The organism is Aerococcus tenax, from assembly GCF_003286645.3.
GTDB lineage: Bacteria > Bacillota > Bacilli > Lactobacillales > Aerococcaceae > Aerococcus > Aerococcus tenax.
On the sequence record NZ_CP127382.2, the window covers coordinates 115,343 to 172,496 of the forward strand.

Sequence of the window (57,154 nt, forward strand, 5' to 3'; positions counted from 1 at the left end):
GCAATGACACACCAGGTGGACATAGCTCAGAGGATGAAAAACCAGACCAGCCAACACCAGGTGGAAACACCCCAGAAGATGGCAGTCCGGAAGATCCTAGTTCAAATGCTGACAAGCCAGGCAATAAGATCCCAGGTGGTCAAACATCAGAAGATCCTAAGCCAAATGACAAGAAACCAGGTCAAGGCACTTCTGACTCGGACAGACCGGGCGGATCCAAGACCAATGAGGGAGTTCCAGGAAAACATCCATCCGATGAAGACACGCCAGGAAATCCTAGACCAGGAGACAATGTTTCAACGGATAAACACCCAGATGGCAATGTCATAAATGATAAACCTGCAAGTGAGGATCTAAAGATTGACCCTGATTCATCCGCTAGCCTCAGTCCAGTTAGTCATAAGACTAGCTCTACAGATAGCCGCAAACAAGTGCAAGTGGCTTCAGTCTTACCACAAACCGGTGCGGTTGCCTCAGTAAGCGGACTTGGTCTATCCCTACTCCTTGCTGGACTAGGCTGTCTCGGCTTAGACCGTAAGAAGAAAAAATAAGCCTTATATAAAAAACCGTTAACTTTTTAGGAAGTTTGATAAAAGTCAAAAAGTGCCCTAGAGTGGAGTTCGGGGTCAACTTTTGGAATAGGTTTTTAGCCGAAGTGTTAAGCTTCGGCTTTTTTTATTGATTGAGATGAAAATTCATAAAAGTTAAAAACATTTGCCTAATTAATTCGTAAGCGTCAAATAGAAACACGGCTATAAAATGTAAGCCCTCCAAACTATACTTCTAATAGTTAGGAGGGTTTTTATATGATTATTAATATGGATGACCTTCATCATATTTACATTGCCTACGGCAAAACTGATTTAAGGAAAGGAATTGATTCGCTAACAACTATTGTTCAGGAAGAATTTAAAATGGATCCGTTCAGTCAGTCATTATTTTTATTTTGTGGAACCCGCAATGATCGTTTTAAAGCACTCTATTGGGATGGCAGTGGCTTTTGGCTATTCTACAAACGATTTGAAGATGGTAAAATGCAATGGCCTAAGACTCATAGAGAATTGAAACAGATTTCAAAGCAACAGTGGCAATGGTTACTCGATGGTTTTTCTATCGAAAGTTCTGTAAGAAAAACACAAAAGAAAAAGTTTTATTGAAATTTTCATTTTCCAAAACAATTGGTAAAATAGGAAAAACAGTAAGGAGGATGACTATGGCTTCAAATAGAGAACAGCAATTACTTGAAGAAATTAAAGTATTGAAGAAAATGATCAATCATCAAAAACGTGTCATCGACAGTCAGCAGTCATCCATCGACAATAAACAGAATGAATTAAATCATCAGAATAAACTACTAAAAAATAAAGAAGTAACGATTGCTCATCAAGATGAATTGATTCACTATTTGAAGAAAAAGCTCTATGGTCGTTCGAAAGAAAACTTAGTGGATAATAATCAGCTAAGTCTTTTCGAAGTCGATGCTAGTGATTTGATCAGTGAAAAAGAGGATGAAACTTTTGAAACGATTAGTTATCGTCGCAAAAAACGACCAAAAGGTCGTAAACAAGTAATTCTTGACAATTTTCCTGATTATGATCTTCATTACACCTTAGAAGGTGAAGATCGCAATTGCTCTGGATGTCAACAAGAAATGGCAGAAATTGGCCAAAAGAAGATTCGCCAACAGTTACGCTACGTTCCTGCGGAAATTCGTTGTGAGAATGTTATTCAGCATAGCTATAAATGTACGAATTGTTCAGAAAAAGCGGGGAAAGAAATGGTGATCAGTGCGGATGTTCCAAAACCTGTCTTTAATGGGAGCTATGCGACCGCAGGTCTTGTCTCTCACTCACTTCAACAAAAATATGAGCTGAAAATTCCTGCTTACCGCCAGGAAGGTGAATGGGAAAAGATGGGCTTACCGCTCTCTCGTCAAACGCTCATTAATTGGCATGAAAAAGCAGCAGAATATTACTTTGAGCCTCTTTATCGACTGCTTTCTGGAAAGCTAATCAAACAGCCAGTCATCCATATGGATGAAACGAGTTATAAGGTCATTGAGCATGAGAAAGAAAAGACCTATTACTGGTTAACGTGCTCTTCTCGAGAAACTCAGCAACAAATCTATCTCTACCACCATTCTCCTGGGCGAGGCTTTAATGACCTTCCCAAGGGAATGGCTGAATATGAGGGTGTGATTCATTGCGATATGTGGCATGTCTATCCAAAAATAAATAGAGTGACTATTGCTGGCTGTTGGGCGCATTTAAGACGAAAGTTTTATGATGCCTTACCACCTAAAAAATATCAAGGTCAATTCCTCAGCTCATGGGCAGTAAAACAATGTGACCAATTTTTCACTTTAGAAAAGAAATGGCAAGATTTATCGATAACCGAACGTTTAGATAAACGCCAGAAAATTTTAAAAGTGAAAATTGACCACTTTTTCGAACGCCTTCGTGAGGAATCATCTACTGCTGGAGGAAAATTAGTAACAGCCATCGCCTATGCCTTAAAATATGAAGCTTATTTTAAAGCATTTTTGGAAAATGGTGCGGTTGAAATGAGCAATAACCGGGCAGAGCGTGGCATAAAAGCACTCGTAATAGGTAGAAAAAATTGGTTATTTTCTACCTCTTTTAAAGGTGCTCAGTATTCTGGAATTATTCTATCGATCATTGAAACTGCTAAGGCCAACGGCCTTGATCCTGAAAAATATCTCACTTTCTTATTAAGTGCCATGCCGAATGAAAAGCATCTAAGTGAAAAAGTGCTTGAAGATTATCTTCCCTGGCATCCCGCTATCCAAGCGATCTGTCGAAAAAAATTAAAAAGAGAATTACTTAAATAACAAAAAATCTTGATAAGTTTAGCATACAGAGTACTTAAGAACTCTTCGCTAGCTTATCAAGATTTTTTGAATTCTATTCTCCTATTTGACGCTTACATTAATTCATAGCTTTTTCACAAATGTCTTCTATGATAAAGATAGTCCAAATAAATTTCTTTATATTTTTCTCCCAGCGAGCTTTCAAGCGAAAGCTCGTTTTTTGTTGGAAAATTTTATTAAGAGGTAAAAATTTTTACTAAAACATGTGAAAATTTACAAAAACTATACTTTGAATTGACGGTATTTTTATATAAATATGAGATCCTTTAGGTGTAAGAGTAATTCTATCAAAAGCCTACAAGGAGGATAAAATGAGTATCAAAAAATGGCTATTAAGTGGTTTAAGCGTATTAACTGCTTTTGGTTTGGCAGCTTGTGGTAATGAAGGTGGAGACAGTGGGGATTCAGCTGATTCAAGTAATCATATCGATACCTTATCAGTAGAATTCGTTCCTTCTCGTGATCCCGAGGAAATTATTACCGTTACTGATCCTTTGAAAGACATTTTGAAGGAAGAATTAGAAAAACAAGGTTTTACTGTTGATAATGTCGATATCAACGTGGGAACCAGTTATGAAGCGACGGGAGAAGCTTTAGAGGCTGGAACTACTGACGTTGGTTTTATCCCTGGTGGAACCTATGTTCTTTATGAAGAAGGTATCGAACCAATTTTAACTGCTACTCGTGGTGGACTTTCGGTTACTGGAGAAAATCCTCAAGACTGGAATAAAGAACCTGTCACTAAAGTAGACGACCAAGTCACTTACTATCACGGCCTAATCCTAGCGGGACCTAGTGAAAAAGGTCAAGAATTAGCCGAAAAGGTGAATAATGGCGAAGAACTTAACTGGGAAGACCTCAATTCAGCGAATTGGTCAGTGATGGGAACTTCCTCTCCAGCGGGTTACATCTATCCATCCCTTTGGTTGCAAGATCACTTTGACAAAAATATTACCGATTTAGATAATGTGGTTCAAGCGGACTCCTATGCTTCTGCTTTTGCGCGCTTAGCCTCTGGTCAAGTGGATGTCATGGTCACTTACGCTGACGCCCGTTTAGATAATGAAGAGAAATGGCAAGAACAACTTGGTGGATCTGATGAAATTTGGCAAGAAGTTCAAGTGATTGGGGTAACTAAACCCATGATGAACGACACCATTTCCGTGTCTAAGAACTCTGAAAACATGACTCCTGAATTAGCTGAAGCTTTACAGGAGGCTTTCATTAATATTGCCCAAACTGATGAAGGAAAAGAAATCATTGCGGTCTACACCCACGAAGGGTATGAAAAGGCAGAACCCTCTGACTATGATACCGAACGTGAAGCCCAAAAATTAGTGCAAGAAATGAATTAGTTGAGATAATCGCTCGATGGTTATTTTGAGTTTAAGAATAAGTGATTAGGATAAAAAAGTGCTTCAATCAATGATTAACTATTGGTTGAATGCACTTTTCCTATTTCTAATTATGCAATGAAGTAGTTTGCTTGAGCGGTAGTGAGCGATCATGTTTTTGGAGAAAGGAATAAAAAATGATTCGATTTGAACATGTGGATAAGGTTTATGAAGGTGGATTAAAAGCCTTAGATGACATTAATTTAGAAATTCCCAACGGACGTTTTGTCGCCATTGTGGGGAAATCAGGTGCCGGTAAATCGACTTTAATTCGTACCATTAATAAGATGCATGATATTAACGGAGGACAATTGACCGTTAACGATAGGGATGTGTCTGCTTTAGAAGGTAGCCAATTAAGAAAATTCCGGAGAGATATTGGCATGGTCTTTCAATCTTTTAACCTCGTGGAAAAGACCACCGTACTAAATAATGTATTGAATGCCTTTTTACCTGACTTAGCCTGGTATCAGAAACTCTTTTCCCTGTTTACCGAGGAGCAAAAGGTTAAAGCCTTGGAAGCCCTAGAAAGTGTGGATATCCTTGATAAGGCCTATGACCGGGTCGACCAATTATCTGGTGGGCAGAAACAAAGGGTAGCCTTAGCGCGGACCCTGGTTCAGGAGCCCTCCATCATTTTAGCCGATGAACCGGTGGCCAGTCTGGACCCAATTTCTTCTAAACAAGTGATGGATTACTTTAAAAATATTAATCAAAACCAAGACATCACTATCTTAATTAATATCCATGATGTAGATATGGCCCTTGATTATGCCGATAGCGTGATCGGAATTAATGCTGGAAAGATTGTTTATTATGGCCCAAGTAGTGAGGTTAATCAAGAGATTTTAGATACGATCTACAAGAAGTCTTAGGGGGATTAAAGTGTTTAAACGAAAAGAATATCAACTGGCTTCTGGGAAGGTATTTAAAGAAAAACGTTCGTGGACACCAGTGATTGTATTAGTTTTAGCCATTGCTTTATATGTTGCTTTGCAAGTGACGGAGTTTGATTTCGGTGATGTAATAAAACGGGGTCATCAATTAACGACTATCGTTGCTCAACTCTTCCAACCGGATTGGTCCTACCTATCTGATGTGATTCAACCCTTGATGGATACTATTAAGATGTCTTTATTTGGTTCTTTTGCTGGGGCAGCGGTTGCCCTTCCCTTTGCCTTTTTAGCTTCATCCAATATGGTCCATTTTGCGCCGGTGAACTGGTTGGTTAAGGTGCTATTTACCATTATTCGTACCATCCCCACCCTAGTTTCCGCCTTGATCGCGACTTATTTGTTTGGTCTAGGAACCCTAGCAGGTACGGTAGCCATCTTCCTATTTTCATTTTCCTATGTGGGTAAGCTATTGTATGAAGAGATTGAAACCACTAATTTAGGCGCCTTTGAGGCCATGATTGCCATGGGTTATACCCGTCCTTTTGCCTTTTTAAAGGGTGTGATTCCTAATATTATGCCTTTCTATCTCTCTACCGCCCTCTTTAACTTTGAAGGGAATGTGCGTTATGCATCGATTCTAGGTTATGTGGGTGCCGGAGGTTTAGGGTTACTGATTAATGAAAATATTGGTTGGCGCGATTATGAAAAAGTAGGAACCATTCTCTTTGTTCTATTAATAACTGTTTTTATTATCGAGAACTTAAGCCGTTATATCCGGCGTAAGATTAGTTAGGAGGGCTAGCTGTGACAGATTCAATTCAAACCGTATTAGACAAAGAGCCGAATTACCGTGCCATTCAGGGAGTCATCACTGTCCTTGTGCTGCTGGTATTATTTTGGTCATCCAGTGTGATTGATTTTTCCAATTATAGCCAGGACGGTTGGGCTGTAGCTGGAGAAATCATCTCCGGGGTGCTTCATCCCGATATGACTATGCTGACTGATTTTTCTTCCAGTGGTTTATGGTTTTTATTATTTGAAACCGTCTGTATTGCTTTTGTTGGGACCTTAATTGGTGGTATCATTTCTTTACCTTTAGCTTTTTTATCATCCAGTAATGTGGTTCCCGCTTGGCTAGCAGCAATCTTCCGGGTGGTGATTATGATGCTTCGGACCGTCCCAGCCATTGTTTACGGACTGATGTTTATCCGAGTGACTGGTCCTGGGCCAGCTGCTGGGGTCTTAACCATGACCTTTACCTCAATTGGAATGTTAACTAAGCTCTTTTCAGAGACTATTGCCGATTTAAATACCGACATCTTGGAAGCCTTTCGCGCTATGGGAACGACCACCATGGATCAAATCATGTTCGGTATTATCCCGCAGTTATCGGCGAGTTTCTTATCGACTTTAATCTATCGTTTTGATATGAATATTCGAGATGCAACGACTTTAGGTTTGGTTGGTGCTGGCGGGATTGGGGCTCCCCTACTATTTGCGATTAACTCTTATCGCTGGAACCAAGTGGGCGCCATTCTAATTGCTTTAATCTTACTGGTCTTCTTAGTGGAAGCCATTTCTACCCGCCTACGTCAATACCTCGCCTATGGACACTTTTAGAAAGGACAAGCATGAAATTAACTTTACTCGCCATGAGTGATGTTCATGGACATTTTTCAATCCAAAGTTTTCAAGCAAGAAATAAAAAGACGACTAACGGTCTATCCCGTTTTGCCAGTGTTTTAAAGGCCAAGCGTCGCCAGGAAGAGCATCTCCTGTATCTGGAAAGTGGGGATATGATTCAGGGCTCGCCCTTGACCAATTATGAGGAAAGCCATCATGACTATGCCAAGATATCCAGCCAGGTCTATAATTATGTGCAGCCTGATGTCTGGACCTTGGGTAACCATGAATTTAATTTTGGCTTAGATTATTTAAAGAAATCCATTAGCTATATGCCTGATTCCCTGGCTTTGGCTAACGTGATTTCAGATGGAGAGGTTTTTTGCCATAAGCCCTATCGGATTTTTCAATGTGAAGATATTCGAATTGGTGTCCTGGGATTGGTTACCCAGTATATTCCTCATTGGGAGAAGGAAGAAAATATTGCGGGCTTAGAATTTAAGTCCGCCCTGGAGACGGCCCAATACTATATCCCATTGATGAAAGAAAGCGAACACTGTGATCTTATCTTCATTACCTACCATGGGGGCTTTGAATGCAACCTGGAGACCGGAGAACCAGAAGAAGATTTAACCGGGGAAAATGAGGGCTATGCGATTTTAAGTAGTGGCTTGCCGATTGACGCCTTCTTTACGGGCCACCAACACCGTGAGATTGCCACAATCTGGCAGGGCATACCTATCATTCAACCGGGCTTTCGGGCTCAGAAATATGGAGAAGTTGTTTTTGAGCTTGATAAGGATGCGAATGGCAAGCTGAACAAAAAGGTGGAGAGCTGCCAACTACATTCACTCGCTGACCAGCCGGCTGACCAAGAGCTAGAAGAACTTTTGGCAGAGGATAATGCAAAGATTCAAGACTGGCTTGACCAACCGCTTGGACATTTGGATCGACCCGCCTTAGTTGATAATTTCTTTGAGGCTCAAGTTGAGGGTAATCCGTATTTTGCCTTGACCAATAAAATTCAGATGGAAGCCGCAGGGACTGATATTTCAGCTTCTTCAGTTTTTAACTTGGACGTCTACGGCTTAAAGCAAGAGGTGACCATGCGTGATTTGGTCATTAATTATCCCTTCTCGAACGGTTTGTGTAAGATTAAGCTCACCGGTAAAGAATTAAGAGAGAACTTAGAAAAAAATGCCGAATATTTTGCCTTAGATGACCAAGGTAGGCTAGTCGTTAGTGAGGACTATCTCAATCCTAAAGTAGAAGTCTATAACTATGATATTTATTCGGGGATTGACTATACCATTGATGTCTCTAAAGACCGAGGTCAACGGGTTGTTAAACTGAACTACCAGGGACAGGCGGTTGAAGATGATGATGAATTATACCTAGCCATTAACCAATATCGAATGGCAGGGGGCGGTAACTTCCCGCATTTCTCTAGAGATAAGGTCCTAGAAGAACTGGACACTGATATTCCCAACTTAATTATTAATTATTTTGCTAACCATGATGTCGTTGAAGTCCCAGAAAACAATAATTATCAAGTGATTGGTTATCAAAACATAAGTGACGCTATTTAAAGCAATGTGTTGAAGGTGAGTAGATGACAACTTTAAAGGATATTGCCAAGGCAACAGGTTATTCTGTATCAACAATTTCTAGAGTATTGAGAGAAGATCCTACCCTATCCGTTAAGAGCTCTACCCGTCAAGAGATTAATGCTGTGGCGCAGGCCATGAACTATACCATTCGTGGAGTCAGTAGCTATGCCTATGATATTCTCGTTATCCATAAAGATGACCATTTCCGCGATCATATTGACAATGCCTATTATTTTAATATGCGTTTTGGCATCGAGTCCATCGTTCATGAATATGGTTACAGCTGTTATTTTGTCCCCATTAGTCGCTTAAAGAAATTCAAACGGACTTTTGATGGCATCCTATTATTGGGCAATTTTACTCGAGAAGAACAAAAAGAGATTGTAACTTCCTACCACAATTGCCCCATTGTTACGGTTTGTTTAATGAATTTTTTTCCTGATCACATGGACCAGGTGGCCTATGATATTGAAAAAACGATGGAACTTTTGTTAGACCAGGTCGCTGATGAAGGTTATCATTCCTTGGTTTATGTATCTGGTGAAGAAATTGACCAGGCTCATTTGACCAGCAGTAAGGAACAAATCTTGCGGGCTATCTTGCCGAAGTATCAGACAATCGAGTGCCAAGGAATTATTTCTATCAAACAAAGTTCCTATTCCGGCACGCAAGCCGCCAAGAAATTCTTTAGTCAAAGCGAGTCCTTGCCTGAGGTGATCATCTGTTCCAATGATCCCATCGCTTTTGGCTTTTTAGGGGTCATGCAAGATTTAAAAATCAATGTGCCACTCTTATCCATCAATGGGGATTCCTACGGGGAAGTTACAAGCCCACAGCTGACTAGTGTTGATGTGAAAACTGAAGAAATTGGTCAGGTGGCAGTGGAAAGATTATTAGAACGTTTGAAGGAACCTCAATCCTCCTACCAAAAAATCTTAATCCAACCGCAAATGGTCTTGCGGCAAAGCCATCTGAATAGACCAAGCTAGACCCATAGCTCATTATCACTGCCTGTGTTATTATTAATAATGAAAGTGATAAAGGAGCGTGGAAATATGGCAAAAGTTGAAAGTTTTGATTTAGACCACAATAAAGTAAAACCCCCTTATGTACGGGTGGCTGGTCGTGAAGAGGGTGAACATGGGGATCAAATCACTAAGTTTGATATCCGTTTAGTTCAACCCAATGAACAAGCGATTCCTACTGCAGCCCTCCATACCATTGAGCATATGTCAGCGGCTTATATCCGTGACTACTTGGATGGGGTCATTGACCTCTCACCCATGGGTTGCCGGACGGGCTTCTATTTAATCATGTGGGGCCAACACCAGCCAGAAGAAGTTGCGGTGGCCTATACTAAGGTTTTGCGTGACATTGTCAAGAGTGACTGGTCGGATGTCCAAGGAACTGAAGCGGTGTCCTGCGGGAATTACCGTGACCATTCCCTCTTTGGTGCTCAAGAGTGGGCCAAGAAGATCCTTGACCAAGGCTTCTCCAAAGATCCCTTTGACCGCCAAGTAGTTGAAGTCCCTGAAGACTAGTCAAGTTAAAGGCAAAAGAAAAAGCGTTAGTCCCAAATTGCGGGCCTAACGCTTTTTTCTTAGCCTTTAGAAGGGTTTACTATCAGGATCAGGCGCTTCTACGTCAGCTACTGTATCCAGTAATTCTATATCGCGGTCAGTCAGTTGGATATCAAAGACATCTAAATTGGACTTGATATTTTCTGGGGTCTTGGACCGTGGGAGTGGGACAAAGCCATGTTTCAAGGACCAGGCTAGGGCGATTTGAGCCACCGAGTAGCCTAAGCGGTCGGCAATGGCTTGGACTTCTTCATTATCGAAGATTTCTCCTGACCCTAATGGACTGTAGCCCTCCAGAAGAATATTATGTTTCTTGCAATACTTGACGATGTCTTCTTGGACCAGTCCAGGAGTTAACTTAATTTGGTTAACCATAGGAATGACCTTAGCGGATTCTAAGAGGGCATCCAGGTGGTAGGGGAGGAAGTTAGAGACCCCAATGGCCTTGGCTTGGCCTTTTTCATAGATGGCTTCCAAAGCCCGCCAGACTTCAGCGTTCCGTGCTTTATAGCCAGGTTCTTCTCGGTAAGGCTTGGGATTAGGCCAGTGGATGAGGAGAAGGTCGACATAGTCAGTGCCCAGTTTTTCTAAGGATTCTTCAAAGGAAGCTAGGGTATCTTCATAGCCCACCTTGTCGTTCCAAACTTTTGTGGTTAGGAAGATGTCTTCACGAGGCACAGGACTCTGCTTGATGGCTTGGCCTACTTCGTGTTCGTTGCCGTAGTACTGGGCAGTATCAATATGGCGGTAACCCACTTCCAAGGCGTAGGAGACCGCATTGACCGCCATGTCGCCTTCTAATTTCCAGGTACCAAAACCGATGGCAGGAATTTCAACACTGTTAGATAACTTATATGTTTTCATTGAAGCTTTCCTTTCTTTTTTGTCAGACTGCTTGAATTTGACTTCATAGTAACACGCATCAGATGAGAGACATAACAGTTTGATCTGATCAAGCGTGAAGTATCAGCTAAAGCGGCTGATAAAATGCTGGTCGAAGAAATTGACCATAGCTTTGGTCGTTTCAATATCCACTAGGTGACCAGCATCTTCAGCCAGGAAATGAATATGGGCAGCGGGGTTCTCTTTAACAAAGGCTGCCGTCTGAGCGAAGGGGACCCGTTGATCTTGGCGGCCGTGCCAGATAAACAAGGGGCGTTGACCTAAACGCTCGCTGTGTTTAGACAGGTCATAGTTTTCTAGCCAAGCGATGAGGTCAAAGTAGTCATCAGGCATGAAACGCTGAGCCGCTTGGGCATGATGATATAAACGTTCAGCATAGGCCAGGGGTTGAGGGGTTCCCATCAGGGCCGCCGCTGCTTGGATATTGGGATGGTGGGTTAAGAGGGCAAAGGTCGTCATCCCACCCATCGATACCCCAGCAACTGCCACTTGATCATTGGCCAGCTGGCGCTTTTGAAAGAATTCGACGATATAGGCAAATTCAAAGAGATTACTCTGGATACTTTGCCAGAAGGTCTGGGAAGGGATGCCTTGAACCGGTACTTGGCGCTCACCATGGTTAGTGGCATCGGGAACAATGACCCGGCACCCCAGTCGGGCCAGTCTGCGCGCAGCGGTGAGGTTGAGTTCCTTGTGCGACCGCCAACCGTGGTAGTAAATAATTAAGGGTAAGGCGGAATGCAGCTGGTCTTTGGGGGCACACTCTAGTAAAGGAATGGTGCCCAGCCAACGATGGCGGATAGTGATGGACACAAAACATCTGCCTTTCTATCAGAAATTTCGATTTGGGACTTTTAAATAAGGATAAAACAAAGTGGAAGAAAAGTATAAAAAAGCGCCTGTCCGTTAAAAATATTTCGCCAGGCGGTATTGAGAAACAGGCGAACCTTTGCCATGCTATAATAGAAGGGACTAAAGAGAGAGGATGTCAATATGGCAAAGAAAAAATGGCAAGCGCCAGTTAAAAAGAACCAAATACTCGATGTCACCATCACTGACCTGACTTATGAAGGCATGGGTGTGGCCAAGATCGACCGCTACCCCCTATTTATTCAAAATGCCCTAGTGGGGGAAGACTGCCAGGTCAAGGTGGTCAAGGTACTCAAGAAATTTGCCTTTGCGATTGTCCTAGAACGCTATAATGACGCCGATAGCCGGGTCCCCCTCCGTGATGAAAATGGCCTAAGAACCGGGACCATGCCCCTGCAACACATGGCCTATCCCGCTCAATTGGCCTTCAAACGCCAACAGGTGATTAATAGCCTCCAAAAACAAGGCCTGCTTGAACAAACTGAGGTCCTAGACACCATTGGTATGGAAGACCCTTGGCACTACCGTAATAAGGCCCAAATTCCAATTGGCCAAGCTGATGGCCAGCTATTTACCGGCTTTTACCGCAAGGGGTCCCACAAGTTGGTTCCCATGACCGATTATCAAATTCAGCTGCCAGGTATTGATGAAACCTTACAAAAAGTACTGGCTATCCTTAACCAGTATCCCATTTCCGCTTATGATGAAGAGACCCACAAAGGCCTACTCCGCCACTTGATCGTTCGCCAGGGTTACTATACTGGCCAAGTCATGTTGGTGATTGTGATTAATGGGAAAAAGCTTCCTGAAGAAGAGAAAATCGTCGCAACACTCAAAGATGAACTTCCTGACCTAGTTTCTATTGTGATTAATTCTAACCAGAAAAATACCAATGTTATCATGGGCCAAGACCAACGGGTGGTCTATGGCGAGGACCTTTATGAAGACCGCATGTTTGACTTGACCTTCCGGATTTCCTCTAAGTCCTTCTTCCAGGTCAACACCAGCCAAGCGGAAAAACTCTACCATCAAGCCCTGGAAGCCGCTGATCTCAAGGGGGACGAAGTGGTGGTGGATGCTTATTGTGGGATTGGGACCATTTCACTTTGCCTAGCCCAAGCTGCCAAAGAGGTTTACGGAGTTGAAATTGTTCCCGATGCCATTGACCAAGCCCGGGAAAATGCTCAAATCAATGGCCTGAACAATGTGACTTTCAAGGCTGGAAAGGCCGAAGAAGTCATCCAAAACTGGGTCCAAGCGGGACTGAAACCCGATGTCGTTGTCGTCGACCCACCACGTAAGGGGCTAGCGGAAGACTTTATCCAGTCTGTTTTAGAGGTCCAACCAGAAAAAATTGTCTATGTCTCCTGTAATCCCGCCACCCTAGCCCGTGATTTGGCCAAATTTGTCGACCAGGGCTATCAACTAGGTAAGGTTCAACCGGTAGATATGTTCCCGCAAACTCACCATGTGGAGTGCGTAGTATTGATTGAAAAAGGAGGGTTATAAATCGCATAACATCGGGATTCTTGAGAAGTTGCGACTTCTTGGGGACCTCGCTGTTTGGTTTTAATAGGAGAAATTGGGTGGACTCTGCTAGAATGAACGTGTCTGTATGGGGAAAATGATCGACTATTAACAATTATTTATATATTTTTAAAATAATCCAATTAGAGAAACTGTAGAAACAGACAAACAAGAGAGATCTAGAGCTATGTTTAGCTGATGACATAGTTCTAGATCTCTCTTTTATATATTTTTTTAGGTTACAGGCATTTTAATACTCTTTATGGTTAACAATATGAGTTGAAATAAAAATTGATAGAACTAAAATGATTACATTTACTAAAACTAAAGCAATCAATGTAGCGGTCAAATAGTGCTCAATATTTTGAATATACCTCTTAAACAGGTCAACCTGTTTACCAAAGAGGGAGGTCATAGCGAATAAGATAAAGAAGGCACCTATCATAATGATACGTCCATTTTCTGTTCCATATTTTAGAAAGAAAGGAATTTGAATCGAAGTTAATAATACTGGAACCAGGATGATTAATAGTGAAAAAACAAAAGCAATAGGAATCTCAGCCCCCTGTTGATAGAACAGATAGAAACTAGAAGCAAGACCTAGCATTGAAAAAACGAATGTGGGAACATACTTACTTGTCACATAAACCCATCGGGGAATCGGTGTGGTAAATATAAACTTCGGAAAGTCAGCCTGGTCATCAGATCCAAAAGTCAGTCCACTGAAAATGACAGGCATGTAAATGAATAGTAAGGGAATGAGTAATGGCGTTCCCTGGTATAAGGCATAGCACGAAATAGCGATAATGATCATAAAGCTGATCATATAAGACAGCTTAGCAGACATAAAGTCTTTATAAATTAGCGCTCTCATTGTGATCCTCCTTAATGGTATAGACCATGATATCTTCAATTGATGGCTTAGTTAATGGAATACCGCTCGGCATTAAATTTCGTTTCACCAACAACTCTTGGCCAAAGCTATGTTTTCTCCTTCCAATGATTGCAGCAGGGTCAATTGATTTGGCTGTATCCTCATCCACAGAGCAGAGAGCGTAACTTTCGATTAAGCGGTCTTTTTCCTCCATAAAGTAGATTTTACCATCATGTAAAAAAGTAATATAATCAGCTGCTTTTTCCAAGTCAGATAAAATATGAGAAGAAATAAGAACAGTGTGATTTTCATTTTGAACAAAGTCCAGGAGAATGTCCAAAATTTCATTCCGAACGACAGGGTCTAACCCACTGGTCGGTTCATCTAATATCAGCAATTCAGCTTGATGGGATAAGGCAATGGCTATTGATAATTTCATTTTCATTCCTCGTGACAAGGAGCGAATATCTTGATTGAGTGGAAGCTCAAAGAGGGATAAATAGCGATTAAATGAATCAGCTTCCCAGGTATTGAAAACCATCTTGCAAAAAGTAGCGACTTCTCTAATTTTTAATTCTTCAGGTAGATGAATATCATCAAAAACAACTCCGATTCGGTCCATCAAATTTGATCTTTTAGGATTGGTTTTGCCAAAAATCGAAATGTCTCCCTCATCTGAATTAATAAGACCTAAAATGGCTTTAATTGTTGTTGACTTGCCTGATCCATTTTCACCAATGTAGCCAACAATGTAGCCTCTTGGGATGTTTAGGTTAATAGGACCGAGTTTGAAATTGGGGTAGGTCTTTACAAAATGACGTATTTCAATGGCATTCACTGTCATTAGATTCTCCTCCTAACGTGATAAGTAATTCTTGCAAATCTTGAATGGTTAAGCCAGCCAATCTTGCCTGTTGAATGGCCTCTCTTAAAAGATCTTCTACTTTACGATAAAGAGTTTCTCGTATGAGTTCACTATTTTGATCGGAAACAAAATTTCCCTTTCCAGGAACAGAATCAACAAAACCATCCATTTCCAACTCATCAAATGCTCTTTTAGTTGTGATTACAGAAACTCGGAGTTCCTTAGCTAGAAAGCGAATGGATGGGAGTTGGTCTCCAGCTTTTACTTCGCCTGAAATAATCGCTGCCTTTATTTGATTTTTTATTTGCAGATAAATCGGTTGGTCACTTGCGTTACTGATTTGAATGTTCAACTCCACACCTCCCTATATACATCCGTATTAACTGTTTATATTGTACATATACACTTGTTGCTTGTCAAGCAGTAGACTCTTATACGAGCTAAACATAGCAATGATTGTATTGGATAACTTTCTAATAGTTTGAAAATTAGATGGCGGATAAAGTCAGTAAATAAATAGATACCAGAAACATGTCGTAGTGATGACATAGTTCTGGCTCTTTCTTTTTGGTATAATAACCTAGAAAGAAATAATCGTGAGTGAATCGTGCGAAATACGTGCGAATTAAAATAAAAATGTTGATTTAGTGCGGTTTAAATCGAGAGTAATCGTGAGCGAATCGATTGAAAATCATATGATGAGGAGGCGAGTATGAATGACAAATCAGAATAGCAACGGAGAAATTATTATCTATCAAAGTGAAGATGGAACCAGTAAATTAGACGTTAAACTTGAAGATGAAACGGTTTGGTTGACCCAAGCACAACTCGTTGAATTATTTCAGTCTAGCAAAGCTAATGTTAATGAACATATAAAAAACATCTTCGATGAAGGAGAACTTGAGGAAAGTTCAACTGTTCGGGAATTCCGAATAGTTCGTAGAGAAGGAAGACGAGATGTTACTCGTAATATTAAACATTACAACCTCGATATGATCATCTCCCTTGGTTATCGAATTCAATCTAAAGTTGCCACCCATTTCCGTCGTTGGGCCACTGAACGTTTGAAAGAATATATCATCAAAGGATTCACCATGGATGATGAACGACTTAAAGGGCAAGCGGGCGGCAATTATTGGAAAGAATTATTGGATCGCATCCGCGATATTCGCTCATCAGAAAAAGTCATGTACCGACAAGTCCTAGATTTATATGCCACCAGTGTTGACTATGATTCCAAGAGCCAAGAATCTATCGCTTTCTTTAAGATGGTTCAAAATAAATTGCATTATGCAGCTCATGGGCATACAGCAGCCGAGGTTATTTATCAAAGAGCAGATGCAAGCCAGCCCTTCATGGGGTTAACTACTTTTTCAGGGGCGATGCCGACTCTGAAAGATATCCAAGTGGCTAAAAATTATTTAACAGAAGACGAGCTGAAAATCTTGAATAACCTGGTTTCAGGGTATTTTGATTTTGCAGAAGTTCAGGCCATACAACATAATCCCATGTATATGAGCGATTACGTTGAACATTTGGATCGTGTCCTCAGCGTGACTGGACGACCTGTTTTACAATCCGCTGGTAAGATCAGTCACCAGCAAGCTATGGATAAAGCGAAGAAAGAGTATCGTGACTATCAAAAGAATACCTTGTCTCCAGTGGAAGAAGATTACTTACGAACAATTAAAGCCTTGGAGCAGGAAGTCAAAAAAGAAAAGAAATAGATGGCTATGTCACAGCCATACTAGCTACCCAACATACTGAAATCAATCCATAGCTTATACCCGACACATGTTGAAGCGATCGTGGGACTGACGCGGAACTAATGACGGAATGATGTGGGAACGCGTAGTATTAATGTCACAAGCCTAAGCGAAGAGTGATTAATAAAGAGAGCCCATGTCAAAAATTTCCAATAAGCCGACTAAAAAAGGAAGAAAGCCGAGCTCTCTAAAAGACTGCAAAAAGCTCTACTAGCGAATAGTTTTGAAAAATTTAGTTCTTTGATATAGTAAAAAAGGAAGGTATATGAAATATGTCACTATTTGATAAAAAAGATGAAAAGAAATATGAACAAATTGTAGAAGATTTTAATCTTGAAGACCTTAATAAGGATGATTTAGAAGTACTATTGAACAACTCAGATGCAGCATCTGGTGGCTTAAGTGCTTTGTTAGTCCAAAATTATATCATCATGAGACAACTTGATAGGCTAAATAAAAATATAGAACAATTGATGGAAAAACAATAAGTACGAGTCTAAAAATAGATTAACAAGTATAGATAAAATAGACCCGACAGGCCTCTTATATTCAAGAGGACCAAGTCGGGTCTTTTGATTGCAAAAAATTAGCCACACCACATATGGTATGGATTGAAAAAGTGGCTATAATAGCATAACAGCAAGGTCCTTAATAAGCTTTGATTTCTTGGAAACCTTGCTTTTTGGTTTTTAGGAGAGGAGAGACTTGACATCTTATTAAGGGCGGAATCATCTAAAAACCTCTCAACTTGAGCCGAGTCAGTGACTTCAATCCAGTAATCATTCATGTTCTAGCTCTTTTCTTAAATCATTCATGACATCTTTGAGTGGTTTTGTTCGTCCTGCGGCAACATCCTGCTCTCCGGCTTTTAATAAGGCATAAAGTTCATGCTTGCCAACGAGTTGTTCGTAGGCTTGAATACTCATCACAGCTAAATCGCCACGACCATTTTTAGTGATAAAAACTGGGGAATTTGTTTCGTTACAAAAGTTAGAAATATCATTGTAGTTATTTCTTAAATCAGTACTCGATTGAATCTTAGGCATTTAAATCCCCCCTCTCTAAAGATATACTGCCATTATTTCTTTCGCTTAACAACGAAAGCTATTGCTAGCTTATCTTATTGACCATGTCTTCAATAAGGCCTTGGAAAAATATTTTAATCAATGAAAATTGAAATAAGAAACTAGCAAGAAGCTCCAGCAATGGAGCTTTTTTAATGGTGCGCCTGGCATGGGCGACAACTCGGTGGTGAAAGTCCACTACAGGCCTTTGCAGTAGGAACTGTTAGCCAATGACAAGGGTGTCCACCGTGAGGTGGAATCTGAAGGAAGTTGGAGGCAAATACTTGCACTGACGTACAGAAACTTCATAAAGAAAGGCTGTCAAAAGATGGATGAGCTTGCCATACAAAGTGAAGTCCAATACTGCACGAATCTGAGACAGTAGATGAAGCAGTGACATGAGTAGAAAGTTGTCGTTCTTACCCAGGGAGATCTCACAGACGGCGCAGGAGTCCCCTTATAAGAAGCCGGTCGAAAAAGGTTTACTGTGAGAAGTCAGCCGAAGTCATAGTAGTTTCCAGAGGAAACGAAGGACTGAACAATATCCATGTTTATTTAGATGGGAGGTAGCTCAATTATGGGAAAAGCAGAAAAGTTGCGAAAGCAACGCAGCCTACAGAGGAATAAGGTGGAACCTGAAAAGTATGTAGATGTGCTTAGTGGTAGAGCTATTGAATATATGAGAAGACATGATGGGTCTCTAATGAGTCTCGTTGTCAGAGAAGAAAACCTCATGCGAGCAGCTCAATTAGTTCGTAAGAACAAAGGAGCAGCTGGTATTGATGGTGTTTCCGCAGAAGCTGCGGAAGCTGAAGTAAGAAAGTATCTTAGACCCTTACAACAGAAATTGATGAATGCAACATATAAACCTCAACCGGTCAAGCGGGTAGAAATTCCCAAAGCCAATGGAGGAGTTCGTCGATTAGGTATTCCTGTGGTCAGGGATCGCATTGTTCAACAAGCCATTCGACAAGTGATTGAACCAATCATTGATCCTCAGCTATCACCTTATAGTCATGGCTTTCGTAAAGGCAAGAGTGCACATAGTGCACTGAAACAATGTGTCGACTATTACGAAACAGGCTATAAAGTTGTGGTTGATTGCGATCTAAAGAATTGTTTCGATAATTTTAATCAAGATAAAATGATTCATTACTTGGAACAAATGGTAAAAGATCCAGCGATATCACGTATTCTTAGACGTTTTATGAGTGCAGGTGTTATTGATTTGATGGGTCAATTTATTGACAGTCATACGGGCACCCCTCAAGGGGGTGTCATTTCACCGCTTTTATGTAATGTTTATTTAAATGAATTGGATAGAGAATTAGAACGTCGTGGACATCGTTTTGTGCGTTACGCAGATGACTTTGCGATTTTCGTCAAATCTAAGCGAGCAGGAGAACGTGTGCTAAAAAGTATTACTACTTACATTGAAAAAGATCTTCGATTAACCGTTAACCATGAGAAAAGTCAAGTGGGTTCGCCAACCCGTTTAAAATTCTTGGGTTGCCTTATCAAGCCTACCCGAAAGGGTTGTCGTTTTCGTCCGACGAATGAAGCGAAGAAGAAATTCAAAGCAAAGTTAAAACGTCTGACAAGTCGAAAGCGACCAGGTACCTTTAAAACCATTGTAAAAGAGATCAACCAAGTCACACAAGGTTGGATCAACTATTTTGGAGTAGGCTATATTAAAACCTATATTGAAGAGATAGAACAATGGTTAAACCATCGCCTAAGGCAACTCATTTTGAAGCGATGGAAAAACTGTCGAACGAAGATTATACGCCTCATGCGGTTGGGATTGGATAGTGAAAGCGCGAAGCGTATTGCTTTCTCACGCAAGAAGTATTGGCGTCTATCCAAGACACCGGAGGTGCACTACGCTCTGACAACAAAAAGACTCCGTCAGTGGGGATTAAAATCATTAACCCTCCTGGCGGAGTCTGCCTATTTAAGATATTGAACCGCCGTATACGGAACCGTACGTACGGTGGTGTGAGAGGTCCTCTGTCCGACTAACGGACAGAGTCCTACTCGATGGATAAATTTTATACCAGATAGTATTTAATAATTAATAAGATAAATATTTGAGGCCGGAACAAAAATGCTAACCTCTTTTTAAAATACGAATTATATAATCAAAACCTGCTCCAAGCGCAGAGCAAGCGTCCACTTCAGAAAAGGGCGTAAAAATTCTCTTTGGAATTTTTATGCCCTTTCTTCCAGTGGTCTTGCTCTTTGACGCGCTTGTCACACTCTCATTTGTTGACTGTACACGCTTGATCGGTAAATGATAATTCATTTTTAAAAGTGCTATGATAGAATAACTTAATCATAAAGAACTTAAATACTATTGATATTAGATTTAAGTAAAGGAGGAAAATGATGAATAAACATTTTACCACACGAAACATTGTTGCAGTCGCTATTGGAGCAGCCCTATTTGGAATTTTGATGACTTACGGAGGGATTCCTGTTTTTACTAATACCAAGTTATCCACGGCTTATATCGTTCCTATCGTGGTTGGAGCCTTATTTGGACCGGTTCAAGCAGCCTTAGTTGGTTTGATTGGGAACGTCTTTGCGGATGCCTTAGGCGGAAGTGGCTTCTGGTTGGATTGGACCGTGGGCAATATGTTTGCTTGCTTCTTTATCGGGGCTTTAAAACTTTATGGTGCGGATATTCGTCGGGGTATCTTTACGGTTAAACATGCAGTGATTTATGCCTTGGTATCGGTGGTTGGCTTAGAACTTTCCTTTGGTTTGATCACCCCGCTCTTGACTAAAGTCCTCTACGGTGGTGAATTAGCCATTACCATCACTCAAGCCCAAGTGGCTGTTTTAACTAATTCCATCGTCGTCCTTGTCGTTGGGATTCCATTGCTCTTTACTCTAGCTAAACGGTATCGGGGGACAACAAATTTGGTGGATGAGGACTAATGAAGCGCACTAGCCTTTCACCAATCATTCAATTTAAAGATTTTTCTTTTACCTATGCGTCTGCCAAAGAACCAGCCCTTAAAGACATTAACTTGGAAATTTATCCAGGCGAAAAGATTCTAATTTTAGGGGCTAGTGGGAGCGGAAAATCAACCCTGGGACAGTGCATCAATGGATTAATTCCTAACCAGTTTGAAGGGGCCATCACTGGAACAGCGACTGTCGCTGGACACGTGGTAGGGACTTCATCGGTTTTCGATTTGTCCCAAGAGGTAGGGTCTGTTTTGCAGGATAGTGATGCTCAATTTGTCGGCATCAATGTGGCTGAAGATATTGCCTTTGCCCTGGAAAACCGTAATACGTCCAGGTCTGTGATGAGGGCTTTCGTTGACAAGGTCGCTCGGCGGGTAGGTGTGGTCGATCAGCTCGATTCCCTGCCTTATTCCCTATCCGGAGGTCAGAAGCAGAAAGTCTCTGTTGCTGGCATTTTGGGCGAGAAGAACCAGATTTTGCTCTTTGATGAACCCCTAGCAGCCCTAGACCCCCAGATGGGACTATCCATGGTTGAACTCATCGATTCCTTGAATAAAGAAGATGGCAAAACCGTGATTATCATCGAGCACCGCTTTGAAGATGTCCTCCACCGCCCCATTGATCGGGTGGTCTTGTTGGACCAAGGGCGAATCGTCACCGTGATGACGCCAGATGAACTGATTGCTTCCGACCTCTTGATTCAATATGGGATTAGAGAGCCGCTTTACATTAGTGCTTTGAAGAATATGTATGGGGGCTTGAAGCAAAAGGAAGGCTTGACCCAGTTAGATACACTTGATCTCTCTCCCTATCAAGGCAAACAACCCTGGCTAGCTGGCGAGAATACGGTCTCCAAAGAAGTTGAGGAAAGTGGCCAGGATCCACATAGTGAGTCGAATCAGGTCATTATCCGTCTAGAAGACTTGCGCTTTGGCTATGATCCCAAGCAGCCGCTCATTCAAATCCCTGAGTTAAGCATTAGACGGGGAGAACGGATTGCGATTGTGGGTGAGAATGGGTCGGGAAAATCTACCTTGGCCAAGCTCTTAACCGGCGTCTTAAAGCCACAAGCGGGTAAGATCGATCGCCTAGGCAACCCAGTTACTATCCAAGAAATTGCCCAACTGATTGGTTATGTCATGCAAAACCCTAATCAAATGCTGGTGACTGATTCAGTCTACCGAGAGATTGCCCTAGGATTGGAATACCGCCACGTTGATCAGGCTGAAATCGATTCGCGGGTCCAGCAAGTTCTCCAAGTCACTGGCCTTTATCCTAAACGGAATTGGCCAATTTCGGCCCTAAGTTACGGGCAGAAGAAGCGCTTATCAGTGGCCATTGTGCTGGCCTTAGAGCCTACCTGCATTATCCTAGACGAGCCAACTGCTGGACAAGACTATGCCCATTACCGGGAAATCATGGAGTTTATCGATGATTTGAACCAGACCTATCAAATGACCATGATCTTTATCACCCATGATATGCATCTGGCCCTGGAATATACCGACCGGGGGCTGGTCATTGAGGACGGACATTTAATTGCTGACCGGCCGATTTTTGACATTTTAGCGGATGACCAACTGGTTGAGCGGGCTTCCTTGAAGAAAACATCCATTTTTGAATTTGCCCATCGTCTGAAGTTACCGGTGGCTGACTTTATCCAAGCCTTCATCAAAAGCGAAAGGGAGGGGAAGTAGATGCATGATCAATTGATTATCCGTTATGATATTGGCGATGGTTACTTTGACCGTTTAGCGGGTTCAACCAAGCTATGGGTCTTTGTGACTGCCCTAGCCTTAATGATGGTCTCTTTTGACCTACGGATTATCCTCCCCCTCTTTCTTATCCACGCCTGGATCTTTAAGCAGGTTTACCGTGAGAGTAAGGCCTTGAAGTTTATCTTTCGTTTTATGTTAATTATGAACCTGATTAATGTCTTGCTTTACTATCTGGCTAATCCCTTAACCGGGACCGAGCTAGCTGGACAGGTAACGGTCTTGTATCGCTTTAATGATTACTTTGTCGTCACCTATGAGACCTTAGTTTACTTCTTAGCCAGAATTATGAAGATGATCGGCAGTTTGATTATCAGTCTGTGCTTTATCCTAACTATTACCCCTACCCAGTTAGCTAGTGGTTTGTATGCTATGGGCGTTCCTTATCAAATTGGCACCATGTTCTCCTTGGGGCTGAGATATATGCCTGATATCTTCCGTGATTTTACGGCGATTAAGGAATCTATGCAGATGCGGGGCTTGGAGCTCAATCCTAAGCGGGCCAGCCTCTTCAAACGGCTCAAGGCCAATACCGCCATTCTCTTGCCCTTAATTATTGTCTCCTTCGACCAGGTGGAAACCATTTCTAGCGCCATGGACCTAAGAGGCTATGGCCAAGAGAAAAAACGGACTTACTATGGGGACCTTGAGCCTGGGGGCCACGATAAGCAGATGCGATTCTTGGCTATTGTTCAAGGGGGAATCTTTGTTATTTATATGTGGCTACGGCTTACCGGAAGAATCCATGAATTGTGGGTGATTTAGATAGGGATTGCAAGTTTTATTCATTATTCCTAGCTATTTGATCCATCTAGAGAAGGGAGATCATTAACATAGTGAAAACTATTTTAGTATTTCAGACCGATTTTACCTATAAGGAGGCTGCTGTCAGCGCCATGTATGGCGTGGTCAAGTCAGTCGACCGCGAACTAGAAATTATTACTGGAACCCATGAGATTCCCAACTATGATATCTGGAGTGGTTCTTTCCGACTCTACCAACCCATGCAATTTTGGCCTAAGGGCACTATTTTCGTCTCGGTCATTGCCCCCGGCGTGGGCACGAGTCGAAGAGCTTGTATTGCCCAGACCAAAAACGGCTACACCATTGTGACCCCCGATAACGGGAGTTTGACCCATGTCGCTAAGCACTTTGGTATTGAACGAGTGGTTGAGATTGATATTGACCGTCACCGTCTCAAAGGCCAGGGGACAGAAGGAATCTCGGTCTTTCATGGCCGTGATGTCTTTGCTTATTGTGCAGCCCAGCTAGCTAGCGGGCAAGTGGCCTTTGAAGAATTTGGGACAGAATACCCGGTGGATGAGATTGTCACTTTTGACTTGATCGATCCGGAAAAAGCACAGGACCGTTTGACGGGAATGGGAGAGATTATTGACCCGAACTTTGGTAATTATTGGACCAACATCCCCTTTGCCTGGCTAAAAGACCAAGCCGGACAGTTGGTTAGGGTTATCGTTCGCTCGGCTAGTGAAGAAGTTGTCTTCGATGAGAAGATTCAAATTCATAAGACCTTTGGCGAGGTGAGCCTAGGCGAATTGACGATTTACCAGAATGAATTTGGCAACTTGAGTCTAGCTGTTAACCAAGGCAGTTTTATTTCTAAATATGACCTGCCTTATGGGGTTGGTGTCAGTGTTGAAGTAGTATTGAGTGAGGAGGAATAGAGAATGGTTGTTGATTTCAGTAAATTACCGGCTTTTCGTCAGCAATTAGTGTTTCAAAGTGACTTTGGACTGAATGATGGGGCGGTATCGGCCATGACGGGAGTGGTGGTGACAGTCGATGAGAGCTTGAGCATCCATCACTTAACCCATAATATTCCCCCTTATGATATTTATTTGGCTGGTTACCGGCTTTATCAGACCTATTCCTACTGGCCTCAGGGGACAATCTTTGTCTCGATTGTGGACCCTGGTGTGGGCTACCAGCAAAAGTCAGTGATTGTCTTGTTAGAGAGTGGTCATTATATCGTCACTCCTAATAATGGGACCCTGTCCTTTCTGGCTAAATATGTGGGCCTCCAGGCGGTATGGGAAATTGATAAGGAGAAGAACTTACTCCCTTCGACCAACCAGTCCTATACCTTCTACGGCCGTGACCTGTACGCTTATACAGCAGCTCGCTTGGCTAGTGGGCAATTACGGTTGAGTGAGGTCGGAGAAGAACTTGCTATTAGCCAGCTTAAGCTCTACGAGATTGATGACTTCCAGACTAATCCTGAGGAAGCTGTACTCAGTGGTCATGTTGCCATTCACGATGAACGTTTCGGCTCGCTCTGGACTAATATTCCTTACGACTCCTTGCAGGATTTAGCAGTGAAAACAGGAGACCAACTCCATCTCAAGATCAACCACCAAGGGCAAACGGTCTATGATGACGTCGTGCCCGTGGTTCAGTCCTTCCAATCGGTTCCTCAAAGTCGGGCGTTGATCTACTGTAACTCGCTGAAGAATTTGGCGGTGGCCCTCAACCAGAACAGCTTTGCCCAAGCCTACAAGGTCGGTTATGGGGCTGACTGGCAGGTTACTTTTCAAAAGAGTAAATAGAATTTGATAGTTGATTTTGTATTTCTAAATAGAAATTTGTGAATTGAAAGAAGCTCCAGCAATGGGGCTTTTTCTTTTGCAAAGCTGGGCCTGCCTCCTACGCTTGCATTGATTAGGAAGGAGAGCGTTTAATTTCTTGGCCTCTTGTAAAAAAATGAACTGTTATTGAAATGTTTTAGCAGGCGTATCTCTGATAAAATAATAAAGATATTTATAGAGTCTGATAATAAAATTTCTTATTATAAAGGAGGGCCAGCAATGGTGGTGAATAGGTGGAAGAATTGAATCTGTTCTTAGGGCTGATAGGAATCTTAGGGCTGATAGGAATCTTAGGGGTCCTTTTTCTAATACTAGCTAACGGACTGAAATGTCGTCAATCAGCGAGTGGGAAGTTTAAGCTATTTGTTGAATGTATGGATCAGCTTGGGCTGCTCTTCTTAGCTTTCTTGCTCATAGCTGTGATCTTAATGGGAGACTTCAACTGCAGAAATTGGAAATTTTGGCTTTTAGCTCTTTGTGGTCAGCTTCTTTTTATTTCTGGAAGCTGGGGACTGTTTCGCCTAATCAATGATCATGTTCAAGGTCCCAAGAAGCAGATTTTTCATGTGAAGCGGGCGGTAAGAGAATCCCATATCAATCTTCAAGCAACGACCTATCGTTTGGAGACCGTGGAAGGGATAAGTTTGCGGGTAGATAGGTCTCAGTATCAGACTGTCAAAAATGCTTTTGTCTTCTTAGAAGACCAGCACTTTTCTCTCTATAAGTCTGAGCTTGCCTACCAGATTGACTACTATCCAAAAACCAAACTGGTGCTTGCCCTAACACTTATAAAATAATTGATCAGAAGAGAAGTGAATGATTTTCTGGTCAAAGGAGGAATATCTTGAAAAGCATCTTAATTATCCAGCAAATCACTTTCTTGGTTGCTTCTTTGCTGGGAATCTTTGTGAATTGGCAGGCTAAACGGCGGAAGAAGCAAATTCTAGCAGCTGAGACGACTAGTCAAGGGCCGATCATCCAAAAAGCACCCAAAAGAATAGCAATCATTGCCTACTTATTAATGGGCTTGGCGGTGATTATCTTCATCATGACTGTGCTTTTAACATTTGCTGAACGAGAGGTGGATGAACTGGCCTTCGTAATCTTTTTATCCCTATCCTTGATCTTTTGGGTAACAGGGATCTACTTATCCCTAGTGGGCAGACATTACTTATATGCGGAAGATAAGGAAAAATTCTTGGTGAAAACCATTAGCAAGCAGACCAGCATTTATTATAAAGATATGCTTACTTACCAAGTAAAACACGACCAGCTCATTATCACAGATCGACGGGGTCAGAAAGCGGCTATTGACCTTCGCCTATTTGCGCCTGTGAAACTAGCAAGAGCTATTTTAAGTCAGATTGATAATGAAATTGAGCGTTTAAGGCTTTTAAATGGAGGCATTCCTGACCATTTATTAGTCTATCAAGATTGGGTGAGGCAATATTTGGATTGCATCGAATAGAGAAGAAATATCGAAAATGCCTTAAACGAGAATGAGTGAGACCTATACTAGCTATAAAAAATTTGCTATAATAAAATTAACTTAAGAAATCCGAGGTAAAAAAGACATGGTAATTTTAATCTAAGTATCTGAGCAAAAACCTCCCTAATTATCAAGGGACTAGTATGCACTCAGACACTTGGTTAAATGACCCATGTCTTTTTGTGTATCCGTTTTTAGCTCAGATTTATCGCTGATGGTAGCACTGAAATTATAGGAGAGCTAAATATGGAAGTAATAAAATTATTACATGTTTCGAAGATGATTGTAGATCGTCAATTATTTCAAATTGACCAGTTAGTAGCTAACCATGGGGATAAGATTGGTCTCATTGGCAAGAATGGGGCAGGTAAATCAACTTTATTGAAGATGCTAATTGGATTAGACCAAGACTACCAAGGTCAAATACGAGTCCAGCCGGGCTATGCCTACTTCCCTCAACTAAAGCAAACAACGGTGGAGTCTGGTGGCGAGCAGGCTAAACGTATGCTAGAAGAGGTTTTCAGTAAAGGAGCAGACCTCCTCATTCTCGATGAACCGACCGCCAATTTAGACATTGAAAATATTGATTGGCTAATCCAGAAATTGGATAAATACCCAGGAAGTCTCTTGCTAGTTTCCCATGATCGTCAACTATTAAATCAATTAGTGGATCAGATTTGGGAGCTCGACCAAGGCCAATTGACCAAATATGTGGGGAATTATGACGACTATCAAACAGCCAAAGACAAGGCCATTCAAGGACAGGAAATTGCTTATAAAAATTATCAGAAGAAAGTTCAGCAACTAGAAAAAGAGATCCAGCAAAGAAACCTGCGGGCACAAAATTTTAAAAAGAAGAAAAAGAATATGTCTCGGTCAGATTATAAGGTCAGCAGCTATGCGGGAAAATATGATGGCCAGGAAAAAGCCATGGCCAAATCAGCTAAAGCACTACAAAGAAGAATTGATCAGCTCGACCCTGTCAAAGAGCCAGAGAAAGAACGGCACTATAGCTTTAAAGCGGTGGGAAATTTGGCAGTGAAGTCGGGAAGAACTTTGCTTCATTTAGAAGCGGGTCAAGTTTATGTTGCTGAGCGTTTATTATTTACCTTTCCAGAATTTAAATTGCAGGCAGGTGATAAGCTAGCTATTCAGGGACGCAATCAAGCAGGAAAAACAACTTTCATGCGCCAGCTATATCACCAGCAACTGTCAGGTTATTATATGGGAAATTTAAAGATCGGTTATTTTACCCAAAATTTTGATCAACTCCAGCTGGATAAGAGTATTTTAGAAAATATTTGTGAAGGAAGTTTGCAGTCCAATAACTTGATTTATCAGGTTCTAGCTTCTTTGGGTTTCGACCAAAACAAACTGTCCAATCAGGTTAAATGGCTATCTGGAGGTGAGCGTGTCCGTTTGGCATTCGCTAAATTATTACTAGGAGACTACCATCTTTTATTGCTCGATGAGTCGACCAATTATTTAGACATTGGAACTCTGGAAAAGGTGGAAGACTTTATCAGAAGTCATCCTGCTGCTATTCTACTGGTTTCTCATGACCAGGAATTTGTCAACCATAGCGTGGACAAGCAATATATTATTAAAAACAAGAAACTGCTAAGTCCTACTTATCAAAGAGAAAATCACGATAAGATAGAAAAAGAAATTAGTCGTCTAGAGTTTCACCTCAATCAGATGATTGCTGATCCAAGTATAGATATAGAAGATATCAGAAGTCTCCAGAATAAGATTAGGGCGTTAAAAGAAGAGCATTAGGTCGATTAAGATATGTCCCAGGCAAATGATTTAAGGCACTTCAATCATACGAAGATAGTGAATAGCTACTAGAAAAGGAAAAACGAATGACTTATATGGCTTACATCGGATTTACCGGAATCCTCTTAATGGCTTGCTACGGGGTATTGTCTAGTTTTAAAGTGAGAAGTGCCAGCTACCAACTCTTTCTCCAGGGCTTATGGGTCTTGGCTTTACTGATGACGAGTCTCTTTCCTCTAGCTTTGATTTTAAAAGAAAGGCCTGCTATTAGCTCGCTATTTTTCTGGATCGCTGGAATTACAGGGATAGGACTAATTAGCTGGGGTGCTTATGAAGGCTATAAATTGCTTTATGACCTGTGCCATGGAAGTCAGCGCCAAGCATTCCAAGTGATTGCAGCTCGAAAAATCGAGCGAAGCTTGCGTCATGGTGGGGATTATTATCTCTTTGAAAGCGCTCAGGGAATGATTTTTGAAGTGGATTATTATACTTATACAGCGATTAAGCGAGCATTAGTGCAAACCCCAAGCCTTCCCGTTCTCTTAGACTATTACCCCAAAACCAAAATTATTGTAGAAATGATAATGGATTAAACGGCATTTTATCTTTATACTATTCAATAGACAGGAAAGCGCTTAAAAATATATGTTTTGCAGTCTGTTAAAAAGTGGTTTTTCCTTGCCTAAGAAAAGAGCTAATTTAATCAAACTAGAGAAGGTGACGAGATGTCTTTCGAAAATGAACATATTTTTAAAAATATCCAAAAATTTCTCGACCAGCATAGCGGCGAGTTCGAGGATGGGGAAGCAGCCATTACACACGCTATTCATTTGCATAATGCGGGCTTATTGTCCTTTGATGATGAAGGTGAATCGAGTCGCGCTATGGATTTATTTGAGTCTGCTATGTATACAGAAGATCCAGACCAACAAGCAGTCTTGTTAGAGGAAGCCTATGCCTTAGATTCTGATAACCTAGATATTTACTGTGCTTGGGCGCTCAGTCATTTTCCAGATATTGAGGCGATTTCGAAGCTTCAAACCAAAGCTGATGATTATTTCAAGATCCATCGTAAGGAAATCAAAGAGTCTGGCTATTTTGCTGTAGAAAATCGGCCTTATTTCCGCATACAAAATACCTTGTTAGATTTATACAAAGAAAGTTTGTTTATGGAGAAAGCTGAAAAAATAGCTAAGCATATCCTGCGTTATAACCCCAATGACAATATGGGGGCACGCTATAAGCTCATGGCGATTTACGTCAATTCATTTCAACATAAGCAGGCCAAAGCGCTTTTCAAAAGAGATTCCAGTTATCGATCAGATGATCAAATGCTGCTCTACATGGCCACCAGTCTTATCTTAGAAAGAGACTTTAAACTGGCCCAGCAACGTATTAAAGATTTACAAGACATCAATTCGGATATCGTTTATTTCTTTGAAGATAAAGCCTTCAATGAATTGAAGGTCTTTGTCAACTTGCCTGAAGAGGACTATCGCCCAAATTCTAAGCAGTCTTTGGCTATCGCTTTAAACGAGATCTTACCACTCTTCGTCCAGTCTAGTCTCCTCTATCAGCATTTTAAACAAAGTTTAAGGAAACTTATTCCTGATTATTTTGATGATGTACAAGCTCAAAAAGAGAAAAATATCATGTCCTATTTCCAAGCCGATAAACTATCGGGTAAGGGGATTTTCACTAATATTGCTAGCCAATATGTCCGTGCCTTACTCTTAGAGGATTTGGAAACTGCCGAGGACTTTAAAACAAAAACAGAAAAAGAAGTTTTAGCCATTAATGGTATCGGTAAAGGCACAATTAATAAGTTAAAGGCAAATGGGGTTCGCTTTAAGGACAATTAACTTAAAAAAGTTTCTCTCTAGGCTCTTTCTATTGATAAAAAGTTTTATATTAGCTTCAAAACACCTCATAAGAGGTATATAATTTAGCCTAATAAAATGCTAAGGATTGCTTGGGCACTTTTTAAACCTTTATCCATAGGAGATGAGAGTCTATGATCAGAGCCATTCAAGAGACTGATGCTAAAGCGATTCAGGAATTATGCCAAGTAGCACTCGGCTACGATGCTGATCTGAATCTTGTCCAATCACAAATCAAAAAATTATCCCAAGATCATGATCACCATATTATAGCTGTGTATGAAGATGAAACTTCTTCTAGGGCGGTTGCTTTTGTTCACGCTGAGACCTATGAAGGGCTCTACAGTGAAACGGGCTTAAATATTCTTGGACTTGCGGTAAGTCCTGACTACCAAGGACAGGGCATCGGTAGGGAGCTCATGTCTTTTGTAGAAAATTATGCGATTAATCACCAACTCCACTACATTCGCTTAAATTCAGCGGTCCATCGTGTGGAAGCTCATCAATTTTACCAAAGCATCGGTTATCGTCACGATCGGACTCAGAAACGCTTTACGAAGACCTTTTGATGGATAGATGAGTCTACTATAAAAAGAGTATTCACTAGAATCGACCAGCGACCTCGTTCAACTGGAGGTCGCTCTTTTTGTTATAATGACAGGGAAGATAGACGGATGGATCGATCCTTAAGGAGGATTAATGATGTCTTATTTCCAATTAACTATCAAGAAGTTTTTTCTTAAAGATGGAAGTATCGATCTTTATGCTTTTCTTTTTGGCTTACTCTTTTTGTTTACTTTTGCCTTCATGCAATTGCCGGACTGGCTAACTATTCTTGCCTCTACCCTTTTAGCTTCTAGTGTGTTTAGGTATATTACCACCGATGAGCTTTTTCATGAGGAAATAGTCAATCTCAGCACCCCTGGGCAAGTTATTGACTATACAATAAGTAAGAATCTTTTCACGCTTCTTTTTGAACTCATTTTATTGTTTAGCGTTTTTCTCTTGCTAACCTTGCTAAAAGTCTTTAATTTTTATCCGCAAGAGATCGTGGACAAGGGATACCTGCTTGTCCAGCTGCTTTGTGTTCTTGGAACAGAAAATATTATCTTACTCTTCTTCAATAAGCCGGTGAAAAGTTACCAGAAAGGTATACGGAGGAATGGCAAGGAGGATATAGTCACGGGTATTGAAAGCTTTAAAAGTCTCTTGCCTTCTATTGTTATTAATATCTTGTTTGCCTGTTTGTGTTTCTTTTTTAGGGGGGACTTAGGCCTTTATCCAGCCTTAGGGTACTATGTATTTGGTGTCGTTATTTTTATCTTTCTATCCCTGTAAAAGTTTTTTTACACAGCTTTAAGTCGCCTTTTCAAGCCTTGATAAAGGATTTTGATAAGAAGTTTTAGTTATGGAAAAGATCTTCTATGGATTGTTAAAGGCGGCTAGTCTAGATTGTCCAATTATTAAAAACAGCGCGTAACCAAGCAAAAATGGCTCAAGAGGAAGTGGCTGAAGTTATCGGTGTGTCTAGATAAGCGATATCCAATTGGGAGAATGATAAAATGTACCTGAATGTTATTAGTGTGATTCATTTAAGTGAAAGAACAAATATTGTTAAAAGTAATAAGCGATTAGGACGAATTATTCTGCTTGCTATCCTTGTTATTCTTGTTTTCGTGTTGATGAAGGGATGGTTACCAGTAGAATGGACTTTACCCGACCTATGTATAAGTGCTCTATTTATCTCTGGAATAATCGACTTAGTCATTATTAATCACTTTTAGGAGGAATTATTATGGCTATCACAGCAATAATCATGGCAATCTTCGGGCCACTATGGATTATGGGAGCTCTATTTGTGAATTATAATATTTATAAGCTGGTACTGATTGATGCTAAAGCAAGAAAAATGAAGCGTCCCCACTTATGGGCCTTCCTAAGTATGGGCCACAATAACGGGAGTGCCTTTTTACCGATCTATTTCTTCAATAGGCGAAAGTATCCGAGAAAGGCATTCAGTCCTCAGGAAGCTGAAAATTACGAAAGATATAAAAAGCAAGCGAAAATTTCTCTGCTTTTATTTTTAATTGGAACAGTGGTGTTTTTTATCTGCTTTATTCATTATTTTAAAATTTGGGAGTAGCTGTTTTGCTAGTCAATCCTTTGCCGGGAAAAAAGAGACACAGAGTCATGTCGTTATAACTACACGCTCTGTGTCTCTTTTATTTGTATTAGTTATAATATTTCAGATGAGGTCAGCTTATTAAGCTTGACGCTCTTTGACTAAGTGAGAAATTGCTTTGAAGTGTGGGTTCTTGGCGTCTTCTAGGAGACGGTAGAGTAAGCTTTCACTGGATAGGAGAGTCGCGCCATCTGCTTGGAGTTGGCTGAGAGCCCATTCGTGTTCTTTTGCACTTCTAGCGGTTACGGCGTCACGAACCAAGGTCACTTCCACTTGGGGATAATCGTCTAATAATTGATGGGCGGTTTGCTCGACGCAGATAGGCGTTTCCATCCCGATAATTACCACATGTTCAATGGCAGGGGTGATGTGGTTGAGAACTTCGGGAATGCAGGCATTGAAACGAGTCTTGGCGTAAACCGGTGTCTCGGTTAGGTAGGACTTGATATCAGGATGGGTAGCGCCCAAGCCTTGAGGGTATTGCTCGGTGACTACCTTCTTAACGCCTAAGTGGTTCAAGCCTTCAAGAAGAAATTGCAGGTTAGCCAGATAAGTATCGGAATCATGCATTGCGGGAACCAATTTTTCTTGAATATCGATGACAAGGACTAGCGTATTATCAACAGTCATTGCAGTCATGGTGAACTTCCTTTCTAAGAATTTTATCCTACATCTATTATAGCAAGCACAGGACTTGCTGCCTAGGTTTCTAAAAAATCTCCTAGGAATATAATGAGGCTTAGCTCCTTACAGGAAAGAGATTCCTTTTTATTGACTGAATTGAGAACGGTGCTTTTTAGGAGATATTTAAGGAGAGAATCATCCTGAAAAGCATTTCACAGGGGTAATGTATATACCTTTGGATAGTCATTTGATAAAATAGGATTGAGGAGGCGATAGTATGCAAACGAAAATTGCCCAATGGGGAAATTCAAAGGCGATCAGAATTCCATCAACGATAGTTAAACAGCTCAATTTAAAGGATAATCAAGTGCTCTCACTTGAAATCAAAGATCAAGCCCTAGTGATTAAGCCTAAGGAAGCAGAGACTATTCAGGAATTATTTGCCGATTACAAGACCTCTTTCACTTATGAGGAAGAAATGGATTGGGGACCAGCAGTGGGAGAAGAGATCGAATGGTGATGCGGCAAGGGGATATTTTTTATGTTAATTTTAACCCAAGCATCGGACATGAACAGAGAAATAGTCGTCCAGCCATTGTATTAAGTCATGATCTCATTTTCCAGACGAGTCACATGGCGATTGTTGCGCCTATCTCAACGACAAAACGAAACTATCCAGCCTATTATGAGCTCCAAGAAACTGATCAGATAAAGGGTAAAGTCCTTTTGAATCAATCAAAAGCTCTTGATCTTTATCATCGTCAAGTCAGCCGAGAAAATTTTATTGAACGAGCTAAACCAAATGAATTTCAGCGCATTATTCATCGTTATAAATTGTTATTCGATCTGGTAGATGATTATCAATAGGCAATAATAAAACCCTGAGATTGAAAGAAAACCATTGTTGTGATGGTTAGACTCTATTCAAATTTGTTCCAAGCGCAGAGCAAGCGTCGACTTCAGAAAATGACGATCTTGCTCTTTTTTGTTCTTGCCATACTCTTATCCTTATTTGCTGATTAACCCAAACACTCTTCATTCATTGAATTATTGTAAGCCTTCTTTTCCAAGCCTTATGAAGTGGACAAGTCAGCCTGGTTCAGGACGGCCGAGGCTATCTCATGCAATCTGTTAATGATCAAAGCATCGGTTTAAGGCTTATTGATTTAGAAACAGAAGTAGAGCTCTCCAGTCGCGATTACAGTTTACCTACCCGTGAAAATACCTGGGTGACGGGCAAGATTGAATAAGCTTTGTGATTAGTCACTTGATAAAAAACTCCTAGGACTTACAGCTTGCTAAGCCATGTTCTAGGGGTTTTACTTTAACTAACAATTTACTACTAAGGCGACTGATTGGGACGCTTTTATATCGTAATGGGCTAGCCAATATTTTTGCTTGTTATAAGGATTTTTCCCTTTGCGGCTAGGCTTTGTTCTTATCCTAAGCGAGATCCAAGGACTTGCGCAGTGGCTAAGATTATGCTTTACTAAACAGGATGAAATTTACAGTTTGAGAAAATCAAGTGACAGAAGGGGATTTGCCGATGAAGCACCGTTATCCAAGTGAACAATTAGAAGTGGAAGTGACCGGACTTTCTGAGAAGGGGCTAGGTTTAGCCGAATACCGTTTTCCGGATACCGAATTAGGAAAAGGACGGAAATTAAAACTTCAAATTCCTAAGGCCCTACCTGGGGATAAATTGTTAGTCACTGTACCCAATGCCAGAGGCCGAAGACGGGCAACCCGGACCTATGACCGGATCATTGAGCCTTCGCCTAGTCGAAATGGTGGTTATGAATTAAATGGTCCGCAAGTTGGTGGAGCCCCCTTGGAGTATATGAATTACCCCGACCAATTGGCCTATAAAAGAGAGCTGACCCAGACCTTTTTAGCTGACCAAGGCTTTGACCCCAGTGTGGTGGGTGAGGTATGGGGGATGGACGACCCTTACCATTACCGCAACAAGCTGGAGCTGAGTTTCTCGATCGATGGTGACTTGGGTTTCTTCGCCCAGGGTGACCAGTACCAGATTGTTGATTGGCAAAAGAATATCTTGGCCCCAGAAATCTTTATGATCTTAAAAGAAGAAGTTCAAGCCTGGCAAAAGGCCTGGAACTTAGCAGGTTACGAAAAACAGTCGAAGCAAGGTTTGCTCAGACAATTACTCTTGCGCCAAGGCCAGCAAAGTGGGGAAGTCATGGTAGCTATTTTCGCCCAAGAGGAATCGGCAGATCTTGATCCAGGCGTTATTGAAGACCTAATCCAACGTCTACAGGCTTATCCTGAGATTAAGAGCTTAATGTGGATTAAGAATACGGCCATTGCGGATCGGATGGGGGCTGACCAAGTGGAAGTCCTGGCTGGCCGCGACTATATCCGTGATGAGCTGGCTGGTTTTAATTACCGCCTTTACTTTGACACCTTCTTCCAACCAAATCCTACCCAAGCCCAAAAGATGATCGATTTGGCTTGCGATTGGGCAGAACTCGACCAAGACAGTCTGGTAATTGACCTTTTCTGTGGAGTCGGTAGCTTTAGCCTACCTCTGGCTAAGCGGGCCAAGGCCTTAGTGGGGATTGAAATTGTGGAACAGTCCATTGAGTCGGCTAAACGTAATGCCCGGGATAACAGGATTACTAACGCCCACTTTATCGCCCGAGATGCCCGCCATGGTTTGGCTGAAATTGAAGAGGAGTGGGGACAAGCTGACCTGCTCTTGTTAGATCCCCCACGCAACGGTGCCGGTGGAAAAATCATGCGTCGGATCGGGCGGATGGGCCTAGACAAGATCATTTACGTCTCCTGTAATCCCAAAAGCTTGGCAGCAGATTTAGTCTGGCTAAGAGAGTTCGGTTATGAGATTGCCAAGATCCAATTAATCGACCAATTCCCACATACTCAGCATGTCGAGTGCGTGGTATTGATTGAAAAGAAAAGCTGATAGGAATAGGGTTTGTAGAAGTTTATGAAGTTGAGAGAAGCTCCTGAGAGGGGGCTTTTTTTTGTTTGAGGGATAAAAATGGTGGAAATGTGGATGTGTGTATGGGGAAACTGATCGACTGAATAAGGTGGAAAAACCAAACCAAATTTAAAACCTTTATAACTAGTTTCTTTTATGATATAGTTTCCTTATGGAAATCATATAAAGGGGACTAATATGGATTTAAAAACATCATTGATGGAATTACAATGTGAACTTGTTGCTGAAAGGAACCAAGCAAACCCAAAGGAAATTTCCTGGCTACAATATGACATTCTGCATCAAATCGAACAAAAAGGAGAACTACTACCCTCGGATCTTAGTGTGATTCTTGGCGTATCCCGTACAAAATTATCAAAGGCATTAAAAGGGTTAAAGTCTATGCGGTATATTGAACAGACCCCTAATGAAGAGGATGGAAGAGAATTGTACACTACACTGACTAGTGATGGGAAAGACTTACTCCATCATATTTCAAATAGTCACTCCTCTCTTCATCTAGCTGCTATCAAGACCTTTAACAAAGAGGAACAAGAATGTTTTATCTATTTATCAAACAAATTATCAGAAGAATTAAAGAAAGCGAGGATAGAGCAAAATGGATGATGCTATCAAAGTCGTCAATGCCAGAACAAATAATTTGAAAAACATCTCCATCCAGGTTTCCAAGCATAGGATTGTTGCTGTGACGGGTGTTTCAGGTTCGGGGAAATCTTCCTTTGTCTTTGATACGATTGCCAGTGAATCCCAGCGATTGCTCCAGGAAACTTACTCTAGCTATATTCAAAACCTCTTGCCCAATTATAAAAAACCAGCTGTCGATTCCATCTCTAATCTTCCAGTCTCACTAATCATTGACCAAAAGCGAATCCGTGGCAATTCCAGGTCAACAGTAGGGACTATAACCGACATCTATTCTGACTTAAGACTATTATATTCGAGGATAGCCAAGCCTTTTATTGGTTATTCTATGAAGTATTCTTTCAATCATCCAGACGGCATGTGCAAGACTTGCCAGGGGCTTGGAGTCGTTAAATCCATTAATATTGACAAATTGATTGATTTTGATGAATCCTTAAATAACAATGCGATTGATTTCCCTACCTTTCGCAATGACGGTTGGAGACTGACCCGTTATACCGAATCCGGTTATTTTGACAATGATAGGAAGATCAAGGACTATAATCAAGAGGAACTAGACTTGCTGCTGTACTCTCCTAAAATAAAACCCGCTCGCCCGAGTAAAAACTGGCATAAAACAGCCAAATATCTTGGAGTCCTTCCTCGAATCATGGAAAGCTTTGTCAATGTCGAAGATCCTCAATATAAAAAAGACTTAAACAGGATATTAATCACAGAAACCTGTCCCGCATGCCATGGGACACGGTTAAATGACGAAGTATTAAGTGCCACCATACAAGGTAAATCGATAGCCAATAGTACGAATATGGCAATCAATGATTTGTTCGATTTTATCTCTACCATCCATAATCAAGAGGTTGAAATGATTACCCATGAATTGCAAAAGAAGTTACAAAGTCTTTCAATAGTAGGCTTAGACTATTTGAAATTAAATCAACCGACGAACACCCTTTCCGGCGGCGAGTCCCAGCGAATCAAAATGGTGAAGTATCTCAATAGCTCCTTGTCAGATGTTTTATATATCTTTGATGAACCGAGTGTTGGCCTTCATCCGGAAGATATTCGAGGAATCACAAATATTTTTAAGGGCTTGAGAGATAAGGGGAACTCTGTCTTATTTGTCGACCACGACCCCGATATGATTCAATGCTGTGATGAGCTAATCAATTTTGGCGAAGGTGCTGGCCCTCATGGAGGTAGGGTTACTTTCCAGGGGACTTATAGCGAATTATTAAAATCAGAGACTATCACAGCAAAAGCCTTTACCAAAAGGCACGGCATCAATAAAGAAAAGAAAATCTTTTCAGACTATTACACACTGAAAAATGTGTCCAAGCACAACATAGAAAACGTCAGCATAAGTATCCCGAAAGATGCGATAACAGTAGTAACTGGTGTGGCCGGTTCTGGTAAAAGTACCCTGATTAGAGATGTTTTTATTAACAAATACCCTCAGGCTACTATCTTGGACCAAAGTTTGCCCCAGGCTTCTCGCCGGTCAAATATCGTCACCTACTTAAAGATATATGACGAAATCAAGCGACTTTTTGCCAAAGAAAATGGTGTTGAAAAATCTCTGTTTTCAGTGACCGGGAAAGGAGCCTGTCCTGAATGTAAGGGAAAAGGAGTCATTAAACTTGATTTGGCCTATATGGGAGACTCTGAACATATTTGTGAAAAGTGCCAAGGGAGACGGTTCAATGATAAGGTCCTCGCTTATCTGTATAAAAAGAAGAATATCAATGTGATCTTTGAACTCACGGTTGCAGAGGCTAGGGAGATATTTGGCGATAATTCGAAGATCACACCCGTTCTAGAATCGATCATCAAAGCAAATTTATCCTATATAAAGTTAGGTCAGACCTTGGATACATACTCTGGGGGAGAACTTCAACGGTTAAAAATAGCTCAAATGCTTTCAGAGAAAGAGTCAGAAATTATCATTTTAGATGAGCCCACGACAGGACTTCACGAATCCGATATTGATAAGCTAATGGACCTCACTCGTGAAATGGTAAGAGACGGCAACACATTAATTGTAATTGAGCATAATTTATCCGTGATCAGTCAGGCGGATTGGATTATTGACCTTGGACCCAAAGGAGGAAAGGTCGGTGGAAAAATCTTGTTCCAAGGATACCCAATTGACTTTATAGAATGTGAGCAATCCTATACCGCCAAGCATTTAAGAAGATTTTTGGATGATACGATAATTATTCGTGAGGAATAGTATGAACTGATTAATGAAGGAGAAGTAGATGGTAATAAGTCTGCGTCAGCTGAAAAGAAAAGCTGATAGGAATAGGGTTTGTAGAGGTTTAAGATGTTGATAGAAGCTCCCGAAAGGGGGCTTTTTTATTGTGGAGAAAAATAGTTGGAAAAAAGTCATTTTGACAAACATTTATTAATTATATACTAAATAAAATATATAAATAATGAACTTTTATTCATATTCATATTTATTTTTGTTTTAATATGAATTATAATTCATAAAAGTAAAATTTTATGGAGGGCATCATGGCTAAAGATAATAAAGAAAAGTTAATTAAAGCGACTGACCGCTTGCTTAAAGATCGAAGTATTAGTTCAATTACAACTAAGGAGATCACCAAGGAAGCTGGAGTGTCTGTTGGTGTCTTTTACAACTATTTTGACAGCAAAGAAGAGGTCTTTACCGAATTAGTCAAAAGCTTTTTCAATTATTCACTAACAGAAATGAAAAAACTTCAAGCAGAAATTACGGGCAATAATCTCCGCTCGGAATTAAAGTTTAAAGAATTTTTGGTCAGGGGTATGGATAAGAACTGGGAAAATCGGTTCTTAAATAGCGATATTCTGATGTTGACGCGAAAAGACCAGGTCTTTAAAGAGATGATGCTGGATTTTAATGAGCGGATGTTGGCTATTATTGTTGCTATTTTAACCATTATTCAATCATTTGCTCAGGAGAGCGAGTTGACTATCAAGGCTAAATTAATCATGAATTTGATTCAAAATTCCTATCCGACTTTTTCTAGTTTTGAGGACGACCAAGAGCAAGAAGCTTATATGGAGAAAGTGGTCAAAGTGATTTTTGATCTGAGCTTTAATGAATAGAGGACAAGACTATGGAGAGTATTTTAACCGTCAAAGACCTATCGAAAACTTATAAAAATGGTCGAAAAGCCCTTGATCATTTGAATTTCACTGTGACTAAGGGTGAGATCCTTGGCTTTTTAGGACCCAATGGGGCTGGAAAAAGTACCACTATTAATATTTTATCCACGCTGTTAAAGGCGGATGAAGGCAAGCTGACTTACTTTAATAATGCTCACTTGCCGCTTAAAACCATCAAACAGCACCTGGGGATTGTGCCGCAAGAACTCGCCATTTATGAGGATATTTCTGCCTTTCAGAATGTAAAATTCTTTGCCTCCTTATATGGCGTCAAGAAAACTGAAATGAAAGACCGGGTGAAAAAGGCATTAAGGAAGGTCGGTCTGGAAGAACGTGCCCATGACAAGGCTGCCACTTTCTCGGGTGGGATGAAGCGACGTTTAAACATTGCCTGTGCCATAGCCCACGATCCTCAATTGATTATTTTTGATGAGCCCACCGTGGGGATTGATCCCCAGTCGAGAAACCATATTCTCGATTCGATCAAGGCTTTGCGGGATGAAGGGGCCACGGTTATCTACACCACCCATTACATGGAGGAGGTCCAGCAGCTTTGTGACCGGGTCATTATTATGGATGGGGGTCATGTTTTACTAAATGACCGCTTGGATAATATCTTGGAAGCTTACCGTGAGTCCAAGTATCAAGTGGATTTTGCCCAGGAAATGCCTAAAGCGCTTTTAGAGAAAATTCGTCAATTGCCCCAGGTCTTGGGACTAAGTCAGGATACTGACTACCAAATGCAGGTTAGTTTAAAAAGTGGAAAAGCCTCACTTAATGATATATTGGCGCTTGTTATCCAATCCCATATCAATATAACTGGGATCCAAACCAAGAAGAAAAATTTGGAAGATGTCTTCTTAAGCTTAACGGGTAAGCAATTAAGAGACTAAAGTGAGGGGGAAGCTTTATGTTAACCATCATGCAACAAGATATTATTAATCTTTTGAAGAACAAACCCATTATGACCTATCTTTTAGCTTATCCCATGCTCCTGATCCTAGTGACGGGTTATGTTTTTTCTTCTAATTTTACTGACGATCTTCTGTCGGCCTATGACTATTATGGGGTCACTATGATGATCTACTTGTCCATGGCCACGGTGATTATTTTGCCTGAGCTCTTGTTTGGCCACCAGGTCAAGTATGCTAATTACCGGATTATCTATTCGCCTATGGCTCGATACAAAGTTTATTTATCCAAACTAATCGTATCTATTGCAGTTTCCTATGCCATCCTAGCCAGCTATATCCTAGTTTTTAATGCGATAGGATTTGTTAACTACGGGGGAAGGGATGTCCTCCGTATCTTATTACTTGATTTAGCCTTAGTTATCTTTTCGATCACTTTTGGTGGGGCTTTTTGCCTCTTAGTGAAGAGTGAAGACCTAGCAACCAAGCTGTTGAACTTAGTGATTAACCTTCTGGCGATTTTGTCGGGTTTATTCTTTCCCATGACCATTTTGGGACCAAAGATTGCCAGAGTCACTAGCTTTTCTCCGGTTTCAAAAGTGATGTCCAGTTTTTTTGCGATTATTTATGATAAGGATTGCACAACCTTATTGCCGACGACTACGACACTGATGTTGTCTTCGCTAATTTTTTTAATAATTATCCATTTAAGCTACCATCCAGAAGATTTTGGTGATTAAAATGAACCTTGTTATTCTAACTAATAATTTCAACCGACTCTTAAAAGGAAAAACTTATCTCTTCATAACCACTGTAATTGTCTTTATAACCCTTGCAGGAAGCGCCTTTGTTGTCACCATGGATGCTCCCACGCTTCAAATAGGGGTCGACCAGACTGCCAGTGATTTGTTAACCATGAAGAATGATGACTTATCTGTTGAAGAAATTTCAGAAGATCATCCTGCATACACTAAGCTGATCACTGGCGACTACGATGCCTACATCACTAAGGAAGAGGGCAAGTATCAAGTGACGACAGTAAGAAACGCTGAATTGGCTGATGACTTGAGCCAACTCCTCAATGAGGGGCAATTAAGCAGTGAACCCGATCCAGGCAATAATCATTTTAAAGTGATTCTCACTGTTTTAGCCATGAGCTCGATGATTCTGTCCTTAATCCTCTATCGTTTTTATTTTGATGATCGTCGCGGTATTGATAAACGCATTTATTCCTCTGGCCTTTCAGTACTTTCTTACCTTTTCCAGCAAGTATTGTTCACTTTTCTGCTTTTGTTTACGATTAGTGCCTTAGCTTGCTGTAGTCTGTTTCCTCTCTTTGGCCTGGACTTATCTAGTCGATTTTTCTTAGGTTTATTTTTACTTGAACTATTTGCGGCTAATTTTGGCATGTTCTTATCAACGCTGACCAAGAAAAATCAGGGAGCTCTCTTAGTGGGGACCATGTTATCGGTTTTGACCACGCTTCTTTCGGGAGCTCTATTAGCTGTAAAAGAAGAGTCTTTACAAGAAAAGATCCAACCTCTTTTTCCGCAATTCTACATCGCCAAATTAGGCTCAGCCTTGGATGGTCAAGTAGAAGCATTGAGCCAACCCATAGGGGTTCTTTTACTATATAGTTTGGTCTTCTTTGTAATCGCGCTGTTGATGCAAAAGCGAAGGATAGTCGATTGATGCTAGAGTACCGGATTTTCCCGTTTTTGGGGGAGTTTGTTACAATAAGTCTAGAAATATTTATAAAGGGGATTCGATGACTGGCATAGTTTTTACTGAAGAAGATAAGCGGTTAACTGTCGATATTCTTGGTTATGAATTCAAAGATCTATCTGCAAACGATGATATTTTTGATCGAAATTGGTTGAAGTTAGAGTTTAGCTACTCGGATTCAGTCAAGTCCTTTAAACAAGTGGATCCTTGCCTGTTAAGTTTTGAACTGGGAGAGATTATTGAAAGTATCCATTGGCTGATATCGGGAAAGGAAACAGAGGTGTTGAGAACATTTACAGAGCCCTACCTGTCCCTGGCTATTACGCAAATCGATTCTTGCTATGTTTTCCAAATAAGCTTTGTCTATGACACTAAGGATAATGATTGGAAAGAAGTCTGCCTGTATCAAACATTGGATTGTGAAGAGCTTAAGCAGTTGAACCTTCAACTAAAGGATTTCTTTCAGAGATATCCAGTAAGATAAGGCTAGCTAAGGCAATTTGGCTCAGGCTGTGGGAGATTTACTGCTTATATATCCTAATGCTTACCTGGAAAGATCTAGCTTATTAAATAAAAGTTAACGAAAGGATTTCAAATTCATTTTAGAAGCTCCTGAGAAGGGGCTTTTTTAGCGCTTACATGATACTTGCAGCCTACTATTTATCAGGATATAGTGAAGATAATAGATGACTACATTGATAAGTGAAGGAGTTTTAACATGAATTCCCTACTTTTAGTGGAAGATAATCCCATGATTGGCCAAGAGATTGTCGACTTTTTGACCAAGCATGGCTTTGATGTACAGCTGGCGAAAAATTATGCTGAAGGGCAAGCGGCCTCTAAGCAGGCTTATGATCTGGCTATCCTGGATTTAAATTTGCCGGATGGAAATGGTTTTGATCTTTTGTCGCTCTTTTTACAGAATCATATCAAAGTGATTATTACTACTGTGGTTAACGATGTGAATTTTATTGCGGAGGCTCTCGATGCGGGGGCGTCGGACTATCTCACCAAACCCTTTAATCTGAATATCCTGCGGGCTCGGATTGCGGCTTGTTTGAGGGACTTTGGACCTATGGAAGGAGAGAGCGAATTAGTCCTTAAAGAAGACCAGGGAATGATTTATTATCAGGGGCAGGGGGTTGCTTTGACGGCCTTGGAATTTCGGCTCTTGGCCCATTTTATCCGCCACCGGGGCCAGCTTCTGACTCGGGACCAATTGCTGGATCGCTTCTGGGATGCCCGGCAGGCCTATGTGAATGACAATACCCTGACCGCTACCATTAAGCGGATCCGCGACAAGACCTCCAAGGATCTGATTGAAACCGTCCGCGGCATCGGCTACCGGTTGAAGCTATGATTTATATATTGTGGCTTCTAAGCATACTTGTTGTCGTTGGCTGGTTGAAGTTCTGCCAGCGCCGGCGGATTCAAGAGCTGGCAGACCTAATCGACCAACTCTACCAGCAAGATTATCAGATTCCCATGAAGCAGGATGATTTCTCCCAGTTGGAGGACCAGATCTATAAGTTATTCATTGAGCTGGTCGAAGAGAAAGAAAAGGTCCATCGTTTGTCCCAAAGTCAGAGTCGAAATATCGAAGACATTGCCCACCAAATTAAGACGCCGCTTACGGGCATGCTCTTTGCCTTGGAAAATGATAAGACGGATCCGGCGACTTTCTCCCAGCAATTAAACCGACTCAACGACTTGTCCAATGCTCTCTTGAAGTTGGCTAGTCTGGATAATAATCTTGAGGGCTTCAAGTTATCGCCAGTTCACTTGCGGGAAGTGATAGACTATGCTCTGGATATCTTGAGTGATGAAATTGATGACCGAGGAATTGTTGTCGATATCAATATAGGGGAGGCGGTTATGCTGGGACATTTCAACTGGTTGAGCGAGGCTGTCATTAATATCCTAAAGAATGCCATCAACCAGGAAGGCACACGTCGAATCTGGCTAAGGACTAGGGAAAATCCTATTTATTTGGAATTGTCTATCCAAGATGATGGGGGAGGGATTGTTGAAGGCAAGCAAAAGAAGATTTTCCAGCGTTTCTATAAGGATCCTGATTCTAAGGGTTTTGGGATTGGCCTCGCTATGGCCAAGCGCATTGTCGAGAAACATCAAGGGCAAATTAGCTGCCGAAATACCGACCGAGGGGCAGAATTTATCCTGCAATTTTATAAGTGAGAGGGAAGTAATCGCGGAGACCATTTCTTCTCTTTTTATCCGCTTTATCACCGACTTGTCATTTTCATCCGCTATAGTCAAACTAGGAGGAGATCTTATGGAAATACTTCGCGTTGACAATTTGACTAAAATTTATGGCCAAGGAGAAAAGCAAGTCCGGGCTGTCGATGGGGTGAATCTGTCCGTCAACCGGGGAGAGCTTATCGCCATTGTCGGGCCGAGTGGGTCGGGTAAGTCTACCCTACTCCATATGCTTGGTGGGGTGGACCGGCCCAATGAGGGGAAGATACTCATTGAAGGGTCCGATATTGCCAGCTATTCGTCTAAGGAAATGGCCTTGTTCCGGCGGCGCAAGGTGGGGCTGATCTACCAGTTTTACAACCTCATCCCCAATCTGACCGTGGCACACAATATTAAACTGCCCTTGAAGTTAGATGGCCGTCAGGTGGATGACGCCTTCTTTAATGACTTGGTGACTAAGCTGGGCTTATCCGATAAGTTGCAGGCCTTTCCGAGTGAGCTATCGGGAGGCCAGGAGCAGCGCGTGGCCGTGGCCCGCAGTCTGATCTACCGGCCTTCGATCATATTAGCGGATGAACCGACCGGGAACCTGGACCGGAAGAACTCTCAGGAGATCATTGACCTCTTGAAGTACTTCAACCAGACCCTCAAGCAGACTATCCTGATCATCACCCACGATGAAAACCTGGCCCTTCAGACCCAGCGGATTATCACCATGGTCGACGGGGCTATCGTAGGAGATGAGCCCAATGAATAAGAAGAATTTACCGATTTTCATTTCACTTCTGATTGTTAGCCTCTTTTTCACAGTAATTTTTTACTATGGCTATACCAATATTTCGTCAAGTAACCGCCAGCTAAAGGCAACGAATTTCTACGATGCCCGCTTGTCAGAAGACCTGTCCCAGGAAGAAATCGAGAAACTCAACCAAGTGGAAGCCATTGAGCTGGCGGGTGGGACTTCTGCCAGGGCCCACAGTGCTAAATACAAGGGCCATCTCATTTCCATGGTGGGACAGGATGTGCCAGTCAATCAGATGCGAGAAGAGTCTTATTTGTTGGCTGGGCGCTTTCCCGAATCGGCGGATGAGATTGTTTTGAATGAATCTCTGGTTAAGCAGGAAGGCCTCTCCCTAGGCGATGAGCTAATGATCGAACTAGGGGAGCGTCAGGTAGACGGGGAGGCGATCGATGCCCGGTCGACCTATACCGCTGAAGAAAGTTTCGAGACCACAGAAAAGCGGCACTATACCCTGGTTGGTGTCTATAAAGACTTTTATAATGAAAATTTGAAAATAAATTATGGTTTGCCCTTGGTGGAAGAGGGCGAAGAACAGATTCCTTTGATTAGTTTTCACGATTTCAAGGCAGCCTATGCCCAGAGCGAGGCTATCCAAGACGAGATTCAAGATCTACTAGGAAAAGAAGTGGAATTGGACTTTAATGACTCCCTGGTCCGCTACTACGGCCTGGACGTCAGTCAAAGTAAAAACCTGATGACCAAGCTGGTTAATGCCCTCTCTCTCCTATTATGTATGGGAATCTTTGTCTTCTTTATCAAAAATATTTTCTGGGTTTGGGGGCTGCAGAAGATTCGCGAGCTCTCCATGTATAAATCCATCGGGTCGACGGATTTTCAAATTTATCTCTTATTGGTGAAAGGGGCAGTCACAATCTCTGTCCTGCCCGTTTTAATCGGTCATGTCCTGGGCTTTTTCCTTATTCGTTATCTCTTTGAAGTTGCCAATAGTGGTAAAGCTGAAGTGGTCTTCTTTAACCAGGTTCACTTTAACTGGATCTTGTCTCTAGTCATTATCCTGGTGGCCCTAGCGGTTGTCCTAGTCGCGGTCATCTATCCGGCGCGCAAGATCGCGAAGATCGATATTATTGAAGGGCTCAAGGGAAATTTTAGCCTGTCTAAGAAGAAGGGTAAGAAGCGAAGTCCCAAACTCTGGAAAGAACTACGGCTGAACAATATGGCCAGTATCAAGTCCCAGCGCTATATCTCAGCTATTGGCATTTTGATTGTGGCCATTTTCTGTATCGTCTATGCCATTGCTGACTACAATCGGGACTTCTATGCCTTTGATGATGGCTACGATCTCACGGTCCACTACTACAATGACACCGGTGACTTGCCCCCTATCCTGCCCGAAATTCTAGCTGATTATGAGGGGGAGGGCTATATTTCTAAGGAAAAGAACCTAGCCATTGAACCTAACTTAGAGCTCTCCCAAACCGCCCAATCACTGGGCCTGGATGAGCAATTGAGGCAAATGATGGCTGATACCAAGCCCCAATACATCAGGGGAATTCTGGTCGCCCTCGAAAACGACGACCTCCAGAAACTGGGCGGCAGGCCAGGGGGATTTACCCTCTACAACCAGGTCCAAGCAGATCCCAACGAGCCCCTTGCTCAGGCTGAAAAAGTGCCGTATTTTGATCATCCTAATCAATTAGACCTTAGCATTAATGAGAAGCAACGAAGCCTTCCCATTGCGCAGACCATTGATGACCTTGGCCCCTATCAGACTCGGATCCTGCCCTTTACTGTCATGGTCTATACGGATTTTGGGACCTATCGAGAGCTGATGGAAGAGGTTCAAGATGATAAAAATTTCAATTACCCCTTCGAGCTGAAGCTCAAGCTAGCCAAGGGAGAAGCTGGCCGGGCCAAGGAGGAAATTTCCAGCCGCATTGAAAATACCATAGCTTATAATGAAAGTTTCAAGGTCTTTACAGATGAGGAAATCCAGGCCGAACAGTTTACAGATATTCAAAGCTTCAAGATGATTATCTATGGGATTGCGGCCATCATCTTCCTGATGAATATCACCAACGGCTATTCCTCCATCAACCTCAGCCTGATGAGCCGGCGCAAAGAAATCGGGACCCTCTATTCGATTGGGATGGATATCCAGGCCTTAAGAAATCACTTCAGTCGCGAATTTCTCTTCGAACAAGGAAAGTTCTTCCTCTTGTCTGCCTTGATTACTTTAGGGATTATGCTAGGGATTGCTGGGCTATTCAAGAGCGTCGATATGAAGGCCTTAATCTTATACTTTCCTTATCTGGTCTTCCTAGGATTTGCGGTTCTAGTTTATGGCTTGAACTTACTCATTTACTGGACAGGTCTCAGTGCTATTCTAAACCATGAACCGATTGATTTGATCCGAGGAATATAATAAATCACTGAATAAAATAACCGACTTTTTGAGCCTGTTTTTAGGAGGCGAAAAGTCGGTTTTTTTATTGAGGAGAAAGACGCATTGAGTGGGCATGATACTTTGCTGGTTTATTTTCTCATGGTAAGCTAAAAGCGTAAATTGTAACTCGTGGGGAAGTGACTAGTGTCTCCCATTATTCCGTTAAGGAGGTTACTGATCATGAAGTCATTGAAAGAATTAGAAGAAGCTCATCAGGCCGCCCAAGAAGTGCTGGTTCATTTAGATAAGGGAATTGAATTGCTCCAATCGGCCTCCAAATGGGGGATGTGGGATTTACTGGGTGGTGACTTTCTGCCTAGTTTGATCAAGCGGCGAAAAATTCAGGCGGCAAACCAAGAAATCGAGGCTCTTGGTCAATCTTTAAGATTTTTAAACCAAGAGTTAGCGGATGTCAGCATGGCCTTGCCCCAAGGAATGGCTGATGGACTCAAAGATAACTTCTTTGATACCTGGTTTGACAATGTCTTTACAGATGCACGGGTCCAAACAGATATCAAAAACCAGCTCCAAGCCCTGCAAAGGATGCGTCGGTCGATCAATCAATTAAAGGTGAAATTGGACCAGCAGATTAAAGAATATTAGCCAAGTAAAAAAGACGAACAGTCCTGTTTTCACGAGTTAACTGTTCGTCTTTTTATATCTTTTAATTGATTTTACCTAGGCCTGGTACTGACCTCTCGCTTTCGGCCAGATCGCTTCTTGACCGGGTTTGTCCACTAATTTCTTACCCCAGGTTTCTAGGACCTGGTTGACGTAGGGGAGGATATTATGACAGTATTCCACACAGCCAAGGTAGTGGCCGTCTGCGTCATAGATTCCCTTAAAAGTACAGGTAATCCATTCCCCAGGAGAGGTGGATGAAATAAAGATTTTTTCACTCGTTTTCTCTTTGTTTTTGAGAGCGGCTAGGATATCTTTGACCTTTTGATGTTCCGCTTCTGGATAGTTATAGTTAATGTCTAGCCCCACCGAGGTCACGGTTTTAGGGTTGAGCATTTCATCAACATCATTCTTATAGTTGAAGTAAAGCAGGCGGTCTTCCTGGTCATAGTAGGCGACTTCGACAGGGATCTGCTTTAAGAAATGGTTCAAGTGAGAAACCGTAAGAATGCCGCGGTCTAAGCAGACATAGTCTTGTCCGCTGGCTGGCTCTTTAGCTTCCACTTCTTGAACCAACCAGTTATTATCTGGATAGATTTGGCTTTCCGACCGGTGGGGGGCTTGGGATCCCTGGGTCCAGTCGTCAAACTTCTTATCAACAAAGCGGGATGAGCGACTGTCTAGGATTACCTGAGGTTTAGACTTAGGATCAGCGGCCTCGTCATCGACCATTTCCTGGCCGGTCATCTGACAGTAATAGTCAACAATAGGTAAGTTATCTTGGACCCATTCCATGGTGCCTTCGTAGCTTCCGTCTGGGTTATAGAAGGCCCGGTGGTTATGGGTCACAAAACGTTCTGTTTCACTCCAATTAGACCGCAGGACCACCCGAGGAACTTGGTGAGTTCGCATTTCATAGATGAGTTTGGCAACACTTTCAGCCACTCTTTCGGGGTGGATGTTGAAGAGGGCTTCACCGACTGCTTCAGGGTTCCGTTTGGCCACCATGTCTTCTTTGGGCTTGTGACGGTTGTAGAAGAGATATTGGTTATTGGCGTCGCAGGTGGTTACCTCATGGTCAATATTCGCCAAGAGCTGGTTAATTTGGTCAACGCTTAATACCCCACAGTCGAGTTTGACTGCATCACTAGCGCGAGCTGCCTGAGTTTTCTCAGCGGCGACCTCTACCCAGTTATCTAGGGAGCGGTCAATGTCAGTGATGGGGCTTTCCACAGGGTGTTCTACTTTAAGATCTTCAAGGTCTGTATATTTCAATGCTTGGTCTTCCTTTCTTTGATGGCTAGTAAAAGTCTAAAACAAAGTGACCTTTGGGATGATGGAGGCGGTCGGAATGGACTTGGTAGGTTTCTTCAATGATGGATTCACTGAGGACCTCTGCGGGTTTCCCACCGGTTACTAGTTGCCCTTCAGAGAGCAGGTAGGCACAATCGCAGTAGCGTAAGACCTGGTTGAGGTCGTGGAGGATCATGACCACGGTCAGCCCCTTTTCTTCATTCAGTCGGCCAATGAGATTGAGAAAGTGAATCTGGTTACGGATATCCAGGTAGGTCGTCGGTTCATCAAGAAAGAGAAGGTCAGGCTCTTGTGCCAAAGCTAAGGCTAGCCAGACTAACTGCCTTTGACCACCAGAGAGCTCTTGGAGTTGTTTATTCCGATAGGCACTTAAGCCCACCATGTCGATCACTTGCTTGACAATGTCTTGGTCTTCCTTAGAACCATGGTCTAGCCAAGTTTGGTAAGGACTCCTCCCCAGACTCACAATATCAAAAACAGAAAGTAATAGTTGGTTGCGGTGGCTTTGTTGGACCACGGCTATCTTTTTGGCGCGTTCTTTTAAGGGAATAGCATGCAAATCTTGTCCTTCAAAAATCACCTGGCCACTCTCTAATGGCTTACGTCCATTGAGGCAGTCAAAAAGTGTCGTCTTTCCCGATCCATTGGGGCCAATTAAGCCGGTAATACTTTCTGCTTCAATATCCAGCGAAATATGACTCAAGTGAAAGTCCGACTGTCTTCCATAAGAATAACTGATATCTTGGGCTGTTAATAAGATGGTCGATCACCTCCGAGTCGATTGGCGGTAAAGCAGGTAGAGGAAGAAAGGTCCTCCAATTAGGGACATGGTGGTTCCGATGGGGATTTCCAAAGGCGCAATTACCGTCCGTGACAAGGTATCGGCCAGGATAAGTAGAATGGCCCCCAGGATCCCAGTAAAGGGGATCAGACGACTATGTTTGCCACCAACCAGTAAACGGGCTACATGGGGGATAATTAAACCCACAAAACCGATCATCCCCACAAATGAAACCGTAATGGCTGCCAGGTAAACACCAACCAGGGCCACTACCAAGGCAATAACCTTAGGTGGATAGCCTAAAGAATGAATTAGTCCATCCTCTAATTGCAATAAATCCATCTTGGGATGGATGAAAATCAGGCAGAGATAGGCTGGTAGGGCATAGAGAAAGAGTAAGGAAATATCTTGCCAACTATGACCACTGAGGTTACCGTTTAGCCAGAGAATGGCCCCATGGAGGCGGTCACTATTCATGGTAACGATAACACTTTGTAAACCGCCCAATACCGAGCGGATGGCTAAACCGGTTAGGACAATCCGAACCGAAGAATAGGATGACTGAAAAGCTAAGAGACCCACCAAAAGAAAGGCTCCCACTCCGCCGACAAAGGCGAAAAGGGGAACCATGGCGGTCTGTTCTGGAAAGAGGATCAATATCACCACCGCTAATAAGCTGGCTCCGGCATTAATCCCCAAGATATTGCTGTCGGTAATGGGATTTTTGAGGACACTCTGGATCAGTAGTCCGGAAAGTCCCAGGTTTAGTCCTGCCAAAAGGGTAATGGCGATTCGGGGATAGCGGATGCTCCAGAGGATCTGTCCTCGCTTAGTAGCTTGGTCAGTGAAAGAAGATAAAATATCTTCCAAATTGACTGGAATACTCCCAAGCCGCATACCAATCAGAGCAAAGATTGCCAGGACCACCAGCAACAACAGAAAGAGAAGCCAGCGACTTCTGCTTCGCTTAATCACCCTAATCTTCTCCTAAGAGAGCTTTCTTAACGAGCGCCAGGTCATCAGCTAAACCTAAACCACCATTGATGCTAATATCATTGGAGGTTAAGGAGATAATGTGGTCATTCTTACCGGCCTTGGTTTCTTGCCAGATTGGTTTTTGTAATTCTGCTTCGATTTGCTCTTGGGAAGTGTTTTCGTCAGCGGTCCCCTTGTTCTTTAAGTTAAAGACATTGGAGAGTGAATAGCTGATAATGTAGTCAGGATCGGCATCAATAATGGCTTCCGAGCTGAAGTTAACTAGACTACCGTCAGTAATCACATCACTGCCTGCCTCCAAGGATTCATCAGCAATGTTTTTCATGCCTAATTTTTCTAAAATTGAAGCTAGGTAGCTATCATCAGAAGCTACGGAACTGCCTTCTTCTGAGTTAAAGATGATGACGAAGGTTTTTCCGTTAAGGTTTTCGGTGCCTTTTAAGACTTCTTCTTCTTTGGCATTAATGTCATCGACAATGCTTTGAGCCTTGTCTTGGCGACCGGCTAATTTACCAATGTCTAAGAGGGTTTGTTTGACATCGTCATAGCGCGTATAGTCAAAGTAAACCGGTTCAACCCCAGCGCCTTCTACTTGTTGGCGAGTCATGGCTTCCAGTTTCTTATTGTTCAAGTAGTAGTCCGCTTCAGTAGCTGCTAGGGTTTCTAAATCGATCTTAGGACCGCTACCCACTTTAGGAAGGTCACGATAGTCTTCAGGTAATTGGTCGGGAGCGTGCGAGGTGACACCAACCAGAGGAATCTCTAAAGCATCGGTCATTTCAGCTAGGGATAGGGTTCCTGCAACGAGGGCTGGTTGTTCTTCGCTCCAGTCAGATTTTTTAACAGAGTCTTTTTCTTCTTTGGGAGCCTCTGTTTGGGACTCTTGACTAGCTACTTCTTCGCTCTGGTCTGAGGAAGCGGCCTCCTTATCGCTACTATTGCTGCCGTTTGAACAAGCAGCTAAAAGTGCCAGGGAAGTTAAGGCAGTTAAAGTAATCTGTAATTTCTTTTTCATATTACAATCTCCTTATCTCAAATATTTATTATTTATATATTATTTTATCATGAGGTAAAGAAACAATGTAAGCCTTATCAAAAGTTAGGCGATATAAAAGCTTGTTTTTGTTCGTTATTTAACAAGCTTGCTTACCTTTAGGTGTTTACACTGATTCTTTGTGAGAAAACTTGGAGTGAATTAGGAAAAATATGTCGCTTATATTTGACGTGTCAATTATTTGTGACTATACTGATTATGAAGGCTAAAATAAGACGGATATAGTAAGGAGATTATCAAATATGGAAATTATTGCAATTATTGTTATCTTGGTATTACTTGCTGGTCTAGCAATTTATAGCATTCGTAAAACGAAAAAGACTAGGTCATCTGATCACGAAACAAGTAACAAGGAAAGCGAGGCTGATGATCATATTGGCGTGGGAATCGCCCTTGGCTTAGGGATAGGGGCTTGCTTTGGGGTAGTCTTCGACAATATCCCCCTAGGAATTAGTATCGGCCTATGTATCGGTACCGCTATTGGGGTGAATTATTAGGCGCTAACTTTTTAGATTAAGTATAAAAAGTAGGAACCTAGTTTAGTTAGATTTCAGCCCGATAGAGAAAACAATCTCTCTCATGAGAATAGATAATTCCGCAGGCTTGGAGATAGGAGTAGATAATTGTAGGGCCAACAAAGGCCATGCCTTTTTGCTTGAGGTCTTTAGAAATAGCCGCTGATAAGGGACTAGTGGTTCTTCCTAATTCCACCCGTCGTTTGCCTTGGGTAAATTGGCACAAATAAGTATAAAAGGAGCCGTATTCCTCCTGAAGTCTTTGAAAGACTCGGGCATTTTGAATACTGGATCGAATTTTGGCTTGGTGGCGGATGATTTTCTCATTAGTCAATAATTCTTGGATTTTATCCTCACCATATTGGGCCACCTTATTGACATCGAAATGGTCGTAGGCTTGACGGAAGGCCGCTCTTTTGTTTAAAACGGTCTCCCAGGAAAGCCCGGCTTGAAAAGATTCTAAAATTAGCATTTCAAAGAGATAATCGTCTTGGAAATTAGCCAGACCCCATTCCTGGTCATGGTAGCTGATGTATAAGGGATTAGCTAAATTGCACCAGTGGCAGCGTTGCATGAGTTGTGACCTCCTTTGGGCCAGGTAAATTGACGCATATCCTGGCCTTCTAACTTGAGTAGTTGGTATTTATTCTCTAAGCCACCAGCATAGCCAGTAAGTTTCCTATCCTTGCCCACTACCCGGTGGCAGGGGATGATGAGACAAATCGGATTCCAACCGACCGCTCCACCAACTGCTTGGGCCGACATACTAGTGATGTGGTGGTTTCTAGCGATCTTATCAGCTATTTCCTGGTAGGTCATGACTTGGCCGTAGGGAATGCTTAGCATGATTTCCGCTACCTCTTGACGGAAAGGGGTAGGGTCTTGGAGCCGGAATTTAGGGATAAATTGCGGAACTTCCCTAGAAAAATAAGCGTCTAACCAGGCGATACTTTCTTGGAAGGGTCGGCTGGTTATTTCAGCATTTTCTAGGTTAAATCTGCTAGCATCCTCTGCCCCCGAAAAGTAAAGCCCAGTTAAGGCTTGACCATCACTAGTGAGGATAATATCATCGAAGTTTGTAGGAGTGGAATAAGTCCAGGTGAAAAGCAAAGTGTGCCCCTCCTTTTTGTGGAAAACGGTTATCAATCGATCAGTCTTATTGTAACATGTTGCTTTTGGAGAGCCGTGTCCTGTCAAATAATGATTGTTTTTTTATCCTTGACAAAGGCTGTTTATATTTGTTTTTTGTTATAATAGAAGTAGATAAGTAAAGCTTAACTAGAAAAAGCAGGAGTGAGTCTTATGAAAAACGGTTTATTTATTCGCTTAGTCGCTTATTTTATTAGTAGCTTTTTTACCTTTGTCGTCTATTTCTTATTGACGGATTATTTTGGGATTGAACTCACTCAATTTCCCGGTCTTTTATTGGGGGTCTACTTAGCCCTGGCTTGGTTCCTCTTTCCGAAAGTCGTATTAACCCTCCCATACGATTCTGAGGCGGGCTATATGGTTACCAGTAAGATTCTCTATCCAATCTATTTCTTAATTAGTCCAATCTTATTCTTATATTGGCACTTTAAACGGGTGCTTTAGAGCTGTTGATTTAGGAAGCATTGGTTCACGCAACAAGGAAAAATAATAAAATCCGCCTAGTTACTCAAACTGGGCGGATTTTTTAAATTCACTTCAATAATCAAAAGGGGGCTGAGCCGGGGAAGACTACTTTGGCTTTCAGACATGGTAAACTATTTTGGAGAGAGTCGTTCAGATAAAAATAGAAAGGGATGGGAGTACATGGAAGGTGCCTTTACTGTGAATTTTACCCGGCTTGAGGGGATTCCTCTGGTGGAGATCTATTCACAAGAACAAGAGTCTAAAGATATCGTGATTGGCTACCATGGTTATCAATTGAATAAGGAAGCCTTGATTAAACAAGGATTGATCTACGCTGCCAGCGGTTTCCATGTCTTCTTGCCCGATGCGCCCCTCCACGGTGACCGCCAAGTTGATCCCTTCCCCGATAGCTCCATTAGTATTATGCCTGGGATAATTGTACAAAGTTTTGCTGAGTTTCCTAAGCTACTGACTGCGATTCAAGAACGGCAGGCAGTTGATCGGGTCTTTGTCTATGGAGCCTCCATGGGTGGGATTATGGCTGCTATGATTGGAACGGCTTATGCGGAAACATTAAGCGGGTTAGCTATTCACATTGCTGGGATTAATTTAGCGGACCAGCTGCAAAGAATTTACGGGGACCGCTATCCCGAGAAGTTGGGTTCAGAAGCTTTGAAAATTATCCTAGAAAACAGTCCGACCGCTCATCCGGACCAATTCTTAAGCCAGCCGGTCTTTGTCTACAATGGCGGTTCTGACGATGCTGAAATCTTGGAATTCAACCAGCGCGATATTCAACAGTTAAAGGCTGATTTTCCCCAAGCCCGCTTGGAATGGATGGTTTTAGATGAAGTCGGCCACCGGGTATCGAGTCAAATCAGCCGACAAACAGCAGCATTCTTTCAGTCTAGTTTCTAAATGAGATAACTCAAATTCAAAAAAAGAAGCACAGTTTCTTGATTAAAGGAGAGCTGTGCTTCTTTTGTCTTTTATTCAATATCCAAATCGATGCGGTCGTTCATGGTTTCGCTAACATATTTACCGTCTTTCTTGCGTTGCTTGACACATTCGGTGAGCAGGTATTCGATCTGCCCATTAAGGGAGCGGAAGTCATCCTCGGCCCAAGCAGCTAATTGCTCATAGAGCTTTTGCGAGATGCGGAGCGGGACTTGTTTCTTAGCCATTAGTAAAGACTTCCCGAGTTCACGATGGGGGAGACTTCGCTATTGCCACAGAGCACGACTAAGAGGTTGGAAACCATGGCTGCCTTGCGTTCCTCATCTAAGTCGACGACTTGCTTGTCTTCAAGCTTGTCCAGAGCCATCTCTACCATGCCAACCGCGCCATCAACGATCATGGCCCGGGCGTCAATGAGGGCAGAGGCTTGTTGACGTTGTAGCATAGCTGCGGCGATTTCAGGCGCATAGGAGAGATGGGTGATGCGGGCTTCGACAATTTCTAGCCCGGCAAAGTCCACCCGATTTTGGATTTCTTCCTTAATTCTAAGGGCAACAATTTCACTCGACCCACGCAGGGACCCGCCATCGGGTTCACCATCTCCGGTGGTATCAATTTCAAATTGTGGATTCACATCATAGGGATATTGGCGAATAATGTTACGAAGGGCAGAATCGGTTTGTAAGGACAGGTATTCTTTATAATTATCGACATTGAAAACGGCCTTAGCGGTGTCACTCACCCGCCAAATGACTGCAATGCCAATTTCAACCGGGTTCCCCAAGTAGTCATTAATTTTTTGCTTACTGTTATTTAAGGTCATGGCCTTGAGGGAGATTTTCTTGCTAGGGCCAAGCGAAATTTCCATTCCATTTTGATCTTTGGCCGACTTCTTTTCGGCTTTTCGGACGTCTCCACTTTGACCGAGATAGGTGCCGGCCGCGGGATTGATGGCTTGGCAGAAGGGGTTAACAAAGTAAAAACCTTCGCCCTTAAGGGTACCAATATATCTACCAAAAAGGGTCAAAACTAATGATTCTTGTGGGCTTAACACTTTAAGTCCAAAGAGAATTAACCAGGCTAAGGCCAGGTAGGCAATCGCTAGTAGGTTCACTAGGGGGTGTACTTGGAGGATCAAGAGGATGGCAGCGAGGACAAGACCGATAATATAAGTGATCAGTACGGTCATCCCGTTTTTCTTACCTGTTAAAACAGTTTCCGTAATTCCAGTGTCTAGTTTCTTATCTGTATTAGCCATGGGAGTCTTCCTTTCTAATAAGACCAGTGAC

At 42.0% G+C, this 57,154-nt stretch carries 62 protein-coding genes (1 of these 62 only partly in view); 47 read left to right on the forward strand and 15 right to left on the reverse strand.

Going from position 1 to position 57,154, the window contains the following annotated elements; translation table 11 throughout:
- From DBT50_RS00500 to DBT50_RS00545, 10 genes are all read left to right on the forward strand, one after another.
- Nucleotides 1-551 carry the 3' portion of an LPXTG cell wall anchor domain-containing protein gene (locus DBT50_RS00500; RefSeq protein WP_318602842.1) on the forward strand. The gene continues 82 nt to the left of window position 1, outside the view, so 551 of the gene's 633 nt are visible here — the last part of the coding sequence; its start codon lies off the left edge, out of view; its stop codon occupies nt 549-551.
- Between the two features lie 255 nt (nt 552-806).
- Nucleotides 807-1,157: an IS66 family insertion sequence element accessory protein TnpB gene (gene tnpB / locus DBT50_RS00505; protein WP_111852809.1), complete on the forward strand. Its 351-nt coding sequence runs from the start codon at nt 807-809 to the stop codon at nt 1,155-1,157.
- Between the two features lie 56 nt (nt 1,158-1,213).
- Nucleotides 1,214-2,851, forward strand: a complete 1,638-nt coding sequence (gene tnpC / locus DBT50_RS00510; protein ID WP_181566155.1) for an IS66 family transposase — start codon at nt 1,214-1,216, stop codon at nt 2,849-2,851.
- Nucleotides 2,852-3,201: 350 nt separating this feature from the next.
- On the forward strand, nt 3,202-4,245 hold the full coding sequence (locus DBT50_RS00515) for a phosphate/phosphite/phosphonate ABC transporter substrate-binding protein (protein WP_111852683.1): 1,044 nt from the start codon (nt 3,202-3,204) through the stop codon (nt 4,243-4,245).
- A gap of 176 nt (nt 4,246-4,421) precedes the next feature.
- Nucleotides 4,422-5,159: a phosphonate ABC transporter ATP-binding protein gene (phnC, locus tag DBT50_RS00520; protein ID WP_060777545.1), complete on the forward strand. Its 738-nt coding sequence runs from the start codon at nt 4,422-4,424 to the stop codon at nt 5,157-5,159.
- Nucleotides 5,160-5,169: 10 nt separating this feature from the next.
- Nucleotides 5,170-5,973, forward strand: coding sequence for a phosphonate ABC transporter, permease protein PhnE (gene phnE / locus DBT50_RS00525; protein WP_174519265.1), 804 nt, complete (start codon nt 5,170-5,172; stop codon nt 5,971-5,973).
- An 11-nt stretch (nt 5,974-5,984) separates the two neighbouring features.
- On the forward strand, nt 5,985-6,800 hold the full coding sequence (gene phnE, locus DBT50_RS00530; RefSeq protein WP_181566153.1) for a phosphonate ABC transporter, permease protein PhnE: 816 nt from the start codon (nt 5,985-5,987) through the stop codon (nt 6,798-6,800).
- A gap of 11 nt (nt 6,801-6,811) precedes the next feature.
- Nucleotides 6,812-8,392, forward strand: coding sequence for a bifunctional metallophosphatase/5'-nucleotidase (locus tag DBT50_RS00535; protein ID WP_111852684.1), 1,581 nt, complete (start codon nt 6,812-6,814; stop codon nt 8,390-8,392).
- Between the two features lie 23 nt (nt 8,393-8,415).
- Complete coding sequence (locus DBT50_RS00540; protein WP_111852685.1) at nt 8,416-9,402, forward strand: LacI family DNA-binding transcriptional regulator; 987 nt, start codon at nt 8,416-8,418, stop codon at nt 9,400-9,402.
- 66 nt (nt 9,403-9,468) lie between these two features.
- Nucleotides 9,469-9,954, forward strand: a complete 486-nt coding sequence (locus DBT50_RS00545; protein WP_111852686.1) for an S-ribosylhomocysteine lyase — start codon at nt 9,469-9,471, stop codon at nt 9,952-9,954.
- 66 nt (nt 9,955-10,020) lie between these two features.
- Here the strand turns inward: DBT50_RS00545 and DBT50_RS00550 are convergent, their stop codons facing one another.
- Entirely contained in the window at nt 10,021-10,857 is an 837-nt protein-coding gene (locus tag DBT50_RS00550) for an aldo/keto reductase (protein ID WP_111852687.1), read from the reverse strand.
- Between the two features lie 102 nt (nt 10,858-10,959).
- Nucleotides 10,960-11,709, reverse strand: a complete 750-nt coding sequence (locus DBT50_RS00555) for an alpha/beta fold hydrolase (protein ID WP_111852688.1) — start codon at nt 11,707-11,709, stop codon at nt 10,960-10,962.
- A 180-nt stretch (nt 11,710-11,889) separates the two neighbouring features.
- On the opposite strand from DBT50_RS00555, the gene rlmD (DBT50_RS00560) reads away from it, so the two are divergent.
- Nucleotides 11,890-13,275, forward strand: coding sequence for a 23S rRNA (uracil(1939)-C(5))-methyltransferase RlmD (rlmD, locus tag DBT50_RS00560; RefSeq protein WP_111852689.1), 1,386 nt, complete (start codon nt 11,890-11,892; stop codon nt 13,273-13,275).
- A 268-nt stretch (nt 13,276-13,543) separates the two neighbouring features.
- On the opposite strand, the gene DBT50_RS00565 is transcribed toward rlmD (DBT50_RS00560), so the two are convergent.
- From DBT50_RS00565 to DBT50_RS00575, 3 genes are read right to left on the reverse strand one after another with little or no spacing between them, the layout of a single operon-like run.
- Nucleotides 13,544-14,167: an ABC-2 transporter permease gene (locus tag DBT50_RS00565; protein ID WP_111852690.1), complete on the reverse strand. Its 624-nt coding sequence runs from the start codon at nt 14,165-14,167 to the stop codon at nt 13,544-13,546.
- Nucleotides 14,148-15,011 (reverse strand): ABC transporter ATP-binding protein, encoded by an 864-nt coding sequence (locus DBT50_RS00570; protein ID WP_111852691.1) that lies wholly within the window; start codon nt 15,009-15,011, stop codon nt 14,148-14,150. Before DBT50_RS00570 ends, DBT50_RS00565 begins: the two co-directional genes overlap by 20 nt.
- Entirely contained in the window at nt 14,992-15,384 is a 393-nt protein-coding gene (locus tag DBT50_RS00575) for a GntR family transcriptional regulator (protein ID WP_111852692.1), read from the reverse strand. The genes DBT50_RS00570 and DBT50_RS00575 overlap by 20 nt, the downstream gene beginning before the upstream one ends.
- 364 nt (nt 15,385-15,748) lie before the next feature.
- On the opposite strand from DBT50_RS00575, the gene DBT50_RS00580 reads away from it, so the two are divergent.
- Together DBT50_RS00580 and DBT50_RS00585 are read left to right on the forward strand one after the other, a co-directional pair.
- On the forward strand, nt 15,749-16,759 hold the full coding sequence (locus DBT50_RS00580; RefSeq protein ID WP_111852693.1) for a virulence RhuM family protein: 1,011 nt from the start codon (nt 15,749-15,751) through the stop codon (nt 16,757-16,759).
- A 311-nt stretch (nt 16,760-17,070) separates the two neighbouring features.
- Nucleotides 17,071-17,286, forward strand: coding sequence for a hypothetical protein (locus DBT50_RS00585; RefSeq protein ID WP_111852694.1), 216 nt, complete (start codon nt 17,071-17,073; stop codon nt 17,284-17,286).
- 291 nt (nt 17,287-17,577) lie between these two features.
- On the opposite strand, the gene DBT50_RS00590 is transcribed toward DBT50_RS00585, so the two are convergent.
- Nucleotides 17,578-17,844: a type II toxin-antitoxin system prevent-host-death family antitoxin gene (locus tag DBT50_RS00590; RefSeq protein ID WP_111852696.1), complete on the reverse strand. Its 267-nt coding sequence runs from the start codon at nt 17,842-17,844 to the stop codon at nt 17,578-17,580.
- Nucleotides 17,845-18,439: 595 nt separating this feature from the next.
- Here DBT50_RS00590 and ltrA point away from each other — a divergent pair.
- From ltrA to DBT50_RS00660, 15 genes are all read left to right on the forward strand, one after another.
- Entirely contained in the window at nt 18,440-19,828 is a 1,389-nt protein-coding gene (gene ltrA / locus DBT50_RS00595; RefSeq protein ID WP_285936014.1) for a group II intron reverse transcriptase/maturase, read from the forward strand.
- A 422-nt stretch (nt 19,829-20,250) separates the two neighbouring features.
- A complete protein-coding gene (locus DBT50_RS00600; protein ID WP_224785046.1) occupies nt 20,251-20,805 on the forward strand; it encodes an ECF-type riboflavin transporter substrate-binding protein in 555 nt (184 codons plus the stop codon).
- Complete coding sequence (locus DBT50_RS00605; RefSeq protein ID WP_111852354.1) at nt 20,805-22,535, forward strand: ABC transporter ATP-binding protein; 1,731 nt, start codon at nt 20,805-20,807, stop codon at nt 22,533-22,535. Before DBT50_RS00600 ends, DBT50_RS00605 begins: the two co-directional genes overlap by 1 nt.
- On the forward strand, nt 22,536-23,378 hold the full coding sequence (locus DBT50_RS00610; protein WP_111852355.1) for an energy-coupling factor transporter transmembrane component T family protein: 843 nt from the start codon (nt 22,536-22,538) through the stop codon (nt 23,376-23,378).
- 71 nt (nt 23,379-23,449) lie between these two features.
- Nucleotides 23,450-24,298, forward strand: a complete 849-nt coding sequence (locus tag DBT50_RS00615) for an SAM hydrolase/SAM-dependent halogenase family protein (protein ID WP_111853436.1) — start codon at nt 23,450-23,452, stop codon at nt 24,296-24,298.
- Nucleotides 24,299-24,301: 3 nt separating this feature from the next.
- Complete coding sequence (locus DBT50_RS00620) at nt 24,302-25,180, forward strand: SAM hydrolase/SAM-dependent halogenase family protein (protein WP_111852357.1); 879 nt, start codon at nt 24,302-24,304, stop codon at nt 25,178-25,180.
- Between the two features lie 272 nt (nt 25,181-25,452).
- Nucleotides 25,453-26,016: a hypothetical protein gene (locus DBT50_RS00625; protein WP_111852358.1), complete on the forward strand. Its 564-nt coding sequence runs from the start codon at nt 25,453-25,455 to the stop codon at nt 26,014-26,016.
- A 47-nt stretch (nt 26,017-26,063) separates the two neighbouring features.
- A complete protein-coding gene (locus DBT50_RS00630) occupies nt 26,064-26,687 on the forward strand; it encodes a hypothetical protein (RefSeq protein WP_111852359.1) in 624 nt (207 codons plus the stop codon).
- A 267-nt stretch (nt 26,688-26,954) separates the two neighbouring features.
- Nucleotides 26,955-28,487, forward strand: coding sequence for a ribosomal protection-like ABC-F family protein (gene abc-f / locus DBT50_RS00635; RefSeq protein ID WP_111852360.1), 1,533 nt, complete (start codon nt 26,955-26,957; stop codon nt 28,485-28,487).
- Nucleotides 28,488-28,573: 86 nt separating this feature from the next.
- Entirely contained in the window at nt 28,574-29,080 is a 507-nt protein-coding gene (locus DBT50_RS00640; protein ID WP_111852361.1) for a hypothetical protein, read from the forward strand.
- Nucleotides 29,081-29,212: 132 nt separating this feature from the next.
- Nucleotides 29,213-30,349 carry a tetratricopeptide repeat protein gene (locus DBT50_RS00645; protein WP_111852362.1) on the forward strand — a complete coding sequence of 379 codons (1,137 nt, stop codon included), beginning with the start codon at nt 29,213-29,215 and terminating at the stop codon, nt 30,347-30,349.
- Nucleotides 30,350-30,501: 152 nt separating this feature from the next.
- Nucleotides 30,502-30,936, forward strand: coding sequence for a GNAT family N-acetyltransferase (locus DBT50_RS00650; protein ID WP_111852363.1), 435 nt, complete (start codon nt 30,502-30,504; stop codon nt 30,934-30,936).
- Between the two features lie 133 nt (nt 30,937-31,069).
- A complete protein-coding gene (locus DBT50_RS00655) occupies nt 31,070-31,705 on the forward strand; it encodes a hypothetical protein (protein ID WP_111852364.1) in 636 nt (211 codons plus the stop codon).
- Nucleotides 31,706-31,818: 113 nt separating this feature from the next.
- Nucleotides 31,819-31,902 (forward strand): helix-turn-helix domain-containing protein, encoded by an 84-nt coding sequence (locus tag DBT50_RS09615; protein WP_111852441.1) that lies wholly within the window; start codon nt 31,819-31,821, stop codon nt 31,900-31,902.
- 260 nt (nt 31,903-32,162) lie between these two features.
- The gene (locus DBT50_RS00660) at nt 32,163-32,510 is read left to right on the forward strand and encodes a hypothetical protein (RefSeq protein WP_111852366.1); all 348 of its coding nucleotides are present in this window, start codon (nt 32,163-32,165) and stop codon (nt 32,508-32,510) included.
- A 120-nt stretch (nt 32,511-32,630) separates the two neighbouring features.
- Here the strand turns inward: DBT50_RS00660 and DBT50_RS00665 are convergent, their stop codons facing one another.
- Nucleotides 32,631-33,188 carry an isochorismatase family protein gene (locus DBT50_RS00665; RefSeq protein ID WP_111852367.1) on the reverse strand — a complete coding sequence of 186 codons (558 nt, stop codon included), beginning with the start codon at nt 33,186-33,188 and terminating at the stop codon, nt 32,631-32,633.
- Nucleotides 33,189-33,450: 262 nt separating this feature from the next.
- On the opposite strand from DBT50_RS00665, the gene DBT50_RS00670 reads away from it, so the two are divergent.
- The 16 genes from DBT50_RS00670 to DBT50_RS00745 all read left to right on the forward strand — a co-directional run bounded on the left by DBT50_RS00670 (nt 33,451) and on the right by DBT50_RS00745 (nt 48,616).
- Nucleotides 33,451-33,693, forward strand: a complete 243-nt coding sequence (locus DBT50_RS00670; RefSeq protein ID WP_111852368.1) for an AbrB/MazE/SpoVT family DNA-binding domain-containing protein — start codon at nt 33,451-33,453, stop codon at nt 33,691-33,693.
- Entirely contained in the window at nt 33,687-34,040 is a 354-nt protein-coding gene (locus DBT50_RS00675; protein WP_111852369.1) for a type II toxin-antitoxin system PemK/MazF family toxin, read from the forward strand. The genes DBT50_RS00670 and DBT50_RS00675 overlap by 7 nt, the downstream gene beginning before the upstream one ends.
- Nucleotides 34,041-34,294: 254 nt before the next feature.
- Nucleotides 34,295-34,423 (forward strand): hypothetical protein, encoded by a 129-nt coding sequence (locus DBT50_RS00680; RefSeq protein ID WP_258454722.1) that lies wholly within the window; start codon nt 34,295-34,297, stop codon nt 34,421-34,423.
- A gap of 296 nt (nt 34,424-34,719) precedes the next feature.
- Complete coding sequence (gene rlmD, locus DBT50_RS00685; RefSeq protein ID WP_111852370.1) at nt 34,720-36,117, forward strand: 23S rRNA (uracil(1939)-C(5))-methyltransferase RlmD; 1,398 nt, start codon at nt 34,720-34,722, stop codon at nt 36,115-36,117.
- 216 nt (nt 36,118-36,333) lie between these two features.
- On the forward strand, nt 36,334-36,762 hold the full coding sequence (locus DBT50_RS00690; RefSeq protein ID WP_111853437.1) for a MarR family winged helix-turn-helix transcriptional regulator: 429 nt from the start codon (nt 36,334-36,336) through the stop codon (nt 36,760-36,762).
- Nucleotides 36,755-39,028 (forward strand): ATP-binding cassette domain-containing protein, encoded by a 2,274-nt coding sequence (locus DBT50_RS00695; protein ID WP_111853438.1) that lies wholly within the window; start codon nt 36,755-36,757, stop codon nt 39,026-39,028. Before DBT50_RS00690 ends, DBT50_RS00695 begins: the two co-directional genes overlap by 8 nt.
- 287 nt (nt 39,029-39,315) lie before the next feature.
- Nucleotides 39,316-39,894, forward strand: a complete 579-nt coding sequence (locus DBT50_RS00700) for a TetR/AcrR family transcriptional regulator (protein WP_111852373.1) — start codon at nt 39,316-39,318, stop codon at nt 39,892-39,894.
- 11 nt (nt 39,895-39,905) lie between these two features.
- Complete coding sequence (locus tag DBT50_RS00705) at nt 39,906-40,847, forward strand: ABC transporter ATP-binding protein (RefSeq protein ID WP_111852374.1); 942 nt, start codon at nt 39,906-39,908, stop codon at nt 40,845-40,847.
- A 17-nt stretch (nt 40,848-40,864) separates the two neighbouring features.
- The gene (locus tag DBT50_RS00710; protein ID WP_111852375.1) at nt 40,865-41,605 is read left to right on the forward strand and encodes an ABC transporter permease; all 741 of its coding nucleotides are present in this window, start codon (nt 40,865-40,867) and stop codon (nt 41,603-41,605) included.
- 1 nt (nt 41,606) lies between these two features.
- Complete coding sequence (locus tag DBT50_RS00715; protein ID WP_111852376.1) at nt 41,607-42,557, forward strand: ABC transporter permease; 951 nt, start codon at nt 41,607-41,609, stop codon at nt 42,555-42,557.
- A 76-nt stretch (nt 42,558-42,633) separates the two neighbouring features.
- A complete protein-coding gene (locus DBT50_RS00720) occupies nt 42,634-43,074 on the forward strand; it encodes a WapI family immunity protein (RefSeq protein ID WP_111852377.1) in 441 nt (146 codons plus the stop codon).
- Nucleotides 43,075-43,308: 234 nt separating this feature from the next.
- The gene (locus DBT50_RS00725; RefSeq protein ID WP_111852378.1) at nt 43,309-43,950 is read left to right on the forward strand and encodes a response regulator transcription factor; all 642 of its coding nucleotides are present in this window, start codon (nt 43,309-43,311) and stop codon (nt 43,948-43,950) included.
- On the forward strand, nt 43,947-44,786 hold the full coding sequence (locus tag DBT50_RS00730; protein WP_111852379.1) for a sensor histidine kinase: 840 nt from the start codon (nt 43,947-43,949) through the stop codon (nt 44,784-44,786). Before DBT50_RS00725 ends, DBT50_RS00730 begins: the two co-directional genes overlap by 4 nt.
- 97 nt (nt 44,787-44,883) lie before the next feature.
- Nucleotides 44,884-45,564 carry an ABC transporter ATP-binding protein gene (locus tag DBT50_RS00735; protein WP_111852380.1) on the forward strand — a complete coding sequence of 227 codons (681 nt, stop codon included), beginning with the start codon at nt 44,884-44,886 and terminating at the stop codon, nt 45,562-45,564.
- Nucleotides 45,557-47,992 carry an ABC transporter permease gene (locus DBT50_RS00740; RefSeq protein ID WP_181566116.1) on the forward strand — a complete coding sequence of 812 codons (2,436 nt, stop codon included), beginning with the start codon at nt 45,557-45,559 and terminating at the stop codon, nt 47,990-47,992. The genes DBT50_RS00735 and DBT50_RS00740 overlap by 8 nt, the downstream gene beginning before the upstream one ends.
- A gap of 201 nt (nt 47,993-48,193) precedes the next feature.
- Complete coding sequence (locus DBT50_RS00745; RefSeq protein ID WP_111852382.1) at nt 48,194-48,616, forward strand: hypothetical protein; 423 nt, start codon at nt 48,194-48,196, stop codon at nt 48,614-48,616.
- Between the two features lie 75 nt (nt 48,617-48,691).
- Here the strand turns inward: DBT50_RS00745 and DBT50_RS00750 are convergent, their stop codons facing one another.
- The 4 genes from DBT50_RS00750 to DBT50_RS00765 form a co-directional block, all read right to left on the reverse strand.
- Nucleotides 48,692-49,909 (reverse strand): PAS domain-containing protein, encoded by a 1,218-nt coding sequence (locus DBT50_RS00750; protein ID WP_111852383.1) that lies wholly within the window; start codon nt 49,907-49,909, stop codon nt 48,692-48,694.
- 25 nt (nt 49,910-49,934) lie between these two features.
- Nucleotides 49,935-50,651 (reverse strand): ABC transporter ATP-binding protein, encoded by a 717-nt coding sequence (locus DBT50_RS00755; RefSeq protein ID WP_181566117.1) that lies wholly within the window; start codon nt 50,649-50,651, stop codon nt 49,935-49,937.
- A 63-nt stretch (nt 50,652-50,714) separates the two neighbouring features.
- Nucleotides 50,715-51,704: a FecCD family ABC transporter permease gene (locus DBT50_RS00760; protein ID WP_111852385.1), complete on the reverse strand. Its 990-nt coding sequence runs from the start codon at nt 51,702-51,704 to the stop codon at nt 50,715-50,717.
- A 1-nt stretch (nt 51,705) separates the two neighbouring features.
- The gene (locus DBT50_RS00765) at nt 51,706-52,740 is read right to left on the reverse strand and encodes an ABC transporter substrate-binding protein (protein WP_111852386.1); all 1,035 of its coding nucleotides are present in this window, start codon (nt 52,738-52,740) and stop codon (nt 51,706-51,708) included.
- 281 nt (nt 52,741-53,021) lie between these two features.
- Between DBT50_RS00765 and DBT50_RS00770 the strand changes: the two genes are divergently transcribed.
- A complete protein-coding gene (locus DBT50_RS00770; protein ID WP_198434797.1) occupies nt 53,022-53,276 on the forward strand; it encodes a DUF2700 domain-containing protein in 255 nt (84 codons plus the stop codon).
- A 46-nt stretch (nt 53,277-53,322) separates the two neighbouring features.
- On the opposite strand, the gene DBT50_RS00775 is transcribed toward DBT50_RS00770, so the two are convergent.
- Nucleotides 53,323-53,868, reverse strand: a complete 546-nt coding sequence (locus tag DBT50_RS00775) for a DNA-3-methyladenine glycosylase I (RefSeq protein WP_111852387.1) — start codon at nt 53,866-53,868, stop codon at nt 53,323-53,325.
- A complete protein-coding gene (locus tag DBT50_RS00780) occupies nt 53,841-54,404 on the reverse strand; it encodes a methylated-DNA--[protein]-cysteine S-methyltransferase (protein WP_111852388.1) in 564 nt (187 codons plus the stop codon). Before DBT50_RS00780 ends, DBT50_RS00775 begins: the two co-directional genes overlap by 28 nt.
- 192 nt (nt 54,405-54,596) lie before the next feature.
- Here DBT50_RS00780 and DBT50_RS00785 point away from each other — a divergent pair, with 192 nt between their 5' ends.
- Both DBT50_RS00785 and DBT50_RS00790 read left to right on the forward strand, forming a co-directional pair.
- Nucleotides 54,597-54,887 (forward strand): hypothetical protein, encoded by a 291-nt coding sequence (locus tag DBT50_RS00785; protein ID WP_111852389.1) that lies wholly within the window; start codon nt 54,597-54,599, stop codon nt 54,885-54,887.
- Between the two features lie 201 nt (nt 54,888-55,088).
- Nucleotides 55,089-55,826: a serine aminopeptidase domain-containing protein gene (locus DBT50_RS00790; RefSeq protein ID WP_111852390.1), complete on the forward strand. Its 738-nt coding sequence runs from the start codon at nt 55,089-55,091 to the stop codon at nt 55,824-55,826.
- Between the two features lie 71 nt (nt 55,827-55,897).
- On the opposite strand, the gene DBT50_RS00795 is transcribed toward DBT50_RS00790, so the two are convergent.
- Together DBT50_RS00795 and DBT50_RS00800 are read right to left on the reverse strand one after the other, a co-directional pair.
- Entirely contained in the window at nt 55,898-56,092 is a 195-nt protein-coding gene (locus DBT50_RS00795; protein WP_060777595.1) for a PTS ascorbate transporter subunit IIC, read from the reverse strand.
- Entirely contained in the window at nt 56,092-57,090 is a 999-nt protein-coding gene (locus DBT50_RS00800; RefSeq protein WP_198434798.1) for an SPFH domain-containing protein, read from the reverse strand. Before DBT50_RS00800 ends, DBT50_RS00795 begins: the two co-directional genes overlap by 1 nt.
- Nucleotides 57,091-57,154: the final 64 nt, after the last annotated feature.

Excerpts from the sequence above, each read along its gene's own strand:
- DBT50_RS00680 (WP_258454722.1), top strand. The coding sequence starts at position 34,295 with ATGCAATCTGTTAATGATCAAAGCATCGGTTTAAGGCTTATTGATTTA.
- DBT50_RS00650 (WP_111852363.1), top strand. The coding sequence starts at position 30,502 with ATGATCAGAGCCATTCAAGAGACTGATGCTAAAGCGATTCAGGAATTA.
- DBT50_RS00675 (WP_111852369.1), top strand. The coding sequence starts at position 33,687 with ATGGTGATGCGGCAAGGGGATATTTTTTATGTTAATTTTAACCCAAGC.
- DBT50_RS00665 (WP_111852367.1), bottom strand. The coding sequence starts at position 33,188 with ATGACTGCAATGACTGTTGATAATACGCTAGTCCTTGTCATCGATATT.
- DBT50_RS00730 (WP_111852379.1), top strand. The coding sequence starts at position 43,947 with ATGATTTATATATTGTGGCTTCTAAGCATACTTGTTGTCGTTGGCTGG.
- DBT50_RS00735 (WP_111852380.1), top strand. The coding sequence starts at position 44,884 with ATGGAAATACTTCGCGTTGACAATTTGACTAAAATTTATGGCCAAGGA.
- tnpB (WP_111852809.1), top strand. The coding sequence starts at position 807 with ATGATTATTAATATGGATGACCTTCATCATATTTACATTGCCTACGGC.
- DBT50_RS00535 (WP_111852684.1), top strand. The coding sequence starts at position 6,812 with ATGAAATTAACTTTACTCGCCATGAGTGATGTTCATGGACATTTTTCA.
- DBT50_RS00690 (WP_111853437.1), top strand. The coding sequence starts at position 36,334 with ATGGATTTAAAAACATCATTGATGGAATTACAATGTGAACTTGTTGCT.
- DBT50_RS00740 (WP_181566116.1), top strand. The coding sequence starts at position 45,557 with ATGAATAAGAAGAATTTACCGATTTTCATTTCACTTCTGATTGTTAGC.
- DBT50_RS00610 (WP_111852355.1), top strand. The coding sequence starts at position 22,536 with ATGCATGATCAATTGATTATCCGTTATGATATTGGCGATGGTTACTTT.
- DBT50_RS00660 (WP_111852366.1), top strand. The coding sequence starts at position 32,163 with ATGGCTATCACAGCAATAATCATGGCAATCTTCGGGCCACTATGGATT.
- tnpC (WP_181566155.1), top strand. The coding sequence starts at position 1,214 with ATGGCTTCAAATAGAGAACAGCAATTACTTGAAGAAATTAAAGTATTG.
- DBT50_RS00770 (WP_198434797.1), top strand. The coding sequence starts at position 53,022 with ATGGAAATTATTGCAATTATTGTTATCTTGGTATTACTTGCTGGTCTA.
- abc-f (WP_111852360.1), top strand. The coding sequence starts at position 26,955 with ATGGAAGTAATAAAATTATTACATGTTTCGAAGATGATTGTAGATCGT.
- DBT50_RS00670 (WP_111852368.1), top strand. The coding sequence starts at position 33,451 with ATGCAAACGAAAATTGCCCAATGGGGAAATTCAAAGGCGATCAGAATT.
- rlmD (WP_111852370.1), top strand. The coding sequence starts at position 34,720 with ATGAAGCACCGTTATCCAAGTGAACAATTAGAAGTGGAAGTGACCGGA.
- DBT50_RS00515 (WP_111852683.1), top strand. The coding sequence starts at position 3,202 with ATGAGTATCAAAAAATGGCTATTAAGTGGTTTAAGCGTATTAACTGCT.
- DBT50_RS00765 (WP_111852386.1), bottom strand. The coding sequence starts at position 52,740 with ATGAAAAAGAAATTACAGATTACTTTAACTGCCTTAACTTCCCTGGCA.
- DBT50_RS00655 (WP_111852364.1), top strand. The coding sequence starts at position 31,070 with ATGTCTTATTTCCAATTAACTATCAAGAAGTTTTTTCTTAAAGATGGA.
- DBT50_RS00795 (WP_060777595.1), bottom strand. The coding sequence starts at position 56,092 with ATGGCTAAGAAACAAGTCCCGCTCCGCATCTCGCAAAAGCTCTATGAG.
- DBT50_RS00720 (WP_111852377.1), top strand. The coding sequence starts at position 42,634 with ATGACTGGCATAGTTTTTACTGAAGAAGATAAGCGGTTAACTGTCGAT.
- DBT50_RS00715 (WP_111852376.1), top strand. The coding sequence starts at position 41,607 with ATGAACCTTGTTATTCTAACTAATAATTTCAACCGACTCTTAAAAGGA.
- DBT50_RS00605 (WP_111852354.1), top strand. The coding sequence starts at position 20,805 with ATGAAGCGCACTAGCCTTTCACCAATCATTCAATTTAAAGATTTTTCT.
- DBT50_RS00545 (WP_111852686.1), top strand. The coding sequence starts at position 9,469 with ATGGCAAAAGTTGAAAGTTTTGATTTAGACCACAATAAAGTAAAACCC.
- DBT50_RS00695 (WP_111853438.1), top strand. The coding sequence starts at position 36,755 with ATGGATGATGCTATCAAAGTCGTCAATGCCAGAACAAATAATTTGAAA.
- ltrA (WP_285936014.1), top strand. The coding sequence starts at position 18,440 with ATGGGAAAAGCAGAAAAGTTGCGAAAGCAACGCAGCCTACAGAGGAAT.
- DBT50_RS00645 (WP_111852362.1), top strand. The coding sequence starts at position 29,213 with ATGTCTTTCGAAAATGAACATATTTTTAAAAATATCCAAAAATTTCTC.
- DBT50_RS00700 (WP_111852373.1), top strand. The coding sequence starts at position 39,316 with ATGGCTAAAGATAATAAAGAAAAGTTAATTAAAGCGACTGACCGCTTG.
- DBT50_RS00570 (WP_111852691.1), bottom strand. The coding sequence starts at position 15,011 with ATGACAGTGAATGCCATTGAAATACGTCATTTTGTAAAGACCTACCCC.
- DBT50_RS00540 (WP_111852685.1), top strand. The coding sequence starts at position 8,416 with ATGACAACTTTAAAGGATATTGCCAAGGCAACAGGTTATTCTGTATCA.
- DBT50_RS00585 (WP_111852694.1), top strand. The coding sequence starts at position 17,071 with ATGTCACTATTTGATAAAAAAGATGAAAAGAAATATGAACAAATTGTA.
- DBT50_RS00785 (WP_111852389.1), top strand. The coding sequence starts at position 54,597 with ATGAAAAACGGTTTATTTATTCGCTTAGTCGCTTATTTTATTAGTAGC.
- DBT50_RS00745 (WP_111852382.1), top strand. The coding sequence starts at position 48,194 with ATGAAGTCATTGAAAGAATTAGAAGAAGCTCATCAGGCCGCCCAAGAA.
- DBT50_RS00580 (WP_111852693.1), top strand. The coding sequence starts at position 15,749 with ATGACAAATCAGAATAGCAACGGAGAAATTATTATCTATCAAAGTGAA.
- DBT50_RS00620 (WP_111852357.1), top strand. The coding sequence starts at position 24,302 with ATGGTTGTTGATTTCAGTAAATTACCGGCTTTTCGTCAGCAATTAGTG.
- DBT50_RS00640 (WP_111852361.1), top strand. The coding sequence starts at position 28,574 with ATGACTTATATGGCTTACATCGGATTTACCGGAATCCTCTTAATGGCT.
- DBT50_RS00710 (WP_111852375.1), top strand. The coding sequence starts at position 40,865 with ATGTTAACCATCATGCAACAAGATATTATTAATCTTTTGAAGAACAAA.
- rlmD (WP_111852689.1), top strand. The coding sequence starts at position 11,890 with ATGGCAAAGAAAAAATGGCAAGCGCCAGTTAAAAAGAACCAAATACTC.
- DBT50_RS00550 (WP_111852687.1), bottom strand. The coding sequence starts at position 10,857 with ATGAAAACATATAAGTTATCTAACAGTGTTGAAATTCCTGCCATCGGT.
- phnC (WP_060777545.1), top strand. The coding sequence starts at position 4,422 with ATGATTCGATTTGAACATGTGGATAAGGTTTATGAAGGTGGATTAAAA.
- DBT50_RS00775 (WP_111852387.1), bottom strand. The coding sequence starts at position 53,868 with ATGCAACGCTGCCACTGGTGCAATTTAGCTAATCCCTTATACATCAGC.
- DBT50_RS00705 (WP_111852374.1), top strand. The coding sequence starts at position 39,906 with ATGGAGAGTATTTTAACCGTCAAAGACCTATCGAAAACTTATAAAAAT.
- DBT50_RS00725 (WP_111852378.1), top strand. The coding sequence starts at position 43,309 with ATGAATTCCCTACTTTTAGTGGAAGATAATCCCATGATTGGCCAAGAG.
- DBT50_RS00790 (WP_111852390.1), top strand. The coding sequence starts at position 55,089 with ATGGAAGGTGCCTTTACTGTGAATTTTACCCGGCTTGAGGGGATTCCT.
- DBT50_RS00565 (WP_111852690.1), bottom strand. The coding sequence starts at position 14,167 with ATGAGAGCGCTAATTTATAAAGACTTTATGTCTGCTAAGCTGTCTTAT.
- DBT50_RS00590 (WP_111852696.1), bottom strand. The coding sequence starts at position 17,844 with ATGCCTAAGATTCAATCGAGTACTGATTTAAGAAATAACTACAATGAT.
- DBT50_RS00600 (WP_224785046.1), top strand. The coding sequence starts at position 20,251 with ATGAATAAACATTTTACCACACGAAACATTGTTGCAGTCGCTATTGGA.